The organism is Candidatus Blochmannia sansabeanus (nom. nud.), from assembly GCF_059935345.1.
On sequence record NZ_CP011795.1, the window covers coordinates 634,387 to 692,057 of the forward strand.

General features: G+C 31.3%; 42 protein-coding genes, 1 tRNA gene, 2 rRNA genes and 1 other RNA gene (2 of these 46 only partly in view). 10 read left to right on the top strand and 36 right to left on the bottom strand.

What is annotated here, in order from left to right; all coding sequences use genetic code 11:
- The 8 genes from ureG to guaB all read right to left on the bottom strand — a co-directional run.
- A protein-coding gene (gene ureG, locus Bsans602_RS02705; protein ID WP_500836988.1) for an urease accessory protein UreG crosses the window boundary here: on the bottom strand, positions 1 to 480 show its 5' portion. Its footprint begins 147 nt before the window's first position; the window shows 480 of its 627 coding nt (coding positions 1–480); it begins with the start codon at positions 478 to 480; its stop codon lies off the left edge, out of view.
- A 78-nt stretch (positions 481 to 558) separates the two neighbouring features.
- Positions 559 to 1,245: an urease accessory protein UreF gene (locus Bsans602_RS02710; RefSeq protein WP_500836989.1), complete on the bottom strand. Its 687-nt coding sequence runs from the start codon at positions 1,243 to 1,245 to the stop codon at positions 559 to 561.
- A gap of 196 nt (positions 1,246 to 1,441) precedes the next feature.
- Positions 1,442 to 3,148: an urease subunit alpha gene (gene ureC / locus Bsans602_RS02715; RefSeq protein ID WP_500836990.1), complete on the bottom strand. Its 1,707-nt coding sequence runs from the start codon at positions 3,146 to 3,148 to the stop codon at positions 1,442 to 1,444.
- Positions 3,149 to 3,151: 3 nt separating this feature from the next.
- Entirely contained in the window at positions 3,152 to 3,460 is a 309-nt protein-coding gene (locus Bsans602_RS02720; RefSeq protein ID WP_500836991.1) for an urease subunit beta, read from the bottom strand.
- Between the two features lie 25 nt (positions 3,461 to 3,485).
- Positions 3,486 to 3,788, bottom strand: coding sequence for an urease subunit gamma (locus tag Bsans602_RS02725; protein ID WP_500836992.1), 303 nt, complete (start codon positions 3,786 to 3,788; stop codon positions 3,486 to 3,488).
- A 15-nt stretch (positions 3,789 to 3,803) separates the two neighbouring features.
- On the bottom strand, positions 3,804 to 4,640 hold the full coding sequence (locus Bsans602_RS02730; protein WP_500836993.1) for an urease accessory protein UreD: 837 nt from the start codon (positions 4,638 to 4,640) through the stop codon (positions 3,804 to 3,806).
- Between the two features lie 408 nt (positions 4,641 to 5,048).
- On the bottom strand, positions 5,049 to 6,638 hold the full coding sequence (guaA, locus tag Bsans602_RS02735; protein ID WP_500836994.1) for a glutamine-hydrolyzing GMP synthase: 1,590 nt from the start codon (positions 6,636 to 6,638) through the stop codon (positions 5,049 to 5,051).
- A gap of 123 nt (positions 6,639 to 6,761) precedes the next feature.
- Positions 6,762 to 8,234 (bottom strand): IMP dehydrogenase, encoded by a 1,473-nt coding sequence (gene guaB / locus Bsans602_RS02740; RefSeq protein ID WP_500836995.1) that lies wholly within the window; start codon positions 8,232 to 8,234, stop codon positions 6,762 to 6,764.
- A 656-nt stretch (positions 8,235 to 8,890) separates the two neighbouring features.
- On the opposite strand from guaB, the gene mqo reads away from it, so the two are divergent.
- On the top strand, positions 8,891 to 10,459 hold the full coding sequence (mqo, locus tag Bsans602_RS02745) for a malate dehydrogenase (quinone) (RefSeq protein ID WP_500836996.1): 1,569 nt from the start codon (positions 8,891 to 8,893) through the stop codon (positions 10,457 to 10,459).
- Between the two features lie 92 nt (positions 10,460 to 10,551).
- Here the strand turns inward: mqo and der are convergent, their stop codons facing one another.
- The 6 genes from der to Bsans602_RS02775 form a co-directional block, all read right to left on the bottom strand.
- The gene (gene der, locus Bsans602_RS02750) at positions 10,552 to 11,982 is read right to left on the bottom strand and encodes a ribosome biogenesis GTPase Der (RefSeq protein ID WP_500836997.1); all 1,431 of its coding nucleotides are present in this window, start codon (positions 11,980 to 11,982) and stop codon (positions 10,552 to 10,554) included.
- Between the two features lie 340 nt (positions 11,983 to 12,322).
- Positions 12,323 to 13,642 (bottom strand): histidine--tRNA ligase, encoded by a 1,320-nt coding sequence (gene hisS / locus Bsans602_RS02755; RefSeq protein ID WP_500836998.1) that lies wholly within the window; start codon positions 13,640 to 13,642, stop codon positions 12,323 to 12,325.
- Between the two features lie 18 nt (positions 13,643 to 13,660).
- Positions 13,661 to 14,791 carry a flavodoxin-dependent (E)-4-hydroxy-3-methylbut-2-enyl-diphosphate synthase gene (ispG, locus tag Bsans602_RS02760; protein ID WP_500836999.1) on the bottom strand — a complete coding sequence of 377 codons (1,131 nt, stop codon included), beginning with the start codon at positions 14,789 to 14,791 and terminating at the stop codon, positions 13,661 to 13,663.
- 313 nt (positions 14,792 to 15,104) lie between these two features.
- A complete protein-coding gene (gene rlmN / locus Bsans602_RS02765) occupies positions 15,105 to 16,205 on the bottom strand; it encodes a dual-specificity RNA methyltransferase RlmN (RefSeq protein WP_500837000.1) in 1,101 nt (366 codons plus the stop codon).
- 262 nt (positions 16,206 to 16,467) lie between these two features.
- A complete protein-coding gene (gene ndk / locus Bsans602_RS02770) occupies positions 16,468 to 16,878 on the bottom strand; it encodes a nucleoside-diphosphate kinase (RefSeq protein ID WP_500837001.1) in 411 nt (136 codons plus the stop codon).
- A 501-nt stretch (positions 16,879 to 17,379) separates the two neighbouring features.
- Positions 17,380 to 18,549, bottom strand: a complete 1,170-nt coding sequence (locus tag Bsans602_RS02775) for an IscS subfamily cysteine desulfurase (protein WP_500837002.1) — start codon at positions 18,547 to 18,549, stop codon at positions 17,380 to 17,382.
- Positions 18,550 to 19,393: 844 nt separating this feature from the next.
- Here Bsans602_RS02775 and Bsans602_RS02780 point away from each other — a divergent pair.
- On the top strand, positions 19,394 to 20,206 hold the full coding sequence (locus tag Bsans602_RS02780) for an inositol monophosphatase family protein (RefSeq protein WP_500837003.1): 813 nt from the start codon (positions 19,394 to 19,396) through the stop codon (positions 20,204 to 20,206).
- Positions 20,207 to 20,275: 69 nt separating this feature from the next.
- Here the strand turns inward: Bsans602_RS02780 and glyA are convergent, their stop codons facing one another.
- The 7 genes from glyA to lepA all read right to left on the bottom strand — a co-directional run bounded on the left by glyA (position 20,276) and on the right by lepA (position 28,086).
- Positions 20,276 to 21,517 (bottom strand): serine hydroxymethyltransferase, encoded by a 1,242-nt coding sequence (gene glyA / locus Bsans602_RS02785; RefSeq protein WP_500837004.1) that lies wholly within the window; start codon positions 21,515 to 21,517, stop codon positions 20,276 to 20,278.
- A 459-nt stretch (positions 21,518 to 21,976) separates the two neighbouring features.
- Positions 21,977 to 22,462: a tRNA adenosine(34) deaminase TadA gene (gene tadA / locus Bsans602_RS02790; protein ID WP_500837005.1), complete on the bottom strand. Its 486-nt coding sequence runs from the start codon at positions 22,460 to 22,462 to the stop codon at positions 21,977 to 21,979.
- A gap of 244 nt (positions 22,463 to 22,706) precedes the next feature.
- Complete coding sequence (gene acpS, locus Bsans602_RS02795) at positions 22,707 to 23,087, bottom strand: holo-ACP synthase (RefSeq protein ID WP_500837398.1); 381 nt, start codon at positions 23,085 to 23,087, stop codon at positions 22,707 to 22,709.
- Complete coding sequence (pdxJ, locus tag Bsans602_RS02800; protein ID WP_500837006.1) at positions 23,087 to 23,821, bottom strand: pyridoxine 5'-phosphate synthase; 735 nt, start codon at positions 23,819 to 23,821, stop codon at positions 23,087 to 23,089. Before pdxJ ends, acpS begins: the two co-directional genes overlap by 1 nt.
- Before the next feature lie 617 nt (positions 23,822 to 24,438).
- Positions 24,439 to 25,122, bottom strand: coding sequence for a ribonuclease III (rnc, locus tag Bsans602_RS02805; protein WP_500837007.1), 684 nt, complete (start codon positions 25,120 to 25,122; stop codon positions 24,439 to 24,441).
- Positions 25,123 to 25,263: 141 nt separating this feature from the next.
- A complete protein-coding gene (gene lepB / locus Bsans602_RS02810) occupies positions 25,264 to 26,265 on the bottom strand; it encodes a signal peptidase I (RefSeq protein WP_500837008.1) in 1,002 nt (333 codons plus the stop codon).
- 18 nt (positions 26,266 to 26,283) lie between these two features.
- Positions 26,284 to 28,086, bottom strand: coding sequence for a translation elongation factor 4 (gene lepA / locus Bsans602_RS02815; RefSeq protein ID WP_500837009.1), 1,803 nt, complete (start codon positions 28,084 to 28,086; stop codon positions 26,284 to 26,286).
- A 374-nt stretch (positions 28,087 to 28,460) separates the two neighbouring features.
- Between lepA and ung the strand changes: the two genes are divergently transcribed.
- Entirely contained in the window at positions 28,461 to 29,153 is a 693-nt protein-coding gene (gene ung, locus Bsans602_RS02820; RefSeq protein ID WP_500837010.1) for a uracil-DNA glycosylase, read from the top strand.
- Between the two features lie 308 nt (positions 29,154 to 29,461).
- Here the strand turns inward: ung and grpE are convergent, their stop codons facing one another.
- A complete protein-coding gene (gene grpE, locus Bsans602_RS02825) occupies positions 29,462 to 30,055 on the bottom strand; it encodes a nucleotide exchange factor GrpE (protein WP_500837011.1) in 594 nt (197 codons plus the stop codon).
- A 129-nt stretch (positions 30,056 to 30,184) separates the two neighbouring features.
- Between grpE and nadK the strand changes: the two genes are divergently transcribed.
- Together nadK and bamE are read left to right on the top strand one after the other, a co-directional pair.
- Positions 30,185 to 31,078, top strand: coding sequence for an NAD(+) kinase (gene nadK, locus Bsans602_RS02830; RefSeq protein ID WP_500837012.1), 894 nt, complete (start codon positions 30,185 to 30,187; stop codon positions 31,076 to 31,078).
- A gap of 128 nt (positions 31,079 to 31,206) precedes the next feature.
- On the top strand, positions 31,207 to 31,545 hold the full coding sequence (gene bamE, locus Bsans602_RS02835; protein ID WP_500837013.1) for an outer membrane protein assembly factor BamE domain-containing protein: 339 nt from the start codon (positions 31,207 to 31,209) through the stop codon (positions 31,543 to 31,545).
- Between the two features lie 123 nt (positions 31,546 to 31,668).
- Here bamE and Bsans602_RS02840 read toward each other — a convergent pair whose 3' ends face one another.
- Positions 31,669 to 32,103 (bottom strand): type II toxin-antitoxin system RatA family toxin, encoded by a 435-nt coding sequence (locus tag Bsans602_RS02840; protein ID WP_500837014.1) that lies wholly within the window; start codon positions 32,101 to 32,103, stop codon positions 31,669 to 31,671.
- A gap of 166 nt (positions 32,104 to 32,269) precedes the next feature.
- On the opposite strand from Bsans602_RS02840, the gene smpB reads away from it, so the two are divergent.
- From smpB to pssA, 4 genes are all read left to right on the top strand, one after another.
- A complete protein-coding gene (gene smpB, locus Bsans602_RS02845; protein WP_500837015.1) occupies positions 32,270 to 32,737 on the top strand; it encodes an SsrA-binding protein SmpB in 468 nt (155 codons plus the stop codon).
- A 54-nt stretch (positions 32,738 to 32,791) separates the two neighbouring features.
- Positions 32,792 to 33,190, top strand: a transfer-messenger RNA (tmRNA) gene (gene ssrA / locus Bsans602_RS02850).
- Positions 33,191 to 33,551: 361 nt separating this feature from the next.
- Positions 33,552 to 33,881, top strand: coding sequence for a DMT family transporter (locus Bsans602_RS02855; protein WP_500837016.1), 330 nt, complete (start codon positions 33,552 to 33,554; stop codon positions 33,879 to 33,881).
- A gap of 516 nt (positions 33,882 to 34,397) precedes the next feature.
- On the top strand, positions 34,398 to 35,765 hold the full coding sequence (gene pssA, locus Bsans602_RS02860) for a CDP-diacylglycerol--serine O-phosphatidyltransferase (protein ID WP_500837017.1): 1,368 nt from the start codon (positions 34,398 to 34,400) through the stop codon (positions 35,763 to 35,765).
- Positions 35,766 to 35,848: 83 nt separating this feature from the next.
- Here pssA and Bsans602_RS02865 read toward each other — a convergent pair.
- The 3 genes from Bsans602_RS02865 to Bsans602_RS02875 all read right to left on the bottom strand — a co-directional run bounded on the left by Bsans602_RS02865 (position 35,849) and on the right by Bsans602_RS02875 (position 40,803).
- Positions 35,849 to 38,835: ribosomal RNA gene (locus Bsans602_RS02865) — 23S ribosomal RNA — on the bottom strand.
- A gap of 207 nt (positions 38,836 to 39,042) precedes the next feature.
- Positions 39,043 to 39,115 (bottom strand) — tRNA-Glu (locus tag Bsans602_RS02870).
- Between the two features lie 119 nt (positions 39,116 to 39,234).
- Positions 39,235 to 40,803: ribosomal RNA gene (locus Bsans602_RS02875) — 16S ribosomal RNA — on the bottom strand.
- Together the 16S and 23S rRNA genes with 1 tRNA gene alongside form the textbook arrangement of a ribosomal RNA operon.
- A gap of 437 nt (positions 40,804 to 41,240) precedes the next feature.
- Between Bsans602_RS02875 and purH the strand changes: the two genes are divergently transcribed.
- Positions 41,241 to 42,863 carry a bifunctional phosphoribosylaminoimidazolecarboxamide formyltransferase/IMP cyclohydrolase gene (gene purH / locus Bsans602_RS02880; protein ID WP_500837399.1) on the top strand — a complete coding sequence of 541 codons (1,623 nt, stop codon included), beginning with the start codon at positions 41,241 to 41,243 and terminating at the stop codon, positions 42,861 to 42,863.
- A gap of 381 nt (positions 42,864 to 43,244) precedes the next feature.
- Here the strand turns inward: purH and rpoC are convergent, their stop codons facing one another.
- The 10 genes from rpoC to fusA all read right to left on the bottom strand — a co-directional run.
- Complete coding sequence (rpoC, locus tag Bsans602_RS02885) at positions 43,245 to 47,468, bottom strand: DNA-directed RNA polymerase subunit beta' (RefSeq protein WP_500837400.1); 4,224 nt, start codon at positions 47,466 to 47,468, stop codon at positions 43,245 to 43,247.
- Positions 47,469 to 47,588: 120 nt separating this feature from the next.
- The gene (gene rpoB, locus Bsans602_RS02890; protein WP_500837018.1) at positions 47,589 to 51,614 is read right to left on the bottom strand and encodes a DNA-directed RNA polymerase subunit beta; all 4,026 of its coding nucleotides are present in this window, start codon (positions 51,612 to 51,614) and stop codon (positions 47,589 to 47,591) included.
- Positions 51,615 to 51,884: 270 nt separating this feature from the next.
- Positions 51,885 to 52,256, bottom strand: a complete 372-nt coding sequence (gene rplL / locus Bsans602_RS02895) for a 50S ribosomal protein L7/L12 (RefSeq protein ID WP_500837019.1) — start codon at positions 52,254 to 52,256, stop codon at positions 51,885 to 51,887.
- Positions 52,257 to 52,343: 87 nt separating this feature from the next.
- A complete protein-coding gene (rplJ, locus tag Bsans602_RS02900) occupies positions 52,344 to 52,841 on the bottom strand; it encodes a 50S ribosomal protein L10 (protein ID WP_500837020.1) in 498 nt (165 codons plus the stop codon).
- A 323-nt stretch (positions 52,842 to 53,164) separates the two neighbouring features.
- A complete protein-coding gene (gene rplA / locus Bsans602_RS02905) occupies positions 53,165 to 53,866 on the bottom strand; it encodes a 50S ribosomal protein L1 (protein ID WP_500837021.1) in 702 nt (233 codons plus the stop codon).
- A gap of 1 nt (position 53,867) precedes the next feature.
- Positions 53,868 to 54,296 carry a 50S ribosomal protein L11 gene (rplK, locus tag Bsans602_RS02910; protein WP_500837022.1) on the bottom strand — a complete coding sequence of 143 codons (429 nt, stop codon included), beginning with the start codon at positions 54,294 to 54,296 and terminating at the stop codon, positions 53,868 to 53,870.
- 143 nt (positions 54,297 to 54,439) lie between these two features.
- Positions 54,440 to 54,985, bottom strand: a complete 546-nt coding sequence (nusG, locus tag Bsans602_RS02915; protein ID WP_500837023.1) for a transcription termination/antitermination protein NusG — start codon at positions 54,983 to 54,985, stop codon at positions 54,440 to 54,442.
- Between the two features lies 1 nt (position 54,986).
- A complete protein-coding gene (gene secE / locus Bsans602_RS02920) occupies positions 54,987 to 55,364 on the bottom strand; it encodes a preprotein translocase subunit SecE (RefSeq protein ID WP_500837024.1) in 378 nt (125 codons plus the stop codon).
- A 64-nt stretch (positions 55,365 to 55,428) separates the two neighbouring features.
- Positions 55,429 to 56,613 carry an elongation factor Tu gene (tuf, locus tag Bsans602_RS02925; RefSeq protein ID WP_500837025.1) on the bottom strand — a complete coding sequence of 395 codons (1,185 nt, stop codon included), beginning with the start codon at positions 56,611 to 56,613 and terminating at the stop codon, positions 55,429 to 55,431.
- A 61-nt stretch (positions 56,614 to 56,674) separates the two neighbouring features.
- Positions 56,675 to 57,671, bottom strand: partial view of an elongation factor G gene (gene fusA, locus Bsans602_RS02930; RefSeq protein ID WP_500837026.1) — the 3' end only. Its footprint extends 1,121 nt past the window's final position; 997 of the gene's 2,118 nt are visible here — the last part of the coding sequence; its start codon lies beyond the right edge, outside the window; the stop codon is at positions 56,675 to 56,677.

Sequence of the window (57,671 nt, forward strand, 5' to 3'; positions counted from 1 at the left end):
GTACACAGCCAAATCAATTTTATTGATTATTAAAAAATCAGAACGTGTAATACCTGGCCCTCCTTTGCGGGGTATTTTATCACCTGCAGCTACATCAATAACATATAAACTTAAATCTGATAATTCAGGACTAAACGTAGCGCTTAAATTATCCCCACCACTTTCAATAAAAATAATATCTAAATTCTTAAATTTACATGTCAATTCTTCTATAGCTAATAAATTCATAGAAGCATCTTCACGAATAGCAGCATGAGGACACCCTCCAGTTTCTACACCAATAATACGGTCAGCCGATAGAGCATTGGCATTTATCAATATACGTTGATCTTCTTTAGTATAAATATCATTGGTCACTACTGCTAATTGATAATTAGCTTTCATTTTTTTACATAATACTTCAATTAATGCAGTTTTACCTGATCCTACTGGACCGCCTACACCTATACGAAATGGTGGAATATATTTTTTGCGTATCAAAACACATCCTTTCAATCAAAATTAATAATTATACAACGTTCAATACTATATTAGATATTTTATTAAAATCAAGTATTTTTAAGAACGAAACAATCGTGAGTATTGTGTTTCATGACAAGAAGATGCTATAGATTGCAATAAAAAACTACTTCCTAATTCATGATCCATTACTATATCCGCCCTATTCCAGGCATTGGGAAAATATTCCATTAAGTATCTTAACAACTTTTGAGCAACTCTTTGCCCGAAAGGTATCAATTTTAATCCTGCCATAATAGAAGACTCTAACATATTATATGCGTATCCTAACGCTAAATCTTTTAAAGGAATATTCCACATACACCCTAACCATGCTATAGATGCCAAACCACTACGCTCTAAAGCCAATAGCCAACCATCATCACGAGTAAGCGGGTACCATTGCAATATTAATTTTGCCATTGCTCGTCCACGTTGGTTTTCTTCTAATCTAAACTCACGAGTATCACGACATGATAATATTTTTAATACACATTGAGAAAATTTAACTTCATCTCTAATTTGAGTGTAATAATAACAACGTTTAAGCATAGGCCACTCTAAATGAATTAATGGTCCATCAATCCATTGTTGCTGCCATTCAGAAAAAGTTTCTACAGAATTTACCCAATTACACTCCACAGCCCATTCTAAACCTCGTGAATAAGCAAATCCTCCTAAGGGAAAATTAGAACTGATTAACTGCATTAAAGATAACAATGAATTTGCACACTGAACAGCACACATAATATTACCAAAATAATATGTTCATAAATTATTTATATATAAATATTATTTAAATTGACATATTATTGTTCACATGAAACAATAATATATCTTCCTGATAAATCTTAAAAATGTGTCCATCTCATATCTTAAATATTTAAATTTAGTCCATATACACTTCTTTATTATACGTGCCTCTATATTAAGTTAGTACTTACTAAAATAAAAAATAACGTTGTGACATAGGTAACGAAGATGCAGGTTCACAAGTTAATAATTCTCCATTTGCACGTACTTGATAAGTCTGAGGATCAACTTCAATCATTGGTTGCCAAGAATTATTGATCATATGTTTTTTTTGAATATCTCTACACTTATGAGCTTCACCAATTAAACTCACTAACTTTAAACGATTTACTAATTCTGAATGATAAGCAACTTTAGATATAAACGTCATACGTGTTGCATGTCTTGCGCTATTATGTGCCCCAAACATTAATCGGTAATGTACAGGCTGTGGAGTAGGAATAGAAGCATTAGGATCTCCCATAATAGCAGAGTTAATCATACCACCTTTAATTATTAATTCTGGTTTGACTCCAAAAAAAACAGGAGACCACAATACTAAATCTGCTAACTTTCCTATTTCAATAGAACCAACCTCATGAGAAATACCATGAGTTATGGCTGGATTAATGGTATATTTAGAAATATACCGTTTTATACGAATATTATCATTATATTTGTTGTCACCTAATAGAGAACCTCTTTGTAATTTCATTTTATGAGCTGTTTGCCAAGTACGTAAAATAACTTCTCCAACTCGCCCCATGGCTTGAGAATCAGAAGAAATCATAGACAAAGCTCCAAGATCATGTAAAACATCTTCAGCAGCAATTGTTTCTTTACGTATTCTAGATTCTGAAAATGCCATATCTTCAGGAAGATTAGGATTAAGATTATGACAAACCATCATCATATCTAAGTGTTCATCTATTGTATTAACCGTATAAGGCATAGTAGGATTAGTAGATGATGGCAATACATTATTAAATCCACACATGCGTATAATATCTGGGGAATGTCCACCACCTGCTCCCTCAGTATGATAGGCATGTATCGTTCTTCCCTTAATCGCAGATAAAGTATCTTCAACAAATCCTGATTCGTTTAAACTGTCAGTATGAATAGAAACTTGAATATCAAAATTATCAGCTACATTTAAGCAACAATCGATAGCTGCAGGTGTTGCTCCCCAATCTTCATGAACCTTTAAACCAATAGCCCCAGCAATTACCTGCTCTTCCAAAGCCTGCGGTACAGAGGCGCTACCCTTACCAGTAAAACCAACATTAATAGGTAAGGAATCTGCTACTTGCAGCATACGAGATAAAAACCAAGGACCTGGAGTACAAGTTGTGGCATTACTTCCCGTTGTCGGCCCAGTACCTCCTCCAATAAATGTAGTAATTCCAGAACATAACCCTTCTTCTACTTGTTGAGGGCAAATAAAATGAATATGAGAGTCAATACCTCCAGCAGTAACTATCTTACCTTCTGCCGCTATAACGTCTGTACCGGGTCCAATGGATATTGTTACATCTGGCTGAACATCTGGATTTCCTGATTTCCCAATGCCCGTGATGCGGCCATTATTTATACCAATATCCGCTTTTACTATTCCCCAATAATCAATAATTATTGCATTAGTTAATACTAAATCAACACAATCTTTACTACTCATTTGTCCTTGACCCATACCATCTCGTATAACTTTACCTCCCCCAAATTTTACTTCTTCTCCATATACGGTAAAATCTTTTTCTACTTTTATCCACAATTCGGTATCAGCTAATCGCACAGAATCGCCTACAGTTGGCCCGAATAAAGAAGCATACTCATGTCTGGATAATATACTACTCATAGTTCATTCCACTTTACCCATAATAGCTTTACAAAATCCAAAAATTTTACATATTCCTGCATATTTTACAAGTTCTACAGTCCTAGACTGTCCTGGTTCAAAACGCACCGCCGTTCCTGACGGAATATTTAAACGAAAACCACGAGCAAGAACTCGATTGAATTTTAAAGCAATATTAACTTCATAAAAATGAAAATGAGAACCAATCTGTACAGGCCTATCTCCATAATTAACAACAGTTACTAACACCCGTTTTCTTCCAACATTTAACTCTATATCTCCATCGGAAATATAGAGTTCACCTGGTATCATAATAAATACGCTCATTTAATTATTACTAAATTATCGGATCATGTATCGTTACTAATTTGGTTCCATCAGAAAAAGTAGCTTCCACTTGTACATCAGTAATCATTTCAGGCACGCCCATCATAACATCATCTCTGGTTAATATATGTTTACCCATGTCCATTAATTCAGCAACATTCTTTCCCTCACGCGCTCCTTCTAAAATTGCAGAGCTAATCAATGCTATTGCTTCTGGATAATTTAATTTCAAACCTCGATTAAGACGTCTTTCTGCCAATAACGCTGCTGTAAACAATAACAATTTATCTTTTTCACGAGGTAATAGCTTCATATATAAATTATTTACTCATGTTGACCAAACACGAGGTATCGTAACCTCTTTTCCAATGATAAAAGGACGTATAACATACCAAATATGACAGAGCAATTTTTTTAAGCATTGACTATCATTACCCAATAGTCGCACTACAAGAATATTATCTAATAGTGTAGCGCCACCAACCTGAAGATATTGAACTGATCTAATAAGCGTACGTACTTTATCTAACATTTTTTTATCCGATGGAATAGCAAAAAGCAAAGCACTTATTTTAAATCCACCTAATTTCATAATACAATTCGACTCATTAATTTGAAGTCTTTCCTGTAAACCAACAGAATTAGATAAACAAATATTTAAAAAAATCTCTACTTCTTCTGGATATACATAAATACCTAATGATGAATTTACAAAACATAACATTTCAAACGATATAATTTTAGATTCCTGTTCTATAATAAAAGTAGTATCTATTTTTGCTTTCGTTTTAGGGAAGAAAATACTGCTTTGAGGAACCCATTCCAAAGAAGTATTACGCTCTAATGTAAATGTATACTTCTGAGCGGAGCAAATGCCGTTACTACGATAAAATTTAGAAGAACCAGGCGTCGTCAATAATGCTCCACTACCTGATTCCAATTTAACATCTAATGTCAATTTATCTCCTCCAACTAACCCGCCAGGAGGATGCAATAAATATACATGTGGAGTATTATCATCTTTTACATAAAAACTCCTTTTTACGTAAAACGGACCAATATGTTTACATTTAGTCAGAACGCTACGCCCCTCACGTAAAGCAAAATTCAACTCCAACGCACCCAACCAGCCATCAATCAAATTTTGAGATAATTTATTATTCATTAAAAATTTAATATAAAATGCCTGTAACAATTAAAAACTTACACATAAAACCACCTTTATCATAAAACCATATCTACTTACTCTATACAACATACAAGCCCGATTGAACATATATACTATTATTTATAGTAATATAAACTATATCACATCATACTAATATACTATATAAATTTATATAAACAAAAAATTTTTCAAGATGCATATTATATACATTTGATAAAAATAAATCATAAGGGATCTATGCTTAGCTTACAATACTAAATTGTTCTATTAACAATAAGTAGATGAAAACTTATAAAATATCTTTAGTTATTGAAATACATGCATATCTTAAACTATCAAATCAACAATAATATACACTAATAAAAGTTACTAAAAATTTGTAAACTTATACTAAAATATAAATATTTATTCCCACTCAATAGTAGCCGGAGGCTTAGAAGAAATATCATATACTACGCGCGATATTCCTCCCACCTCATTAACAATACGATTAGAAACTTTGTTTAAAAAATCATAAGACAAATAAGCCCAACGTGCCGTCATAAAATCAACGGTTTCTACTGCACGCAAAGACACCACCCATTCATATTTACGCTGGTCCCCTTGTATACCAACTGAATGTATCGGTAAAAAAACTGCAAAAGCCTGACTAATCTTATAATACAAATTATCACGCTTCAGTTCCTCAATAAAAATAAAATCTACCTTACGTAAAATATCACAATATTCTTTTTTTACTTCACCCAAAATTCTAATAGCTAAACCAGGCCCTGGAAATGGATAACGATACACCATACTACGAGGCAATCCTAATTCTAATCCAATATTACGAACTTCATCTTTAAATAAATTTCTTATAGGCTCTAGTAACTGAACATTCATAATACCTGAAAAACAACCCACATTATGATGCGACTTAATGACATTTTTTAAAGAAAATAGAGAAACACCAGATTCAATAACATCCGAATATATAGTACCTTGAACTAACCACTTTACAGGCACAAGTTTACGAATTTGTTCTTCAAAAATTTCTGTAAAAATCCTACCAATTACTTTTCTTTTTTCCTCTGGATCAATAACTCCAATTAAAGAATCTAAGAATATCTGTTCTTTTGGTAGATAAATAATGTCCAAATCATAATTTTTATCACAAAAATTCTTAATCTGATCAAATTCATGATGTAATAATAACCCATTGTCAATAAAAACACAAATAAACCGACACCCAATGGCACGTCGCAATAATAAAGCTGTGACAAGAGAATCAACTCCACCTGAAAATCCAAGCACTACTCTATCATTCCCCACCTTAACACGAATATCCATAATAATACTCTCAATAATATTACCTATCTTCCATGAAGATTTACAAGAACAAATATACATAATAAAACGTTCCAAAATATTTTTACCTTGTTTAGTATGAGTGACTTCCGGATGAAATTGAACACCATATAAACGCCGATCTTCATTAGCCATAACAGCAACTTGATGATATTTATTAAGACCAACAATAGTAAAATCTTGAGGAACAGTGGTAACTATATCTCCGTGACTCATCCATACATCCAGCACCGGCCGATCTGTAACACTATCAACATAATCATATATATCATTTGTAAGATTACTTTCAGTAATGAGTGTTATTTTAGTACAACCAAACTCACGCTGAGTAGTTAAATGTTGCACTGTTCCACCCAACTGTTGTGACATAAGCTGCATACCATAACAAATTCCAAATATAGGTATACCCAATTTAAATACAAATGTAGGAAGACACGGAAAATGAAGATCAACAACACTATGAGGACCTCCCGAAAGAATAATGCCATTAGGATTAAATGCACATACTTGCGACTCACTAATATTCCAAGAAAAAAGTTCAGAATATACGCCCAACTCACGGATTCTTCTTAGTAATAATTGAGTATATTGAGATCCGAAATCTATTACTAAAATACGATGAGCACTACATCTTATATTATAGTCCATTTTATTATTTAAAGTAACTATTCGTTATCTAGCTAAATATTTAATGATTAATAATACATCTTAAATCAAAGAAATGTCATAATTATTACCCATATATTACACATATAATACATAAATAAATAATTATTTTAAACGATAGTTAGGAGATTCTTTTGTTATAATTACATCATGTACATGACTTTCCTGTATACCAGAAGGGCTTATACGAACAAATTTAGCTCGTGTTCTTAGATCATGAATGGTCATACAACCAGTTAATCCCATACAAGAACGTAAACCTCCCACTAATTGATGCACAATTGTTTCTAATTTACCTTTATAAGGAACACGTCCCTCTATACCTTCTGGAACCAACTTACAAGAAAAACCAGCATCCTCCTGTTGTTGAAAATAACGATCAGCAGAACCTTGATTCATAGCTCCTAAAGAACCCATTCCACGGTAAGTTTTAAAAGACCTACCTTGATAAAATTCTATATCTCCTGGCGATTCTGCTGTTCCTGCTAGTAGCGATCCAATCATCACACAATGCGCACCAGCAGCTATTGCCTTAGCAATATCTCCAGAAAATCTAATACCTCCATCTGCAATAATCGGAACATCTGTATTCTTTAATGCTCCTGCTACATCAGAAATAGCCGTAATTTGAGGAATACCCACACCAGTAACAATACGAGTTGTACAAATAGAACCAGGTCCAACACCAACTTTTACAGCACTAACACCAGACTTTACTAGTGCTAAAGCACCATCTTTAGTAACAACATTCCCACCTACAATAGGCAAATCAGGATATAATTTTCTAATGGATGCAATACATTTTAAAACCCTATCTGAATGTCCATGAGAAGAATCAACTAATAATACATCTAAACCAGCATCAACCAGTCTTACAACACGTTCTATACAATCACTTCCTGCTCCAACAGCGGCACCAACTCGCAGTCGTCCATAATCATCTTTACATGCATACGGCTTACGTTCTGCTTTTTCAAAATCTTTGGCAGTGATCATACCTTTCAGATGAAATAAAGAATCAATTAATAAAATTTTCTCTACTCTTTTATCATGCATTTTACTTAATACTATTTTTCTATTTTCTTTCTCTAATACTGTGACTAAACGCTCTTTAGGAGTCATAACGGAAGCGACACAATTGGACAAATCACTTACAAATCTAACATCACGACTTGTAATTATTCCTACTAATTCATTCGTACCTAGCACAACAGGGTAGCCAGCAAATCCATTAAGAGAAGTTAATTCTTTAACTCTCAACAAAGTTGTATCAGGAGTAACACACTGTGGATGAGCTACTATCCCGCTTTCGTAACGCTTAACACGACGTACCTCATTAATCTGCTGTTCCAAAGACATATTTTTATGAATAAAACCTATACCACCTTCTTGTGCTAGAGCAATAGCTAATCTCGATTCTGTTACTGTATCCATAGCTGAAGACACAATAGGGATATTTAAAGAAACAGAATTAGTTATCAAACTACCTAGAATTGTTTCTGTAGGAAGCACTTTCGAATAAGATGGCACAATGAGCACATCATCAAAAGTTAAAGCTTTTTTATCAAAAGAAAACATCACGTTACAATACAGATTTTCAAATAGATGTACTATATAACTTCTAACAACTGGAGTTAAGTTAATTCATAGTTAACTCATAACAACAAACAGTAGAACAAATGCATTCGAAAAAGAACAATCGGAGAAGAGGAGAGGAAAGGAAGAACAAAATACAACCTATGAAACGTATCATATGATACGTTTCATAGGTTGTATTTTGTTCTCTCTGGTATTTCTTTCTCTCTTTTCTTTCTCTCGTACTCGACGGGATCGATTCTATCATGAATTATGTGATTTATCAAGGTTTAGTGTATAAATTGTTTAAAAATTAATAATTACAAGTTTTATTAAAATTATACGTATGTTATTGTTTAAGTGTTGTTGCAATGAATACTTTTATATAAAATATTTGTGTATAGGTTTTCAATTGATAGTAAATTCTAATTTTATAGTATATAGATTATATTTAGTAATTTTGATTTTAGTTAGATGTTGATTTGTATTGTATTTAAAGTTTTGATATATATTTAAATATTAAGATATGATATATTAAAAAGTGTTATCTTTTTAAATGTATATGTTGTTGTTGATTTTTTATTTGTATTACAAATATGTAGATAAATCTATTGATTATGGTGTTGTTACAGTGAGATAGTATTATTGAGTGATACAAAATGAGTAATATTATAGTTGTGAATAATAAACAACATCATTTGGTTAAAATTGAATCTTCTGTAGATGTAGTGTTGGTTGGTGCTGGCATTATGAGTACTACTTTTGCTATGTTTTTAACGATTCTTGAGCCAACTTGGAGAATTCATATATATGAACGTCTTGATGAGCCAGCACGAGAAAGTTCTAATGTGTGGAATAATGCCGGAACTGGTCATGCAGCATTTTGTGAACTTAATTATACTCAATATAATCGTAAAGATTGTTCTATTGATATTTCAAAAGCTATTGCTGTTAATGAAGCGTTTGAAATGTCACGTCAGTTTTGGGCGTATTTAATACAAACAAAGGTTCTTAATAATCCAAGTTCTTTTATTAATAATGTGCCACATATGAGTTTTGTGTGGGGAGAAGAGAACGTTTCTTTTTTGAAAAAACGTTTTCAAGCATTACAAAATAGTATTTTATTTAGTGGTATGATGTACTCTGAAGATTTTCAGCAAATTCATAAGTGGGCTCCTCTTGTTATTAATGGACGTAGTGTATCTCAAAAAATAGCAGCTACTCGTATGGAGATAGGTACGGATATTAATTTTGGAGCACTTACTCAACAATTACTAAGTAAGTTGAAAAAAAGTTTAAATTTTAAATTATATTTACAGCATGATGTTGATCGTATAAGACATAATTTTGATACAACTTGGGATGTGCATATAATTGATCGACGGTATAATCAGAAGAAGTGCATTCGAGCAAGTTATGTATTTATAGGAGCTGGAGGTAAATCAATTAGTCTTTTGCAAAATTCTGGTGTTCCTGAGGTTAGGGGGTATGCTGGATTTCCAGTAGGTGGTCAGTTCTTAGTTACAAAAAATAAGAAAATAGTTGCACAACATTTAGCGAAGGTATATGGAAAAGCACCTGTCAATACTCCTCCAATGTCGGTCCCTCATATAGATACCAGGATATTAAATGGTAATAAGGTTTTATTATTTGGTCCGTTTGCTACTTTTAGTAGTAAATTTTTAAAATATGGATCATGGTTAGATTTATTTTATTCTTTAAATAAACATAATTTGATTCCAATATTTCAGGCTGGGATAGATAATTTCGATTTATTGAGATATTTAATTGGTCAATTAATGATGTCGGATACGCAACGTATTGATGCACTTAAAGAGTATTATCCGACAGTTAATCCATCAGATTGGACTTTGGTTAGAGCAGGACAGCGTGTTCAAATTATTAAAAGGAATCATGAAAAAAGAGGTATATTACAATTTGGAACAGAAGTGGTTAGTTCGAATGATGGAACTTTATCAGCACTTCTTGGTGCATCACCGGGAGCTTCTACTGTAGTTTCGATAATATTAGAACTTTTAAGTACAATGTTTAATAGTGAAATTAATAGTGATTCTTGGAAAAATAAAATTATAGATATGATACCATCATATACTAATAAATTGGATGGGAATATTGTTTTGTTAAATAAAATTAGACGTTATACTTGTGATGTTTTGGAATTGAATTATATGGAAGCAACAAATACTACAAATATGAGGGTTCAATAAATAGTTAGGTTAGTTAGGACAGTTTGTGTGGTCAATAAGCAAGGATGGCGTATTTATTATGTTATAATGTATATATTTAAAAATATTATTTTTTATTTGTTAATAAATGGGTTGATGGTATCTTTAAATTGTATAGTTAACAAAACACCTGTGATATTCAATATATTATAGAAATGTTTTTTTAAATATCGCTTATAACTGTTAGGTAATTTGCTAACATGGTTTCCATGAATTATTAAGGTTAATGGATTATGTTTGCCAATGTGAATATATTTTGGTTTGATCCTTCTCCCATGTAGAAGTGGAGGAGGAGACTTAGAGACAGCTTCATGTAGAATATTGATTAAACGCGTTGTACTAATAGTTTTAGTACAATATGCATGTAAATGTGTTTCTTTGATTGATTGAAATAACGTTTTAATACCATCCCCGTGTAATGCTGAAATGAAGTGTATTTTAGTAAAATTAATAAAATTTATTTTTTTGCATAGGTTTTTTTTGATTTTTTGATGTAGGTCTGGGGATATTTTATCCCATTTATTAAAAATAATTATTAATGCTTTACCATTATTTACGATAAATCGTAATAAGTATAAATCTTGATCAGATATCCCCAGACCTACATCACCCATAAATAACAGGATATGCGCAGTTTTGATGATTTGGAGTGTTTTGGAAATAGAAATTTGTTCTGCTGTATCTTCTATTTTTTTTCTTTTTCGTACTCCTGCTGTGTCAATTAATATATATTTTTGTCGATTGTATATAATGGGTATATGAATACAATTTCTAGTAGTTCCTGGTATATTAGAGGTTATCATACGATCTTTTCCTAAAATGTAATTAATAAAAGTAGATTTTCCGGAGTTAGGTCGTCCTACAACCGCTAATGTAATAGTAGTGGAATCATTTTTTTCATTATATGATGATGATAAGTTTATGTAGTTATTATGTGTAATAGTATTTAAATTAGTTTTAGGTATATTATTTTTATAAGAAAATGTATTTTTTGAAATTAGTAGAGATATATTTTCTAATAAATTATTAATTCCGTTTCCATGAATTGCAGAAATAAAGATAATATTTTTTATACCGAAAGAATAATAATTCCATCCAATATTATGAGTATGATATGTAACGTCATCAATTTTATTAATAACAATAAATATAGGTTTTTTTAATTTTTTCAAAAAATTGACAATATCATAATTTACAGATGTTTCTACAGATTGTCTATCCACAAGGAATAATATGATATCAGCTTCTTGTATTGACAAAATTGTTTGGCGAGTTATGTAATCTTGAATAGTATCTTCTTTTTTTACGTTACGATGTAACCTGTCGATACCTCCAGTGTCTATGAGAATAGATTTGAATTGTTTGCATTGAAAATAACCATATTGTCGATCTCTAGTTAACCCTGGATAGTTAGAAATTAAAGCATCATGCGTATGTGTCAATTTATTAAATAAAGTAGATTTTCCTACATTTTTTTGGCCAATTAATGTAATAACAGGGAACATTTTTAAATCCATAGAAATATATGTATCTATGAGTAATAATATCAGTATTAATCAATATAATGAAATTATCTTTTTTTAAAGTAGTCACGCATAATATTTACAATACAAAATTAGCAGAACGGTCTGTAATAGTTTAATTCTTTATCATGGTTTGTGGTGTTAATAATTTGAATTTACAATTTTTTAAAGTATTTATATAATAGGGTGATTTGATATTTTATGTTCTATCACGAGCTATAGGGTTTGATTTTATATTGAAATATATTCATGTTTTAATGGATTAAATGAATTAAAATACAGTCATATTAAAAATTATTAGTATATGAGTATTGAATATTATTTATTTTTGATGAGTTTGACTGATATGTAATATGTCTCTTAATTTTTCAATAATTTCATCGTGTCGTAATATTGTTTGAGTGCCTAATTGTAGATTTTTTAGTATAACTGTTTTTGTAATATAATTTTTCTCATTTATTATTAAAATAGTTCGTGTCTTGTATTTTTTAGCGGCATGAAGTTGTTTTTTTATATTACTTTTTCCATGATGTACTATTAATCGTATAGATGGCAATGTTGAATGAATATGTTCAGATAGTAGTATTGAATATTTTCTAGCATTATCTCCTAAGCTAATTAAATATATATCAATATCAGTGTATGTATTATTTTTATCCAAAAAAGAATTATCGTCGACTTCTTGCATCAACAAAATTACACGCTCTAATCCTATGGAAAATCCTACGGCAGGAACTGAATCTCCTCCTAATTCTTGTACTAATTCATCATAACGGCCGCCAGCACAGATAGTTTTTTTAACTCCTAAGCTATTGGTAACCCATTCAAAAACTGTTTTATTATAATAATCTAAGCCACGTACCAAATATGGATTAATTGTATATGGTATTTCTAATAGATCTAATAACTGACACAATTCAGAGAAATGAGTATGTGAATCATTATCTAAATAATCACTTAATATGGGAGCATTTAGTAATAATTCTTTAGTTTTACTATTTTTTGTATCTAATATTCGCATGGGATTAGAGTATAAACGACGTCGCGCATTATGATCTAAGTTGTTTAAGTGTTTTTCTAAAAAGATTATTAATTCTTTTCGATAATTTGATCTAGAGGATAACGACCCGATTGAGTTCAATTCTAATGATAAATGATGGCTAATTCCTAATTTCTTCCAGCAACGAGCAGTAATTAAAATTAATTCAACATCTACGTCAGGCCCTATTTGACCAAAGGCTTCGGCGCTAAATTGATGAAATTGTCTATAACGTCCTTTTTGAGGACGTTCATAGCGAAACATTGGCCCAAGGTACCATAGACGTTGTTCTTGCTTATAAAACAGTCCATGTTCGATGCCTGCTCGTACGCATCCGGATGTCCCTTCTGGGCGTAATGTTAAATTGTTGTTATTGCGATCATTAAAGCTATACATTTCTTTTTCTATTACATCCGTCATGTTTCCAATTGAACGTTTGAATAAATTTGTGTCTTCAACAATAGGAAACCTGATCTCCTTATATCCATAACTATTTAGTATAGTTGTAAGTATATTTTCTACGTGTTGCCATATGGCTATGTCTTTGGGTAAGTAATCATGCATGCCACGAATAGATTGGATTTTTGCATTACATTTAATCATGTATTAATCTTTAATTGTTTATTGATTGTGTTTAATATGGTAACTAACTGGATTATTTGTATTTATTGATTTAGATTTAGCTCTGATACGTCGTTCTAATTCTTCAACTATTGATATATTATCACACTTTTTTTGTTGTCGTATACCATCCTCATATATACCACTTTTATTACGTGCTCCGGCAACGCCAATTGTTGATTTCATTGCTTCTCCTGGTCCATTGACTACACATCCGATAATAGATACATCCATGGGCGTTGTAATATCGCTTACTTTTTGTTCTAGAGCATTAACTACATTGGTAACATTAAATTCTTGTCGAGCACATCCTGGACAAGCTATAAAATTAATACCATGAGTACGAATCTTTAAAACTCTTAAAATATCAAATGCTACTTTAACTTCTTCTATAGGATCTGCAGCCAATGATATACGTATTGTATCTCCGATTCCTTCGTGCAATAAAAAACCTAAAGCTATTGCAGATTTTACTGTACCATTACGTAAAGCTCCTGATTCAGTAAGACCTACGTGTAATGGTTGATCTATTTTAGATGCTAATATACGGTATGCTTCTACCGTTATTAGTACGTCGGAAGATTTGACACTGACTTTAAATTGATGGAAATTTAATTTGTCTAAAATATCTACGTGTCTCATTGCTGATTCTAACAAAATATGTTCTGTTGGATTTCCATCATATTTTTTTTGTAAATCGCGTTCAAGAGAACCAGAGTTTATACCAATACGAATAGGTATATTCTTATCTTGGGCGCAATGTACTACAGACCGAATACGATTATTATTACCGATGTTACCAGGATTAATACGTAAACAATCTGCTCCATATTCAGCTGCTTTTAATGCAAGGCGATAATCAAAATGAATATCTGCTATTAATGGAACATCAACTGTTTGTTGTTTAATTATTTTGAAGGCTTCAGCTGCATCCATGGTAGGTATTGATACTCGAACAATATCTACTCCTGCTTTTTTTAAAGCGTTGATTTGTTTAACCGTTTCTAATATGTGTGTAGTACGAGTATTTACCATAGACTGTACTGCAATAGGCGCTCCGTCTCCAATAGGAATATCACCAATATAAATACGTGTAGATTTTCGGCGAATAATGTTAGCGATATTATTCATAGTTTCTCCAATTTTCATATTATAAATTAATAAACAATGATTATATGTATCCATACTGTTTATTGATGTGTTTATTAATTATTACTTATATATTAAATAATTCTGTTTATTTTAAGTATGTTTATTGTACTAAATTAAAAAACTGTATTATTAACAGATAATTATATTACTAATTGTGGTAATGTATCAAATAAACTATTATTACTATTAAATTTTATAATATTTATTTTATTTATACTTAGAATAAATTTTATATAAATTAGAGATATTTTAAACTAATACTATCTCGTTAAAATTGATTTAAAAGATGGTATTAGTTTAAAGATGAATCATATATATAATTTATACGGTTAATTACTTCTCCTGTTAGTTGTCCACAAGCAGCATTAATATCTGCACCTCTTATTTTTCTTATAATGGTTACTATGTCATATTTTAATAAGACTTTAAGAAACGCATGAATACGAGCGTAGGAACTGCACGTATATTGCGCGTTTGGAATTGGATTCCATGGAATTAAATTAATTTTACATGGGATACCTTTAAGTTTTTTTGCTAGTTGATGGGCATGTAAAATTTCATCATTAATATGATTTAATAATATATATTCTATTGTTATTCGACCGTGGTTAGATTTGGTTTGTTTTAAATATTTGTGTGCTGCTTCTAGTACACTATTAATATTATATTTTTTATTAATCGGCATAATTTTATTTCTAATGAGATCATTTGGGGCATGCAGAGATATAGCTAGTGGTATATCAATCATATCTTTTAGTTTTATTATACCTGGTACAATTCCAGCAGTTGAGATAGTGATATGTCGTTTTGAAAATCTAAAACCAAAACTATCTAACATAATTTTTATCGCTGACACAACATTAGTAATGTTTAGTAATGGTTCTCCCATTCCCATAAATACTATGTTGGTAATAGGAGGACTATTTGTTATTTGAATATGTTTATTTAGCGCAATGAGTTTTGATATTCTCCAAATTTGACCAATAATCTCTGATACATATAAATTTCTGTTAAATCCTTGCTTCGCTGTTCCACAAAAATTACATCCTAAAGGACATCCAATTTGCGATGAAATACATAATGTGGTTCTCATATGTTCAGGAATATAGACTGTTTCTATTTGTTGTTGATCCACTTGCATAGCCCATTTAATTGTTCCATCTGAAGACAGTTGTTTTTTTGTAATTATTGGCGCGCGAATCTCTGCTATTTGATTTAATTTTATTTGTAAAGATTTACTTAAATTTGTCATTTGATTGAAATCATCGCAATAATCATGGTACATCCATTTCATTATTTGATGAGAACGGAAAGGTTTTTCACCTAATTTAGAGAAAAAAATTATTAATTCTTCTTTATTCATATTAAGTAAATTAACTTTTTTTATGCACATTAAATATATCTCTAACGACGAATTTTTATAAAAATTTATATTGATTGTTAATTTAATGTTTAATTAGGATGGGATCAACATAAGGTTAATTAAATTATAATTTGTTAGTTTTATATTTTTATAAAAGTTTGTTTGTATTCCTTTATATGTACGATCATTATTATCAGTTAATTTTAGTTCTTAAAACTATTTTTTGTATATTATTTATAATGGTTTAATTTTGATTATGAGTAAGAAGCATAGTATCTATAAGTGTGTGTTTTCATGTATTAAAGAAATAATTAATTTCACGTATAGCTGTTTTTTTAGAATCTGATCCATGAATAGCATTTTTAGTACAATCATAACCATAGTCAGATCTAATAGTTCCTGCTAACGCATGTTTTGGGTTGGTGGCTCCTATAATTTCTCTACTTCGTTGTATTGAATTATTACCTGATAGTATTTGTACAAATATTGGGCCAGAAATCATAAAATTTATTAAACTTTCAAAAAAAGATTTTTTTTGATGTTCGTCATAAAATTCAGAAGCTTGTATATATGTTAGTTTTATAACTTTAGCTTTTATAACAGAAAGACCAGAAGTTTCAAATCTACTAATTATAGATCCAATGATATTTTTAGCAACGGCATCAGGTTTTATAATCGATAGTGTATTTTCTTTAAAAATCATAAAGCTTCCTATCAGTTTTTATTTTGGCATTATATAATATAAGTATACAAAACAACAATTTCAGTATCAATGTATATTGATAAAAATCTATATAGTTAATGATAGTAGCATTAAGGATTAAATTTTAAGCTAGACGCGTATTAGTTTAATATATTAAATAATATATAACATTTTATAAGATTTTTATTAATTTAATTATACTATAAAGATGTCTTATATTAGTAATATTTATTATTTATAACTAACATGCATTAAAATATCTGTAATTGACATCAAATAATAACATATAGTAATAATTAAATCACATCTGTAATTTTAAATATCTAATAATAAAATATATAGAAACGCAAACTTTAAAGTACAGAAGATGTTGTTTAAAAAACTATTTGTTAGTTATATATATAAATATATGCTAATAGCATTATTAATTTTTACAGATATATTGTTTATTCTAATGATTGTGTATTTGGGGTAAATTCACTGTTTTGTAGTGTTATAAAATTATAATAAGTTTATCATTGCGTTTAATTTTACAACAGTAGCGACAATGTGATGAATAGCATATTCAATTTCTTCTTCAGTTGTAAATCGTCCTAACGAAAATCTAATTGAATTATATGCTAGTTCGTTGTTTCTTCCTAAAGCTTGTAACACGTGTGATGGGCTTAAAGTACCAGAAGCGCAAGCAGATCCAGAGGATAATGCAAAATCTTTTAATGCTATCATTAGTGTTTCGCCATCGATATGACTAAAACTAACATTTAATAATGTACCTATACTATGATTTAAGTCACCATTAATTAACACCCCTTCAATTTGTTGTAATCCTTGCCATAAACGGTTTCTCATTTTTTTTAAATAAACCATTTCTGTTGTCATAGTTTCTTTAGCTAAACGATACGCTTCAGCCATTCCGACAATTTGATGAACTGGTAATGTTCCAGAACGTATACCATACTCATGTCCTCCTCCATGAATTTGAGGGGCAATATCAATTTTTGGACTCCTATCTCGTCGTACATATAAACCGCCGATACCTTTTGGGCCGTATAGTTTATGTCCGTTGAAAGACATTAAATCTACCGGTAATATAGATAAATCAATATGTAATTTACCAACGCTTTGCGTTGCATCTACATGAAATATTATGTCATTTAGGCGACATAGTTTGCCAATTTTCGTGATGTCTTGAATGATACCGATCTCATTATTTACATGCATAATAGATAATAGGATTGTATCATCACGTAGAGCATTACTGATTTGATTGAAATTAATTAATCCGTTTGATTGTGGAATTATGCGGGTAATTTTAAATCCTTTATTTTCAAGATATTGACAGGTATCTAAGACTGATTTATGTTCTGTCATACTTGTAATGATGTGTTTGCCTTTTTTGTGGTAAATCTGAGCTATGCCTTTAATAGCTAAATTTACTGACTCAGTAGCTCCTGAAGTAAAAATTATTTCATTTGATTCAGCTCCTATTAATTGAGCAATTTGTTTACGAGCTATATCTACGGCTTCTTCTGCTTTCCATCCATAATAATGAGAACGAGAAGACGGGTTACCAAATATACCGTCTAGGGTGAAATATTGTGTCATTTTTTCTACTACCCTAGGATCTACTGGAGTAGTGGCAGCATAATCGAAATATATTGGTAACTTCATATAATAATGCTCCAAAAATAAAAATTTGTTATGATGTACAAAATAAAATTATAGCAATTATTGTTATTTATATAATAGATGTATTAAATATTATATAATATACATATTCATTTTTAGTTGAGTATATATTCCATGTTAAAAGATTATTTTATATGAAATTATTATTCATTACTATATAAAGCAATATAACCTGTGTTTTATTTTTGTTTTGTAAGCGACTTACTTTAGATATTTAAATATGTATTCGGCTATTTAATGGAAATAGATATATGTATTGTTTTGTGTTAATACTATTAGTAATTTTAATCAATTGATTTAAGAGTTGTTATTTTTAACAAAATATCACTAAATATTGCGTTAAATATTTAATAAAATATTTATATAACAGTGAGTGATTAAAATATTTGTTGTTTAAAATAATAATAAAAATAATTATTTGAAAATAATATTATTAGCGAAAATAGCAAGTCTTATGTTTTAGTGATGAAAATATACATGATTATATATAAATGTTATATATTGTAGTATTGTTCTATGATCAGTGTATTTCCATAAAAGATTTAATTTCAGTTAAGTTTAATTATTATATTTTTTATATATATATAAATTGAAAAATAATACAAAATAAATAATTTAATATATATATCTATATATTTAAAATGAAATAAATATTATTATTTATAAATTTTAAATTTTTAATCATTAAAAATTTAAATGTGTTGTGTAACAATACAAATATCACATTATTTGTATTGTTTGAAAACATAGTTCAATGAATACGTAATGTAGTATAATGTATATTATGTTTATTTTAATTTATAATGAATCACTGGATGAATAATTTATGCATCCGATGCTGAATATCGCTATTCAAGCTATAAGAAAAGCGGGAAATTTTGTTGTTAAACAATATGAATTTTTTGATAAGAATAATGTACACTCAAATCATATAAATGATTTAGTCTATAAAATAAATGAACAATTATATAATATCATCGCGACAATTATTCGAAAATTTTATCCATTACATACTATTGTAACTACATGGCGTGGTCATAATATCAATAATAATATATGTTGTAAAGAGGGTATTCGTTGGATCATTGGGTCTATAGATAGTGATGTTAATTTTATTAAGCAGTTTCCTTTTTTTGCTTTGTCTATTGCTGTTTTTTTTAAGGAGCATATTGAAATAGGAGTGATATATGATCCCATCCATAATGAATTGTTTAGTGCTTGTCGTGGAAAAGGAGCTCAGCTTAATGGTTATAGAATTCGTGTAGGTACTGCTAAGAATTTAAACAAGACTATTATTGCTATATCTTGTGTTTATGAAAAGCAATATATGCTTATTAATTTTTTAAATAAATTTAATAATAAATATATATATTTTCGGTATACCGGAGCGCCTATATTAGATTTAGCTTATGTTGCAGTTGGGCGTGTAGATGGATGTATTATTATTTTTTTAAAAAATAATAATAATAATAATAGCAAATTGACTAGTGGTGCTTTAATTATTCGTGAATCGGGAGGGTTAATTATTGATTTTAATGGAACCAATAATTATTTATTAGTTGGAAATATAATCGCTGGTAACGCAAAGATAATTCGGACTATTTTACCAATAGTTCAATCATCTGTTTTAGATGATTGAACTAAATATTTTTATAAAATATAAAACAGTATTAGTTATAGTGATTTTATTTAATAAATTTTCGCAATGTTAACTATATATAGGATATTTAGAGCAAATGAGTAAAACTTGATTTTTTGTAGACAGAATAATTTCTTCATCATCGATATGATCTAGTATATCACAGATCCAGTGAGACAATTTTTTAACATCTTTTTCATTTAAACCCCGTCTAGTAATTGCCGGGGTACCGATACGTATGCCAGATGTAATGAAAGGATTTCTATAATCATTAGGTATACTATTTTTATTAACAATAATGTTGGCACGTTCTAAAGCTGTGCTAGCATCTTTTCCAGTAATATTTTTGTTTCTTAGATCTAACAAAAAAAGATGATTGTGAGTTGTACCAGAAATTACTTCAAATTTGCGTAGTAAAAATTCTTTAACCATTATTTTAGCGTGGTTGACAACTTTTTGTTGATACAACTTAAAAGATGGATCCATTGCTTCTTTTAAGGCAATTGCTTTAGCTGCGATAACATGCATTAATGGCCCTCCTTGAGTGCCAGGAAATACTGAAGCATTTAGTTTTTTATAAAATTCTGGATTACCTCCACTAGCTAAAATTAAACCACCTCTTGGACCTGCTAATGTTTTATGAGTAGTAGCAGTTACTACATGTGCATGAGGTAGTGGATTTGGATATATACCTGCTGCAACTAATCCCGCAATGTGAGCCATATCAATAAATAGATATGCGCGAACAGAATCGGCGATTTGACGCATTTTGGACCAATTTATGATACCGGAATATGCAGAAAAACCTCCTATAATCATTTTTGGTCTATGTATTGTAGCTAAATTATATAATTCTTCATAATTAATACACCCAGTTTCATCAACACCATAAAATATAGCTTTATATAATTTTCCTGAAAAGTTTACTGGTGAACCATGTGTTAAATGTCCTCCATGGTTTAAGTGCATACCTAAAATAGTATCTCCAGGATGTAATAAAGCATTGTAAACGGAAAAATTAGCTTGGGATCCAGAATGTGGTTGTATATTTGCATAGTCTGCAGAAAACAATTTTTTTGCACGATCAATGCCTAGTTTTTCAATCATATCAATATATTCGCATCCTCCATAGTAACGTTTACCTGGATATCCTTCTGCATATTTATTGGTAAGTTGGGAACCTTGTATTTGCATGACTTGAGGGCTGACATAATTTTCAGATGCAATTAATTCAATATGTTCTTCTTGTCGAGAAATTTCTTGTTTTATTATTTTCCATAATTCAATATCATAATTTGTATATATCGACATAATAATCGCCTATGTTTTGTATTAAAATAGTAACTTTATACTATAAAGTAATGTTTTAAAAATTTTTTAATTAAATAGATGATTACAAATCGTTAATTGTTTTTTGAAATTAAATTGTTCTTAAATTTATTTTTATAAAGTATTATGAAATATTAAATAATTATTTTTTATTTAATAAATAGGACATTTCTGTGAATACAGGTATTCAGTATTTTGTGTATTTATTTTATTAAATATTTGTTGTCTATGATATGAAAACCATTTTTATTTTATTCAAATTATATAAGTATAATGTGCTGATATTTATTTGAGCTTCTAGATATATAATCATATTATGATATATATAATCGTATTGATATAGTTCACTGTTGTGAAGATATGTATGATTAATCAATAACAAAAAATTATATCTATCTATTTATTTATCTATAGATATAAGATTGATTTTTAATTTTTGTGCTATTTTGATGACGGAATTGCAGTATGTCGTCGACCTTTAAAAAATTTATTTAATTGCGAAGCACATTCTCTTTCTAATATTCCAGTGGTTAAAGATATACGATGATTAACCATTGGATGGTGGAGTATATTTTTTAACCAAGGTGTTTGTCTAGATTTTTTGTTTTTTGCGCCACAAACTAATCGATGAATACGAGCGTGAATTATAGCGCCAATACACATCATGCATGGTTCTAAAGTAACATAGAGAGTCGTACCTAATAAGCGATAGTTACCTAAAATTTTTCCGCCTATGCGCAATGCTATAATTTCTGCATGAGCGCTGGGATCATGATATATAATAGAAGAATTCCAGCCACAACTTATAAGTTGACCATTTTGAATTAAAACAGCTCCTACTGATATTTCTCCAATAATTTCAGCATAAGTAGCTAATGTAATAGCATGACGCATCCATATAGTATCTAAATTTTCTATTTCATACATAGATTTTTATATCCATCCAAGCGATGATAATGTTGTGATGCGCAATTGTAAAGTAATTTGTTGTATATATTTAAATATTAATATTTTATTAAAATAAAATAAAAAATAATTTTTAATTATAAAAGTCATTAATGTCAATATTATCTATATTTGATTAAAAGTTTTACCTAAAATTATTAAGTGTATTAATATAAACTATGTGATAATAATAATTATGTGTATAGTTATTGTATTTTTGTTTAATTTATCGTTCAAATACTACGAGCGCACATGCATATAAATTAGTATCAGATAAGGTAATATGCATTTTTTTTAATGATAATTTATTAGCTAATAGTGCAGCATATGAAAATAAATGCAACACTGGTTTTCCTAATTTATCGTTAAATATTTCAATTTGATTAAATGTTACTCCTTGATTGATTCCAGTGCCAAATGCCTTAGTTACTGCTTCTTTTGCCGCAAAACGTTTTGCTAAGAAATGTACAGGATGTTTTTTATTTTGATATAATTTCCATTCTGACTTGCTAAGTATGCGTTTAGCTAATTTATCCCCGCTATGTGTTATTATTTTTTTTATTTTGATAATATCGACGATATCTATACCAATTCCGTGAATCACTATTAACCTCTTTTTGATTTTTGTAATAATGTTTTCATATCTTTAATGGCTTGAGATAATCCACAGAACATTGATCGGCTAATAATAGAATGTCCTATATTTAATTCTTGTATCCCTGGTAACGTGGCGATAGGTAGTACATTGTGATAATCAAGACCATGCCCAGCATTTACTTTTAAACCGCTATCTACAGCGTATTGTACGCTTTTTTTAATGCGTTTATACTCTATATTTTGGGTTGTTTGATCTATAGCATGAGAATACATGCCAGTATGTATTTCTATATAGGGTACTCCTATATTATATGCAGCATTAATTTGTTGTTCATCAGGATCGATAAATAGTGAAACTCTAATTCCAGAGTCAATAAGCTTAAATACTATATCCTGTAATTTATTTGATTTGTTAATTACATCTAAACCACCTTCAGTTGTTAGTTCTTGACGTCTTTCAGGAACTAAGCAACAATAATGTGGTTTTAATATGCATGCAATATTAATCATTTCATCTGTTGCTGCTATCTCTAAGTTCATAGTCGTTTGTATAGTTTTACGTAACATTTCGACATCGCGGTCTGTAATATGGCGACGATCTTCTCTTAAATGTACAGTAATACCATCTGCTCCTGATTGTTCTGCAATAAATGCAGCATGTATAGGATCGGGGTATGTGGTATTTCTTGCATTGCGTAATGTTGCAATATGATCAATATTTACTCCTAATAATAAATTAGACATATGTACATACTCTCAAGTTTAGTATTTGCATTCTTACTCAGTACGTACAAACGGTTGCGTATATTGAGTAAGAATGCAATGTATTTATAAATTGATTTATTTGAGTATAAATATAATATATAACAATCGTTATTTTCAAGATTTATAAATTTTATATTGAGTAATTAATTATTAAATTATTTGTAGAATTTATTATTATTATTATGATTTGTAATCATGTTTATCGTTTTTAAAAATTTTTTAGATATGGGATATCTGCATACTACTATAAATATTATAGTGTCGCCTAATTTAGAAAGATATTATTATCCTCGTAAAGGGATAAAGTGATGTGGTATGCTTAAAGATAATAATAATTAGGTAGTTTTTTCTGCACGCGTATGACTAAACGTCATTGATCATCATGTGTGTTGTTGTATATAATAAAATTTTTAAATCCTAGTAAGTTTATAAATCAAAGTGGTATTGGATAATTATGTGCGTAGTGAAATGATTCATACAGTATTTTTAAAATTTGCAATATATTTATTTTTTGGGAATTTATATATTTATTTGTTGATTACATTTATTAGTATTAGCTCATTATACGTATCCAAATATATTATAGTAGTTTTGATTTATTTATTTTCATTATTGTATTCTAATATTTCTAAAGCTTTTTCTGCTGCGTCTTGTTCAGCTCGACGTCGGCTAGACCCAGATCCGATGACCGGTTGTGTTAATTCTTCAATTTGACAATTTATGGTAAAAATTTGATTGTGTGCCTCTCCAACTATTTGATGAACCCAATATATGGGTAATGGTAAACGACGATGTTGTAAATATTCTTGAAGACGAGTTTTTGGATCTTTTTGTTTATCACAGGGATTCATTTGATCTAAACGTACTTGGTACCAGTTAATAATCAATACTTCAATAGTTTGTATATTACTATCTAAAAATATACCACCTATTATTGCTTCTACTGTATTAGCTAAAATAGATGCACGGTGGTATCCGCCGTTTTTTAGTTCACCTTGGCCTAATTGTAAATAATTTCCTAGGTTAAATTCTCGCGCTAATGTTGCTAGGGTATTTTCGCGTACTAAATTCGCACGCATTCTACTCATATCTCCTTCGCTAATATGAGGAAATTTATGATATAATACGTTAGTAATTACATAATTTAATATAGCATCTCCTAAAAACTCTAATCTTTCGTTATGTTGATTACTAGAGCTTCTATGAGTTAGTGCTTGTAATAATAAATTATATTGGGTAAAAATATAACCAAGTTTTTTTTGAAGTACATTAACTGACATATTGTTTACAGGTTATATATTACATGCTATGTATATAATATAATAAAAACTTTTATTGTTAATTTTTATTTATTTTCTTATCTTTCTAATAAGAGCAATATTTAACCTATCTAGTATTATTAGAAATAGATGATAGTAACCTTATTGTATTTTTCCTATTCTATTTACTTGTATGCTAATTGGCCATATTCCTTCTTCTTGTTTTTTTATATTCATATTCATCCAAATTATTGTTGCTTTTCCTATTATATTACGCTCAGGTACAAATCCCCAATAACGACTATCTGCGCTGTTATCTCTATTATCCCCCATCACAAAATACTCATCTGTAGGTACTAACCATTCAGATATTAGATGTTTTGTATGTTGATTATACGTTTTTATTAAGTTTTGATCACCAGGTGGTATCATTGTTAAAATATTATGTTCTATTCCGTTGAATGATTCTGTGGTCTGAATTAACCTAATACCATGTAAATGTTTTTTTTGTGGTTTTATTTTGATAAAAGAAGAACTGACCTTTCCATTTGCGTCATTGTTAAATATTTGAACAAAATTACTGGGAATAATGTTATTGTAAACAATTGGTAATGGTTGCATATATTTAATATCATCAATATAATTGGGATATATTATTAATTGCTTAGTAATAATATTATAAACGACTTTGTCTCCTGGTTCTCCGATTACTCGTTTAATATAGTTTAGCGTAGTATTTTTGGGATACTTAAATACTATTACGTCCCCACGTTTTGGATGTCCAGCGCCAATTAATGTTTTTTGAGTAATAGGATTTTTAATACCATATATGAATTTTTTTACTAAAATGAAATCTCCTATTAATAACGTTGGCATCATAGATCCAGATGGTATCCGGAATGGTTCAAAAATAAATGATCGTATTATAAACACTAATAATAATATTGGAAAAAGTGAGGATATAAATTCGGAGATTTGTGAACAGTATGAAATTATTAACGAATAAGTATTTTTTGATTGTTGATAAATATTATTTGATTTCTGAAGGAATATTTTTTTGTTCTGATGATGATTATGTATTATTGTATATAGTTGCTTAATTCCCCAGAAAATACCTGATATTCCCGTAATAATTACCAAGATTAAAGAAAATGTACTAATCATATAAATAAAATCCTTCAGTTATTTTTTATTGTTATTGACATCAAAAATTTCTAGAAACACAGTATGAGGTACATTAACGCTACCTAATTTTTTCATGCGTTTTTTTCCTTCTTTTTGATTACACAATAATTTTTTCTTTCGAGTTATATCACCTCCATGACATTTTTTTAGAACATTTTTTCGTAATTGTTTAATAGTGTTACGAGATATTATTTGTTTACCAATAGTTGCTTGAATAACAATTTCAAATTGTTGTCTTGGTATTAATTTTTGTAATTTTTTAACTAAAATATGTCCGCGATATATAGATGTTTTTTGGTGAGTGATTACTGATAATGCGTCGATACGTTTTTTGTTAATTAATATTTCTATACATACTATATTTGATATTTGGAAATGGCTGAATTTATATTCAAATGAGGCATATCCACGGGACACAGATTTTATTTGATCAAAAAAATCTAATATTATTTCAGACATAGGTAATTCGTAAATTATCATGATCTGATTATCATGATATTTCATGGAAATTTGAGTTCCTCTTTTTTTAGTGCATAGGGAAATAATTTCTCCAACATATTTTTTTGGAAATAATATATTACATAAAACAATAGGTTCACGTATTTCTTTAATTTTTGTTAAAGCCAGCAGTTTTGATGGGCTATCTATGTATATTATTTGATCATCAATAGTTAATATTTCATAAATTACCATTGGAGCTGTAATAATTAGATTAAGCGAATATTCACGTTTTAATCTTTCTTGTACAATTTCCATATGTAATAATCCAAGGAATCCACAGCGAAAACCCAAACCTAAAAATTCTGATCTTTCTGGTTCATAAAATAAAGACGCATCGTTTAAGCTAAGTTTAAATAAAGCATCATGAAAAATTTTTTGATTTTTAGAGTCTACGGGGAATAGTCCTGCATAAACGTACGGTTGTAGTTTTTTGAAGCTATGGCATGCATTGTTTGCGGGGCGAGTTGATAGCGTTAAAGTATCTCCTACAGGAGTGCGTATAATTTTTTTGTTAGCGCAAACTACCCAACCTACTTCCCCGCAATGTAATATTTCACGTCTTACTTGTTTTGGAGTAAAAATACCCATTTGATCAACAGTGTATTTTTGTCCCGTATTCATGGATTGTAATATATCGCCTTTGTTTAATTTTCCGTTTTTAATGCATATTAATGACACAATACCTAAATATTGATTAAACCAGGAATCAATAATTAGTGCTTGTAGAGGAGCATGTGAGTCACCTGGAGGATGTGGAATATCACAAATCAAACGTTCTAGTAATTTTGGGATGCCATAGCCAGTTTTAGCTGAACATTTTATTGCATTATCTGCATCAACACCGATAATATCTTTAATTTCTTGAGATACTCGAGTAGGATCTGCTGTTGACAAATCGATTTTATTTAATGCTATAATGACCTTTAAATTCATTTCTGTAGCAATTTGATAATTAGCTACAGTTTGAGCTTCAACTCCTTGTGTAACATCTACTACTAATAGAGCGCCCTCACACGCTGCTAGTGATCGAGATACTTCATAAGAAAAATCAACGTGTCCGGGAGTATCGATAAGATTTAATTGATAAGATTGGCCATGTTTAGATGTATAATTTAGCGTTACGTTTTGTGATTTTATTGTAATGCCACGTTCTCGCTCTAATTCCATAGAATCTAATACCTGAGGTGTCATTTCACGCGCGTTTAATCCTCCACAAGTTTGAATAAATCGATCGGCTAATGTTGATTTTCCATGATCAATGTGTGCAATAATGGAAAAATTACGTATATATTCTATCATGATTAATATTAGTTTTGTATAAAACTATAAGTTTAATTGGGTATTTAATTATAATTAATTAGTGTACAATAAGATGTTTTGAATAGATACGAAGTAATTATAGAACAGATCAATGATTTTTGAAAAATATATTAACTAAATAATTTATAATCTGACATATAATATTAATTGTATTATATGTTTAGATATCAATAATTTGATTCTTTTAAAGTTATGTATCATACTACGGTGTTAATGTTATTTATTAAAATCTTTATAATATTGGTAATGTATTGATTATATATAAAAATTTATATTTATTTAATATTATTAGTTTTATTAATGAATAATATTGAAGTTTTAAATAAAAATTATTCAGATAGTGTTATAATGTAATGAATGGATTGAATTGGCGATATTTTTTATCAGAAGAAAAAAAATTATCATATTTTAAAAATATATTACTTGCTTTGGAAGAACAAAAAAAACAGGGAATTGTTTATTATCCAAAAGAAAAAGATATTTTTAATGCGTTTCGTTTTACTAGTTTTGAATCTGTTAGAGTTGTTATTATAGGGCAAGATCCTTATCATGGACCGGGTCAAGCCCATGGACTTGCTTTTTCTGTATTACCTGGTGTTTTGATACCTCCTTCTTTAAGGAATATTTATCAAGAACTAGCGTCTGATATACCAAATTTTGTTGTACCTAGTCATGGTTGTTTACAAAGCTGGGCGAATGAAGGGGTATTATTACTAAATAGTATTTTGACTGTTGAAGAAGGAAAAAGTTATTCCCACGCTAATATTGGATGGGAATTATTTACAGATAAAGTAATACGTATACTTAATATTTATAAAGAAAAAATTATATTTATGTTATGGGGGCGATATGCTCAAAAAAAAGGAAATATCATTAGTCAAAAAAAACATCATATTTTAACCGCATCGCATCCTTCACCTATGTCAGCTCAACATGGATTTTTAGGATGCCGACATTTTTCTAAAACTAATATTTTTTTAATGCAACAAGATAAACAGGCTATTGACTGGCAACCTAAAATAATTGATTGCATTAAGAAGATTTAATACAAATTAAAACTCTTTTCAAGAGTATGTAGATGTTATAATCGTACGGTGTTATACTATATAGCATCAATTTTAATTTTTATTTCATGTTTTAAATATTTTCTTGTTTTAATTAAAAAATAATTTTTGAGTGATAGCCCACTACATACCTGCAAAAGATTATGTGATATGAATAATCTATAACCGATATTTTATTGCTAATTAAATATAATAATCACTATAATTATAGTAGTTTTTATTTAATAATAACTATGCAGAAGATATGTAATTGTTTCTAGTGTATTAGGTGTTTCTTTACATGCATAATATTAACATTTAGCTTTTGAGACTGTAACCATAGCAGGTCGGATTAGTCTACCATTAAGAATGTATCCCTTTTGAATAATTGTTAATACTTGATTTGGTTTTTGATCTTCGGATTCTATCATAGATATTGCTTGATGCATTTCAGGATTAAATGGGACATGGATTTCGTGTATAGATTTTAATCCAAATTTGCATACAGTATCTAAAAATGATTTTAATGTTAGTTCAATTCCCTCTATTATGGCAGATAATGAAGTGTTGGAATGATCCGAAGAAATATTCAATGTACGTTCTAAATTATCAATGACTGGTAATAATTCAAATATGAATCGTTCCAATCCAAATTTATGAATTTTTTCTATTTCTTGCGCATTACGTCGACGAATATTTTCTATTTCAGCTGTTAAACGTAGTTTTATATCACGTTCGTGTTCTTTAAGTTGAGCTAATTTAATTTTCAGTTTAATAATTTGATCATTTTTTGGATCAATAATATTATCTGCTGTAGAATTAGATTTTAATAGTTCTTCTTTTTCTACTTTTTTATTCTGTGACATATGTTCGTTAATATTGTTTTTTATATTGTTGTCTATCATGAGTTTTGTCCTCTGTTTATTAATTATATATTTTATAATTCAGTTATTATAAGGATGAATAACAGGTATTCAAGACATCATTTGTGATGAATAAAAATTACAACAAAAACAGAAAGGATTCATAATAACATGACTTCTTCTATTTTTAGTACCATTGGTATTATAGGATATTCTCGTTATCCACAAGCTATACATACATATGATATTTTATATCGTTGGCTGTATAATAAAGGGATTACGGTAATTATTGAACATCACGCGGCTAGTTTATTAAATATACAAAAATCAGTTGTAGGTGATTTGCATGATATAGGAAATTATGCAGATTTGGCTATAGTTATAGGTGGAGATGGCAATATGCTAAGGGCCGCTAATATTTTAGCGCAGTATGATATTAAAGTTATTGGTATTAATCGTGGAACTCTTGGATTTCTTACTGATTTAGATCCTAGTTCAGCATTAATGGAATTATCCGATCTTTTATCTGGTCATTTTATTAATGAAAAGCGTTTTTTATTAGATGTAACGGTACAACGTTGTAGTAATATTACTAGATTAGGCAGTGCTATTAATGAAGTTATTTTACATACAAATACAATTAGACGTATGATTGAGTTTGAATTATATATCGATAATAATTTTGTTTTTTCCCAGAGATCTGATGGGTTAATTGTTTCTACTCCAACTGGATCGACTGCATATTCTTTATCTGCTGGAGGGCCCATTCTTAGTCCTGTGGTAGATGCTATTGTATTAGTGCCAATATGTCCTCATACTTTATCGTCTCGTCCGGTTGTGATTAATAGTAAAAGTATTATTTGTTTAAAATTTTCGAAAGTTACGTCTGAATTAAAAATTGGTTGTGATAATCAAATTCCTATTTTTATATGTAAAGAAGAAGAGATTTTTATTCAACGTAGTAACTATTATCTTGATTTAATTCATCCTAGTAACTATAACTATTTTAAAACATTGAATATTAAGCTTGGTTGGTCAAAAAATATTTCTGAAACAGAAAAGTAGTGATAATTGATAATTTTATTGTTAACTTCTATTATGAATGGTGTCAATGTAATTAAATAATAACTAGGTGGAATATTTATTTTTATGTTGAATAATTTTAACTACAGAATAAATTGAATAAGAGAATTATGTGTTTAAAGGTGTTTAATATTATACTCAATACCATTATTGGTATTGCAATGATGGTATTGAGTATAAGATGCTCAATGCTACAGTATACGCCTAAATATTTTGATGTAAAGCAAGGTAGTTATTTGTCTCAATGTGATATAGACAAAATTTGTCTTGGTATGACAAAATTAGATATATCTTCTAGTATGGGAGCCCCAACGTTGCAAGGTTTCTTAGAACCAAATATATGGTATTATATTTTTTATCATCGTATCGGCGATAAAATAATAAACCATCAAATTTTGACATTAAAGTTTGATATAAATGGTGTGTTAATAAATATTAGTAAGAAGTAGTAGTTTAAAATTAATAATTTTATTATTAATTTTTAGTGAAGTTTTACGATTTTTCTTATCAAAATAAGTATTGAAATTAGTAAATATAAATATGAATATTTTTATTGTACGTTATGAAATACATCATATACCGTACATTTTATTAGCTCTAGAAACAAATGATTTAATTATACTTTTATACTTTTTTTTAAAAATATGATTGAAAAATTTTTCAATAAATATAGATTTAAATTCATAATAAGAAATATATTCAATGCTACTAATAGTAGAAGTAATAGGAACAAATCTCCAGTAACCGTAAAATGATTTAAATGGTCCTTTTACTAAAAGGATGATGATACTCTTATTTTTTATAAAAAAATTATGCGTTATCAGCGACTTAATCATTCCATTCGTAACTAAATTTAGTTCAGCAATTAATTCGTTATCTTTTTGCTCTAAAATTTTACTTACGTTACACCCGGGAATAAATTGAGTATAAGAATTAATATCGTTTACTAAATGAAACATTTGTTCCACGCTATAAGGAACTGAAGTAAAATATTTAACATGATACATATTTATTTTATTTGTTTATTTTTAATCATTTTTATTTTTGTAAATATATTAATTTATGTAAATATAAAACGATTATACATTATATATGTAATATATAATATTAGTAATATTTTTGTTTTTAAATAATAAAAAGATTAAAAGTAATGTCTTTTATGAAGATTATGGTATGAAGCAATTAATTTTAAAAAAAATTACACAAAATAGGCATGCATATTATGAATATTTTATTGAAAAAAAAATTGAAGCTGGAATTGTATTGTTAGGGTGGGAAGTAAAATCTGCGCGTTCTAATATGGTAACTATTGATAATAGCTATGTATCTTTTGATAATAAAGAAGCATATATCCATAACTCTATATTCCAAACAAATGTAACTCAATTTTATAATGACATTTATAATTCAGCTCGTATACGTAAGTTATTATTAAAAAAAAATGAATTATTATTTTTGATGGAAATGGTTAAACAAAGAGGTTATACTGTAATCGCTTTAGATTTATATTGGAGGAGTGCTTGGATTAAGATAAATATTGGGATTGCCAAAGGTAAGAAAAAATATGATAAAAGAGATGTAATAAATGCGCATAAATGGAAGAAAGAAAAAATACATATTTTAAAGTATATAAATAAATAATGTTTTGTGTATATATTCTTTTGTGTTACAATCATCCCTGTTTAAAGGATGATAGGGGCTGATTTAGGAATCGACGGAATATCTTATATTTAAAGTGCATGCCGAGGTGAGGTAGGCCTCGTAAAACAGCCTCAAAAAAATAACTGCAAATAGTAGATGTAGTGAATCTGTTGCTTTAGCAGCTTAAATCAGATTAATACCCTGAAGGTTCCCTCTCACATTTAGTATTTACTCTTGAATATTAAAAAGGAAGTTAAATGAGAGGTCATATAAATAAGAGTGCGCGTGAATGCTTGCTTTTGGCGTGACGTTAAGTATTATAAAAGCTAGTGGGTTTAGTGATTGGTCTTAATATATCTAAATCGATTAAATACAATTTGAGACCTAAGCATGTAGGTGACTGAGAATAATTAGAATTTCTGGACGCGGGTTCGAATCCCGCCAGCTCCACCAAAAATTTAAGATTCAGAAAAGGTGAATTAAAAAATACGATTAAATATAATTAAGTGGTCGCGGATAATTGATTGTGTATGGGTAGAGTATGATAAATAGTTAGTCGGATTTTGTTTTATGCTAAGATTGGTTAGAGTAGAAGTGGTGTAAATAAAGTGATGTTATTATTATAATAAAAATTTTTAGAGTCGTTTTATCTGTATTTATTTATCAGATATACAGAATCGCTTTCTTACTGTATCATTCAAAAATTTTATCTAATAAGATAATGCTTGTTTTCTTGTTTGAAGTTTTATGTGTTAATAACAAGAATATCTATTGATTAAGATTAAATTAATAAGAATTTTTTATAAAAAATTATATGGATTATTTATATTTATTTTTTGCTATTCTTTCAGAGGTTGTTGCTACTGCTTCTTTAAAAGCGTCTGAGGGATTTAGTAAACTGTATCCTTCTATTGTGGTAGTGATTGGTTATGTACTTTCCTTTATATTGTTATCTTTAGTATTACAAACAATACCGATGGGTATTGCGTATTCTTGTTGGGCTGGTCTTGGAATTATATTTATTACTGTAGTAGGATATTTGTTTTATGATCAGAAGTTAGATAGTTTGGCTATTATTGGCATTACTTTTATTGTTATTGGTGTCGTATTGATTAATGTATTTTCTAGAACGATAAAACATTAATTATATATAATAAGTGTTTATATAAAGGTAACTGTTTATTGTTAAAAATTATATTTATTTATTTATTATTATTTTTAATATAAATAATTTTAATGTTTATTGAGAATAATATTTTGTTAGTTTTAGAGTATGTTTTGTTTATTTTAAGAATCGAGTAACTTTATTGATATTTATTGTAATTTTATAAAATTTATAGTTATTTTATTTATAGGAATATTATTGTTATTTTAAAATTTGATTTTTATAAGATTATTATATTTATTTTTATGGGTCGTATATATATACATATGATATAATATTAGTAGTTAGGTACAATGTAATTTTTATTATAATTTTAATGATTGTTTAAAATTTTTTACTTTAAAAGAGATAAAATTTTGTAGGAATTTATTATACGTATATGTAATATTGATTTATTTGTGTTCCATAATTATATGGGTTTATATTGTTAATTATTTTTTGAGTATTGATTGTACAGAGTAATATGAAAATATTTTTTGTTCGTTATTATAAAAGATGAAATTTAATATTTTAAGTAAGTTTGATGATCATAAAAAATTTCTTATAGAGTTACCTAAAATTGTTCAGAGAATGGATTATTTTAAGATTTTATACAGTCCTAAAGAATTTAGTAATGAATTATTATACGCTATTTCTAGAGCATGTAATCATATTTGTTTAGTAACACTTTATCTAGAGGATGATCAAGGTGGTAAAAAGATAGTTGATGCTTTATTTCGAGTTAAGCAAATACGTCCAAAAATAAAAATTAGAATTTTGGTGGATTGGCATCGCGCTAAGAGAAGTCGTATTGGTTCAGCTAAAAAATATACCAATATTGATTGGTATATGGATCTTGTAAGTAAGTGTCCTAATACTGAGATTTCGATATATGGAATACCAATTAATGTAAGTGAGGTATTAGGGGTATTGCATTTGAAAGGATTTATTATTGATGATCAAATATTATATAGCGGAGCTAGTTTAAGTGACGAGTATTTACATGTTAATACTAAGTATCGATATGATCGATATCATATAATACGGAATCGTCAATTATCGAATATAATGTTAGATTATATTGATAAAGAATTATTATCTTCAAGGGTAATTAATAAATTGGGGTATGAAGGTTCTTTTAGTAAATTAAATAAGTATAGGAAAAATGATATTCGTTTGTTGCGTCGTAATTTAAGAAGAGTGTGTTATTCTTATCAAGGTAATGCAACGTTTAATGAATTAGCAATAGCTCCGTTAGTTGGTTTAGGTAAAAATAGTGAGCTTAATCAGGCGATTTATCATTTAATTTGTTCATCAAAGGATAAAATTATATTATGTACACCATATTTTAATATGCCGAGTGTATTATTAAATACTTTGGTTTATTTATTACATAAAGGAAGGAGTATAGAGATTATTGTAGGAGATAAGATTGCTAATGATTTTTATATTCCTTCTAATAAACCATTTACGTTGATTAGTGTTTTACCGTATTTGTATGAATTAAATTTGCGTTGTTTTTTAAAAAAGTTGCAATGTTATGTTGATAACAAACAGTTGATAGTGCGAATGTGGAGAGAAGGTAACAATGGATATCATGTTAAAGGAATTTGGGTAGATGATGAATGGCAGTTACTTACTGGAAACAACTTAAATCCCAGATCTTTGAGATTTGATTTAGAAAATGCCTTGCTTGTACATGATCCGTGTAAGGTACTGTTAAATCAAAATAATAAGGAATTGAATACTATTCGTACGCATACTAGATCAATTATGCATTATACGTCGTTGCAACACATATCAAACTATCCCGTGAAAGTAGGACAGTTTCTGCACAAAATTCACAAATTTAGGTTCGATCGGTTGATCAACCGCATTTTGTAGAAATAAAATTTTTACGTTGTTTTATTCTTTCCTTTTTATAAAAGGTACAGTTTTTCTTGTTATAAGAAGTCTCAGGTATTGCGAAGTTAAGTTCTCACGGGTCATTAGTATCGGTTAGCTTAACACTTCACAGTGCTTATACACCCGACCTATCAACGTCATCGTCTTTAACGTCCCTTTAGGAGGACTTTTATCCTCTGGGAAGACTCATCTTGAGGCAAGTTTCCCGCTTATATGCTTTCAGCGGTTATCTTTTCCGCACGTAGCTACCGGGCAATGCCATTGGCATGACAACCCGAACACCAGCGGTGCGTCCACTCCGGTCCTCTCGTACTAGGAGCAGCCCCTCTCAATCTTCCAACGCCCACGGCAGATAGGGACCGAACTGTCTCACGACGTTCTAAACCCAGCTCGCGTACCACTTTAAATGGCGAACAGCCATACCCTTGGGACCTACTTCAGCCCCAGGATGTGATGAGCCGACATCGAGGTGCCAAACACCGCCGTCGATATGAACTCTTGGGCGGTATTAGCCTGTTATCCCCGGAGTACCTTTTATCCGTTGAGCGATGGCCTTTCCATTCAGAACCACCGGATCACTAAGACCTGCTTTCGCATCTGCTCGAATCGTCACTCTCGCAGTTAAGCTAGCTTATGCCTTTGCACTAACCTCACGATGTCCAACCGTGATTAGCTAACCTTTGTGCTCCTCCGTTACTCTTTGGGAGGAGACCGCCCCAGTCAAACTACCTACCAGACACTGTCCTTGGTCCGGATAACGGACCTAAGTTAGAATATCAAATGTTAAAGGGTGGTATTTCAAGGACGGCTCCATAAAGGCTTGCGCTTTTACTTCATAGCCTCCCACCTATCCTACACATCAATATTTGACATTCAGTATCAAGTTATAGTAAAGGTTCACGGGGTCTTTCCGTCTTGCCGCGGGTACGCCGCATCTTCACGGCGAATTCAATTTCACTGAGTCTCGGGTGGAGACAGTCTGGCCATCATTACGCCATTCGTGCAGGTCGGAACTTACCCGACAAGGAATTTCGCTACCTTAGGACCGTTATAGTTACGGCCGCCGTTTACCGAGGCTTCGATCAAGAGCTTTTCTCCATAACAAAAAAGATAACCCCTTCAATTAACCTTCCGGCACCGGGCAGGCGTCACACCGTATACGTCCACTTTCGTGTTTGCACAGTGCTGTGTTTTTAATAAACAGTTGCAGCCAGCTGGTATCTTCGACTGGGTTCAGCTTGAGAAGCAATATGTTATATTGTTCTTTCACTTACATTCCAGCGTGCCTTCTCCCGAAGTTACGGCACTATTTTGCCTAGTTCCTTCACCCGAGTTCTCTCAAGCGCCTGAGTATTCTCTACCTAACCACCTGTGTCGGTTTGTGGTACGATTAGATTTAACCTGAAGCTTAGAGGATTTTCCTGGAAGCATAGCATTAATTCCTTCGCCATCAAGATGGCTCGTCATAGCGCCTCAGCGTTAGAAAGAATGGATTTTCCTGAATCTTTCCGCTTACACGTTTAAACCGAGACTACCGATCCTCGGAGAATCTAGCTTTCTTCGTCACCCCATCGCAGTTAAATCTAGTACAGGAATATTAACCTGTTTCCCATCAGCTACGCCTGTTGGCCTCGCCTTAGGGGTCGACTTACCCTGCCCCGATTAACGTTGGACAGGAACCCTTAGTTTTTCGGCGAGCGGGTTTTTCACCCGCTTTATCGTTACTTATGTCAGCATTCGCACTTCTGATACCTCCAGCATGTTTTACAACACACCTTCTCAGGCTTACAGAACGCTCCCCTACCCAATAAATTTTATATTTAACATGATTAAATGAACAAAAATATTAAATTATAAAATATGTATTGCCGCAGCTTCGGTGCATGATTTAGCCCCGTTACATCTTCCGCGCAAGCCGACTCGACCAGTGAGCTATTACGCTTTCTTTAAATGATGGCTGCTTCTAAGCCAACATCCTGGCTGTCTAAGCCTTCTCACATCGTTTCCCACTTAATCATGACTTAGGGACCTTAGCTGGCGATCTGGGTTGTTTCCCTCTTCACGACGAATGTTAGCACCCGCCGTGTGTCTCCCGTAATAGCATTCTTTGGTATTCGTAGTTTGCATCGAGTTGGTAGCCTGGGAAGACCCCTAGTCGAAACAGTGCTCTACCCCCAAAGATGAGTTTACGAGGCGCTACCTAAATAGCTTTCGGGGAGAACCAGCTATCTCCCGGTTTGATTGGCCTTTCACCCCTAACCACAAATCATCCGCTAATTTTTCAACATTAGTCGGTTCGGTCCTCCAATCAGTGTTACCTAATTTTCAACCTGTTCATGGTTAGATCACCGGGTTTCGGGTCTATATCCTGCAACTTAACGCCCAGTTAAGACTCGGTTTCCCTATGGCTCCCTTATTTAGTTAACCTTGCTACAGAATATAAGTCGCTGACCCATTATACAAAAGGTACGCAGTCACACAAATAAATAACAATCTGCGCTCCTACTGCTTGTACGTACACGGTTTCAGGTTCTATTTCACTCCCCTAGCCGGGGTTCTTTTCGCCTTTCCCTCACGGTACTGGTTCACTATCGGTCAGTCAAGAGTATTTAGCCTTGGAGGATGGTCCCCCCATCTTCAGACAAAATGTCACGTGTTTCGTCCTACTCGTTGAGTTACGATAACTAATATATTTTCAGATACGAGGCTATCACTCTATATTGCTAATTTTTCCAAATTATTCTCTTAATATATAAGTGGTATCATATAACTCTGGGCTGTTCCCTGTTCGCTCGCCACTACTAAGGGAATCTCAAATTGATTTCTGTTCCTCAGAGTACTAAGATGTTTCAGTTCCTCTGGTTTGCTTCATTTAGCTATGAATTTACTAAATGATAATGCACAATTTATCTTGCATTGGGTTTCCCCATTCGGAAATCACCGGTTAAAAACGCTTCACATCAGCTTACCGATGCTTTTCGCAGATCAGCACGTCCTTCATCGCCTTTGACTGCCAAGGCATTCACCGTGTACGCTTAAATTACTTAACTTCGCAATCCTCAGACTTCTAATTTAATTAAATAAATTATATTTATTTATACTACATGAACACGCTTATCTTAATGTGTTTGTTGTATATTTAATAACCTTCAATATAATAGTATTCATTCTTAACTTTTTAAAAGTGTAAGGTTTAATTTCATCCTAATTGTTAAAGAGCTATAAAATACCAAAATTTTATTTATAAAAGTTAAACTGTCCCCTAGGGGCTTTGAACCCCTGTTGCCGCCGTGAAAGGGCAGTGTCCTAGACCTCTAGACGAAGGGGACCCGCGATTTCTAGTTGCAACAAAATAAAGACTTGGCATTTTCGTACCATATTTTTAGTTAAATCTCTAAAAACATTAAATAATCTATGTGGGCACTTCGCTTATATTACTCTTGATAAGTAAGGAGGTGATCCAACCGCAGGTTCCCCTACGGTTACCTTGTTACGACTTCACCCCAGTCATGAATCACAAAGTGGTAAGCGCCCTCCCGAAGGTTAAACTACTTACTTCTTTTGCAACCCACTTCCATGGTGTGACGGGCGGTGTGTACAAGGCCCGGGAACGTATTCACCGTGACATTCTGATCCACGATTACTAGCGATTCCGACTTCATGGAGTCGAGTTGCAGACTCCAATCCGGACTAAGACGTACTTTATGAGGTTTGCTTGCTCTTACGAGATTGCTTCTCTTTGTATACGCCATTGTAGCACGTTTGTAGCCCTACTCATAAGGGCCATGATGACTTGACGTCATCCTCACCTTCCTCCGGTTTATCACCGGCAGTCTCCTTTGAGTTCCCGGCTTTACTCGTTGGCAACAAAGGATAAGGGTTGCGCTCGTTGCGGGACTTAACCCAACATTTCACAACACGAGCTGACGACAGCCATGCAGCACCTGTCTCAAAGTTCCCTAAGGCACTCTCATATTTCTATGTGATTCTTTGGATGTCAAGAGTAGGTAAGGTTCTTCGTGTTGCATCGAATTAAACCACATGCTCCACCGCTTGTGCGGGCCCCCGTCAATTCATTTGAGTTTTAACCTTGCGGTCGTACTCCCCAGGCGGTCGATTTAACGCGTTAGCTTCGAAAGCCACAAATCAAAGTCTGCAACCTTCAAATCGACATCGTTTACGGCATGGACTACCAGGGTATCTAATCCTGTTTGCTCCCCATGCTTTCGTACTTGAGTGTCAGTTTTCGTCTAGGGGGCCGCCTTCGCCACTGGTATTCCTCCAGATCTCTACGCATTTCACCGCTACACCTGGAATTCTACCCCCCTCTACGGAACTCTAGCTTATCAGTTTCAAATGCAGTTCCTAAGTTAAGCTCAGGGATTTCACATCTGACTTAATAAACCACCTACGCACGCTTTACGCCCAGTAATTCCGATTAACGCTTGCACCCTCCGTATTACCGCGGCTGCTGGCACGGAGTTAGCCGGTGCTTCTTATATAGGTAACGTCAATTAAAATTGGTATTATCAAAATTAAATTCTTCCCCATTGAAAGTGCTTTACAACCCGAAGGCCTTCTTCACACACACGGTATAGCTGCATCAGGGTTTCCCCCATTGTGCAATATTCCCCACTGCTGCCTCCCGTAGGAGTCTGGACCGTGTCTCAGTTCCAGTGTGGCTGATCGTCCTCTCAGACCAGCTAAGGATCGTGGCCTAGGTGGGCTATTACCCCGCCTACTAGCTAATCCTATCTGGGTTCATCCGATAGCATAAGGCTTTTTTTATTGCGTACAATAAAAAAAGTCCCCTACTTTGGTCTGTATGACTTTATGCGGTATTAGCTATCGTTTCCAATAGTTATCCCCCTCCATCGGGCAGATCCCCAGACATTACTCACCCGTTCGCCGCTTGCCAATCAGAGCAGCAAAACTGCCGCTCCTGCTGCCGCTCGACTTGCATGTGTTAAGCTTACCGTCAGCGTTCAATCTGAGCCATGATCAAACTCTTCAATTTAAATTAGTTTCCATTTACAACAAATAAACAGATTAATTTCTTATATAACCACTAATTAATCAGCTTTCTTTTTATATTTTATAAATGGCACCGTATTATCTTTCATATTTGCGTAAGTGCCCACATAAATTACCTAAAATTTAATTTTTAAAGAACTATATTTCGATTAGAAATACTTGAGATTATTTCTCAAACGAAATAAGTACATTATTAACATTGATTTTAGTTAATGTCAATAGTATTTAAGATTATTTTTATGATTCAATAATTATTACTTGAAGTGTTAAATTAATTTTTTATGATTATGTCAAAATTATCCAAATAATTTAATATTTTAGGAAATAATATATAATAATATTATAATTATGTTATTACGTGTAATGTTGTAAGATTGTAATTAATATTGTAGTTTAACTTGTTGTTATGAGGATACTATGATGCAATCATCATTGTTCATTCGTCGTGTGTTAATTAGTGTGTTTGATAAATCTAATATTTTAGAATTTGCTCAATCATTAATTGAACGGGGCATTCAATTATTATCAACTGGAGGTACAGCTCAAGTATTAGCAGATGCTGGGTTACCAGTATTTAAAGTTTCTGATTATATTAAGTTACCTGAAATAATGAATGGACGTATCAAAACGTTACATTACAAGATATATGCTGGAATTCTTGGTAGACGAGGATTAGATGATGCTGTTATGCATCAATATAATATTCAACCAATTGATATGGTGGTAATTAATTTTTATTCATTTAACTCTTTGTTGATGCAAAATAAAATATCTTCTGAAGAAGAAATATTGGAACATATTGATATTAGCGGCCCAAGTATGGTAAGGGCAGCAGCAAAAAATTATAGAGATGTAGCCACTGTGGTCAGTAGCAATAGTTATGGAAAAATTTTAGATGAAATTAATTATTATAATGGATTACTTAGTTTAAAAACCCGTTTTCACTTGGCTGCAAAAGCATTTAAATATGTTGCTGAATATGATAATGAAATTTCTAATTATTTTAATTATCAATTGCAAAATAATCGTTGTGTTCCCATGGCTAATGAAGATGATTATAATGAACCCTGTCATTATTTTCCCAAAAATTTAACTTTTATGAATCTTAAATTTACAAAAAAACAAGATATGCGTTATGGAGAAAATCCGCATCAACGAGCAGCATTTTATACAGATACATGTTCGAAACAAATAGGATCTATTGCCACTGCTCATCAATTACAAGGAAAGTCATTGTCTTATAATAATGTTTTGGATATGGATACGGCTTTGGAATGTGTAAAAATGTTTGATGACCCAACTTGTGTAATTGTTAAACACACTAATCCATGTGGTGTTGCTACTTCTAATACAATTAGCTCAGCATATGTTAAAGCTTATCAATCAGATCCTATTTCTGCATTTGGAGGGATTATTGCTTTTAATAGAGATTTAGATAAACACACGGCTCAAACTATCGTGAAGCGACAATTTGTAGAAGCAATTGTAGCGCCAGGTATTGATCGAGATTGTCTTAGCATTTTATCTAGTAAAAAACATATACGAGTATTGGAATGCGGGGCATGGACTATGAAGAAATCAGATATAGATTTTAAACGTATTAATGGAGGATTATTGATACAGGATTATGATGTTATGACAGATTTACAATCTCTGGTCACAGTTACTATTCGTCAGCCAACAAACAAAGAAATGAAAGATGCATTGTTCTGTTGGAAGATAGTTAAATTTGTTAAATCTAATGCAATTGTTTGTGGTAAAAATTATCAAACAATCGGAATTGGTAGTGGCCAAATGAATCGCGTGCATGCAGTAAAAATAGCCGTGTCTTTCAAAGAACCAGGTATATTGAATACTCAAGGATCAGTGATGGCTTCTGATGCTTTTTTTCCTTTTCCTGATGTAATACGTATTGCATCTGAAGTAGGTATTAGTTGTATCATACAACCAGGAGGATCTATTCGAGATCAGGAAGTTATTAAAACTGCTGATAGATATGGTATCTCGATGATTTTCACACGTATTCGTCATTTTAGGCATTGACTCTTAAAACATAATTTTGAAAAAATTTATTTTATTTATATAAATATAAATACTAATTGTAAAGTTTGTGGTTATATGTAGACGACATCTGTAAATTTAGTAGTAAATATTATTACTATTTATTTCTTTCTTGTAGATATGTATAAGATGAATATAGGGTTTTATATGCTCAATGTCGATATAAAGTTAGAGGATTTATTTTAAAAACATAAAACAATTGCATTATTATTTATATTTAAGTTTAGGATGTATCGAATTATGTTTTATATGTTTAATGTACATTACCAATTATTTACTGTAATTTATTATTCTTCAAATCTACACCACTATTATGTAGATAGTTATTATCCTATCTACATAATTATTAAAAAGAGATAAAATTTATGTCGCATTTAACAATTCAGTTAAGTTTGCTGATGCTTCATCTGCTGTAATTTGAGAAGAAATATGTGTTGTTGTTATTTTGGATTTTTCTATTTCATTCTTATTACTGAGATGACGACGGTGATATAAACGTTCTTGATGGTAAGAGTAGCCAGTGCCGGCTGGAATTAATCTGCCAACAATAACATTTTCTTTAAGGCCGCGCAGTTCATCTCTTTTCCCAGCTACGGATGATTCAGTTAATACGCGTGTTGTTTCTTGAAAAGATGCTGCAGAAATAAATGATTCTGTAGCCAATGATGCTTTAGTTATTCCTAATAAGTTGCGCATAAAACTTATTTTTATTTTCCCTTCATTTTCTAGTTTTCGGTTAGCAATTTTAATACGTGAATATTCTACTTGTTCACCTACTAAAAAATCAGAATTTCCTGATCGAATGATAGTAGCTTTACGTAACATTTGTCGCACAATGACCTCTATATGTTTATCGTTAATTTTCACTCCTTGTAAACGATAAACATCTTGTACTTCATTGACAATATAACGAGTTACTGCATGTACTCCACGTAATCTTAAAATGTCGTGTGGAGATTCTGGACCATCAGAAATAATATCTCCGCGATCTACGTATTCACCTTCAAAAACATTAAGATGCCGCCATTTTGGAATCATTTCTTCATAAATATCCCCATCATCATTTATGGGAGAGATCACTAAACGTCGTTTCCCTTTTGTTTCTTTTCCAAAAGAGATTGTTCCGCTAATTTCTGCTAAAATTGCTGATTCTTTTGGCCGACGTGCTTCGAATAGGTCTGCAACACGTGGTAAACCACCAGTAATATCTTTAGTACCACCGCTTTCATGTGGTAATCTTGCTAATGTATCTCCACAAATAATTCTTGATCCATTAACTAACTGGATCACACTTCTACCAGGCAAAAAATATTGTACTGGAACATCTGTGCCGGGAATAAAAATATCGTAACCATTAATATCTACTATTTTTAATGTGGGTCTTAAATCTTTAGCCCCACTTACACGTTCAGAAGTATCCAATACTACAATAGAGGTTAATCCTGTTAATTCATCAGTTTGTTTAACAATGCTTTGTCCATCTACCATATCAACAAATTGAATAAATCCGCTTACTTCTGCAATCACTGGCATAGTATGTGGATCCCAATAAGCTACTATTTCTCCATGTGTTACTGATTCTCCATTTTTTTTTGTGATTATGGCCCCATAAGGTACTTTATAGCTTTCTTTAGTACGAGAAAATTGATCGATAATTTTAAGTTCGGTGTTACGAGATGTGATTACTAATTTCCCTTCTCCGTTTATTACAGATTTAATGTTTTTTAAGTGAACAGTACCTTTATTTTTGATTTGAACGCTTGACTCTGAAGCAGATCTAGAAGCAGCTCCACCGATATGAAAGGTACGCATTGTTAATTGAGTGCCTGGTTCGCCTATAGATTGAGCTGCAATAACACCAATTGCTTCTCCTTTATTTACAAGTTGTCCTCTAGCTAAATCTCGGCCATAACATTTTGCGCATACACCAAAATCAGTATCACAGGTAACAACAGATCGCACTTTAATAGTATCAATTGAATGTTCATCTAGAACATCACACCAATATTCGTCTAACAAAGTATTGCGTTTAATTAATACTTTAGTAGCATCTTTATTAGATTCTAAAATATTTTCTGCCAAAACCCGACCTAATACACGCTCTCGTAGAGGTTCTTTTACATCTCCGCCTTCAATGACAGGGCTAATTATGATGCCGGAAAATGTGTTACAATCATCTTGTGTAATTACTAAATCCTGAGCTACATCAACTAGACGTCGTGTTAAATAACCAGAATTAGCTGTTTTTAAAGCGGTATCAGCTAATCCTTTACGGGCTCCATGCGTAGAAATAAAATACTGCAATACATTTAATCCTTCTCGGAAATTTGCAGTAATAGGCGTTTCAATAATTGATCCATCTGGTTTTGCCATTAAACCGCGCATACCGGCAAGTTGGCGTATTTGTGCTGCTGATCCACGTGCTCCAGAATCTGCCATCATAAAAATATTATTGAACGATGCTTGTATTTCTACTTGCCCATTCCGATTGGTTACAGTTTCAGTGGCTAAATTATCCATCATTGCTTGCGCTACTCGTTCGTTAGCTGCAGCCCATATATCAATAACTTTATTGTAGCGTTCACCTGCTGTAACCAATCCAGTCTGAAATTGTTCTTGTATTTCGGCCACTTCAGATTCTGCTTCATCAATTATATTAGCTTTTTTTTCAGGAATAATCATATCATCAATACCGACAGAAGCACCAGAACGAGCAGCGTATGCGAATCCAGTATACATAATTTGATCAGCTAATATAACAGTAGCTTTTAATCCTAGTAAACGATAGCAGCTATTTAACATTGTAGATATAGCTTTTTTCCCTAATACTTGATTGACTAATGTAAATGGTAGTCCTTTGGGTATAATCATCCAAAAAATGGCACGTCCTATTGTACTATTAACAATATTGGTTTTTTCTAACCATTTTCCATTTTTTTCATATTCATATTCAGTAATACGTATCTTGATACGAGCATGTAGTTCAGCTAAACCTAGACGATAAAGGTATTCTGCTTCTTTTGGTCCAGTTAATATCATTCCTTCTCCTTTAGAATTTATACGTTCGCGTGTCATATAGTATAAACCTAATACTACGTCTTGAGATGGAACAATAATGGGTTCTCCATTAGCAGGAGATAATATATTGTTGGTAGACATCATTAAAGCTCTCGCTTCTAATTGAGCTTCTAATGTCAACGGTACATGTACTGCCATTTGATCTCCATCAAAATCAGCATTATATGCAGCGCAGACTAGTGGGTGTAATTGAATGGCTTTTCCTTCTACTAATACTGGTTCAAAAGCTTGAATACCTAATCTATGTAATGTAGGAGCACGATTTAACATTACTGGATGCTCGCGAATTACATTATCAAGAATGTCCCACACTACTGCTTCTTCTCTATCTACCATTTTCTTTGCAGCTTTGATAGTACTAGCAAATCCTTTTAATTCTAATTTTCCATAAATAAATGGTTTAAATAATTCTAAGGCCATTTTTTTTGGCAGTCCACATTGATGTAGTTTTAAATAGGGACCAACAGTAATTACTGAACGACCAGAATAATCAACACGTTTTCCTAAAAGATTTTGGCGAAATCTACCTTGTTTGCCTTTAATCATATCAGCTAAAGATTTTAAAGGACGTTTATTGGAACCGGTAATCGCACGACCTCTACGTCCGTTATCTAGTAATGCATCTACTGCTTCTTGAAGCATTCTTTTTTCATTACGTACTATAATTTCTGGAGCGGACAAATCTAATAATCGTTTTAATCTATTGTTTCTGTTAATAACACGACGGTATAAATCATTTAAATCGGAAGTAGCAAAACGTCCTCCATCTAATGGGACTAGTGGTCTTAAATCTGGAGGAAGTACTGGTAGTACATTTAGAATCATCCATTCAGGTTTATTTTCAGAATATATAAATGCTTCAATTAATTTTATACGTTTTGTTATTTTTTTACGTTTAGTTTCGGAATGACTATCTTCTAACGTTTCTCTAAGAAATTCGCATTCGTTTTTTAAATTTTTATTTTTCAATAAAATTTGAATGGCTTCAGCTCCCATTTTTGCTTCGAATTCATCTCCAAATTCTTCTAATGCGTCTAAATATTCTTCTTCAGTTAAGATTTGGCGACATTCGAGATTAGTCATACCATTTTCGATTACTACATAGGATTCAAAGTATAGAACACGTTCGATATCACGTAATGGCATATCCAATAATAATCCAATACGTGACGGTAATGATTTTAAGAACCAAATATGAGCAGTAGGAGAAGCTAATTCAATATGTCCCATACGTTCTCGTCGTACTTTGCTTTGTGTCACTTCTACTCCGCATTTTTCACAGACTACTCCACGATGTTTTAGACGTTTATATTTACCACATAGACATTCGTAATCTTTAATAGGACCAAAAATGCGTGCACAAAATAAACCATCTCGCTCGGGTTTAAAAGTGCGGTAATTAATAGTTTCTGGTTTTTTTACTTCGCCAAAAGACCAAGATCTAATCATGTCTGGAGAAGCAAGTGCAATTTTAATTGCATTAAATTCTTCTACCTGGGTAGGTTGCATCTTAAAAAATTTAAGTAAATCTTTCACAGAGAGCCTTTATTAGAGTTATATTTGTTGAATGTATAAATATTATATAAATATATAATAGTAAATTTGTTACACAGATTTTAAATTTAAATATTAATCTTCTAGTTCGATGTTAATTGCTAAAGAACGAATTTCTTTTAATAAAACGTTGAAAGATTCAGGCATACCGGGGTCCATTATATGATTTCCATCAACAATATTTTTATACATTCTAGTGCGTCCATTTACATCATCTGATTTTACCGTTAACATTTCTTGCAAAGTATATGATGCACCATAAGCTTCTAATGCCCATACTTCCATTTCACCAAAACGTTGTCCTCCAAATTGAGCTTTTCCTCCTAATGGTTGTTGTGTTACTAAACTATAAGAACCGGTAGAACGTGCATGCATCTTATCATCTACTAAGTGATTTAATTTCAACATGTACATATAACCTACAGTAACTTTTCTTTCAAACACTTCTCCTGTACATCCATCAAATAATGTAATTTGACCAGAAGTTGGTAATCCAGATAATTGTAAAAGATCTTTAATTTCTTTTTCTGTAGCCCCGTCAAATACTGGAGTAGCAATAGGTATTCCTTCTTTCAAATTCTTAGCTAATTGCAATATTTCTGCATCTGAAAATTTATTAAGATCAATGTGTTGTCGTGATCTTTCTCCTAAGTCATATGCTTTTTGAATAAATTTTCTTAATTGATTTATTTCTTTGTATGTTTGTAACATGAAGTTTATTTTGTCCCCAATACCTTTCGCGGCCATACCAAGATGAGTTTCTAAAATTTGACCAATATTCATTCGAGATGGTACTCCAAGAGGATTAAGCACGATATCTATTGGTATTCCATTTTGATCATATGGCATATCTTCGATAGGGTTAATTTTTGAAATTACACCTTTATTTCCGTGTCGTCCAGCCATTTTATCTCCAGGCTGTATTTGACGTTTCACGGCTAGATATACTTTAACTATTTTTAATATACCAGGAGCTAATTCATCTCCTTGAGTAATTTTACGATGTTGAATTTCTGTTTTTTTTTCAAAAATACGTTTTAAATTAAAATATTGTTTAGTTAATTGAGATAATTGATGTTGTTTTTTTGTATCTGATAGTATCAGATTTAACCAAGAATCACGGTTAATGTTAATTAATTGTTCTTTTTCGATGCCACTCGCAATTAATATATCATAAACTCGATCAAATAAAGCTGATTCAAAAATTTGGAATTCTTCATTTAAATCTTTTTTTACTTGTTTTAATTTAGCAGATTCAATTGCTAATGAACGGTTGTCCTTGTTAATACCATCTCTAGTAAATATTTGTACATCAATTACAGTACCGCATACTCCATTAGGAACTCGTAAGGATGAATCTTTAACATCGGAGGCTTTTTCGCCAAAAATAGCACGAAGTAATTTTTCTTCTGGTGTTAATTGAGTTTCTCCTTTAGGTGTAACTTTTCCAACGAGGATATCTCCCCCTATAACTTCTGCTCCAATGTAGATAATTCCAGATTCATCTAGTTTAGATAACGCTGTTTCTCCTACATTTGGAATATCAGCTGTTATTTCTTCAGGTCCTAATTTAGTATCGCGAGATACACAAGTCAATTCTTGAATATGTATACTTGTAAATCTATCTTCTTGTACTACACGTTCTGAAACTAACATTGAGTCTTCAAAATTGTATCCATTCCAAGGCATAAAGGCAATTCGCATATTTTGTCCTAACGCTAATTCTCCTAAATCAGTGGACGGACCGTCCGCTATTACATCTCCACGTTCTACTGATTCTTCTAAAGATACACAAGGTCGTTGATTAATACAGGTATTTTGATTTGATCGAATATATTTTGTTAGATGATAGATATCAATTCCTGACTCTTCATCATGTGTTTCATTCTTATTAACATGTATTACAATACGCGATGCATCTACATATTTAACGATCCCACCGCGCTTAGCTATCGCGGTGACACCGGAATCTATAGCGACTGCACGTTCCATTCCAGTGCCAACTAACGGTTTTTCACTACATAAAACGGGAACGGCTTGACGTTGCATATTTGCACCCATTAGAGCACGATTAGCATCATCGTGCTCTAAAAAAGGAATTAATGAGGCAGCAACTGATACTATTTGTTGCGTGGAGACGTCCATGTAATCAACTTGATCTTTTTTAAAAAGACCAGATTCACCTTTATTTCGACAGGTTACTAAATCGTCAATAAATTCTCCTATTGGATTTAGGTTGGTATTTGCTTGAGCAATAACAAAATTACTTTCTTCGATTGCAGACAAATAATAAATATCATTACTGACGATACCATTTTGAACCTTACGATATGGAGTTTCTAAAAATCCGTATTCGTTAGCTCGGGCATATACAGATAATGAGTTAATTAAGCCTATATTTGGTCCTTCTGGAGTTTCTATGGGACAGACTCGACCATAATGTGTGGGATGAACATCACGTACTTCAAATCCTGCGCGTTCTCTAGTTAAGCCTCCCGGCCCTAAGGCAGATATACGACGTTTATGAGTAATTTCTGACAATGGATTATTTTGATCCATAAATTGAGATAATTGGCTAGAAGTAAAAAATTCTCTTACCGCAGCTGAAATTGGTTTAGCATTAATTAAATCCTGGGGGGTTAACGTATCTAAATCACCCAAAGATAATCGTTCTTTTACTGCACGTTCTACCCTAACTAATCCAATTCTAAATTGATTTTCCGCCATTTCACCTACAGATCGAATACGTCGATTGCCTAAATGATCAATATCATCTACATCTCCTTTACCATTTCTAATCTCGATTAATTTTCTAATTACATCAACAATATCGTCTTTTTTTAATATTCCTAAATCTTCTATTTGTGTTCGTTGCAATGAACGATTAAATTTCATTCTGCCTACAGCAGACAAGTCATAACGTTCTTCTGAGAAAAATAGATTTTCAAATAAATATTCAGCAGCTTCTTTAGTTGGTGGTTCTCCCGGGCGCATTACACGATAAATTTCTATTAGTGCATCAAATCTATTAGTGGTTGTATCAATACGCAAGGTTTCAGAAATATAATTACCATAATCTAGATCATTGCTAAATAATGTTTCTATGGATTTATATCCTGACTGAATTAAGTTATGTAATATATCGGTAGATATTTCTGTATTAGCTGCAACAATAAGCACATTAGTGTTTTTGTCAATGTAGTCTTTTATAACAACTTTGCCAATTATATAATCTATAGGTATTTCAATTTTTGAAATATTGTCTTTTTTTAATTGATTAATATGTTTAGCTGCAATACGCCGTCCTTTTTTTACATATGTAATACCATTAACAATAATGTCAAAGGATGCTGTTTCGCCGCGTAATCTTTCAGGGATTAGATGCATATATAATGTATTATTTTGAATTTCATATATTACTTTATTAAAGAACATATTCAATATTTGATCAGTAGTATAATTTAAAGCACGCAGTATCACTGTTACTGGTAACTTTCGTCGTCTATCAATACGTACAAATAAATTATCTTTTAGATCAAATTCAAAATCTAACCAAGATCCTCTATATGGGATAATACGTGCGTTATATAATACTTTTCCTGATGAATGTGTTTTACCTTTATCACTATCGAAAAATACGCCGGGGCTTCTATGTAATTGAGATACAATGACTCGCTCAATGCCATTAATAATAAAAGTACCGTTATTGGTCATAAGTGGAATTTCACCCATATATACTTCTTGTTCCTTAGTATTCTTTATTACGTTATTTAATCCATCACGTTCGTAAATAATTAAGCACAGACGTACGCGTAACGGTGCAGAAAAAGTGATACCACGTGTTTGGCATTCTTTTACATCAAATGTTGGTTCTCCTAATCGATATTTAATGTATCTTAGCTCAGCATTACCGTTATAGCTTTTAATGGGGAAAACAGATCTAAAAGCTGTTTCTAATCCACATTGTCTTTCTGGATCATGCCTAATAAATTTTTGAAAAGAATCAAGCTGAATAGAAAGAAGATATGGAATATCTAAAACTTGAGGACGTTTTCCAAAGTCTTTACGAATACGTTTCTTTTCAGTATAGGAATACACCATAAAGTTCCTCGATTAATTAATATGGATGATTGTTTTTCAAGAAATAAGTTAGCTGCTATATTATAACCTAACATATAGTAGTAAATTTACTGTATATATTATTTTGAACGTAGATGTACATATATAAAATACTTGTGCGTTTTTGCAGTTGAAATACATAAAATATTGAAATATCATCATTTTATGTTGTTTAAAATTAAACATCATTTTGATGTTAATAACATACAGTTTATAGTCAACAACCAATAGAAAAGTATTATTGGTTTATTTCTATTTAATTTCAACGGTTGCGCCTGCTGTTTCTAAAGTTTTTTTTAAGGTTTCAGCATCATCTTTATTTATTGATTCTTTTAAAATTACGGGTGCAGATTCTACTAATTCTTTTGCTTCTTTTAGCCCTAGTCCAGTAATACTTCGTACAGTTTTAATTACAGGAATTTTGTTGTTGCCAATGGCGGTTAAAAAAACATTAAATTCGGTTTGTTCTTTTATAGGTGGCTCTGATGCATCGGGTTGTTCAACAGTGACTAATGAAGCAGTAGACACTCCAAATTTTTCTTCCATCATAGAAGTTAATTTAACTATTTCCACAACAGACATATTGGAAATAGCATCTAAAATTTGTTCTTTTGTGAGAGACATAAAAATTTCCAAAAATATAAAATATTAAAGAGGATTACATAATCAAATTACTATTTATTAAAAAATAGTATAAATATTTTTAATAAATTATAATCTCGTTTTTTGATTAGATAATACGTATAAAACTCGTATTAAATTGCCTATACTACTTGTTTTCATAATTGTCATTAATCTGGAAATAGCTTCTTCATGATTGGGTAAATCAGATAATAGATTAATTTTTGATGCGGGAATAAATTTACCCTCAAAAGCAGCGCCTTTTATTTTAAAATGTTTATGATTTTTATTAAATTTTACGAAAATACGTGCAGCATCACGAGGTTGATGCATAGAAAATGCGATAATGTTTTGTCCTATTAAAATATCTTGCAAACATGATAAGGACGTATGTTCTACTACTTTCCGCATTAACGTATTGCGAACTACATGTATGTAGACTTTAAGATTACGCGCTTCTTTTCGCAATTTGGTTACTTCATTTACAGTAACACCATCTAGAGAAGCTACTACTGCTGATAAAGATTTTTTAGCTGTTTCGTGTATCTTACAAACAATTTCTTCTTTTTTTTGTAGGTTTAATACCATAAAACAACGCCTTGATTTGATTTAATATGTATTTATTATGTATTGGAACATTAAGTTAAAGCATATACATCAATATATTAAAGATTACGGTATTAAAATGCTAAATGAAATATTTTTGCAAGAAAATTATCTTCTTTATAAGATGAGCAAGCAATCGTATTATTTTAATTGCATCAATTGGTAACGATAATTACCTTATAAATACTATACCGCATATTTAATATATTTAATACTACAATTACAAATACTCTAACTTGACAGAGTTTAGACTAATTTCTAAATCATGTAAAGAATCTATTAATAAAAACGCATTAATATCATAGTTAATGTGTAATAAATAGAGTATTTTGATCAATAGATACAGACCTACCCATAGTGGTAGAAAGAGTTATCTTTTTTATGTATGTTCCTTTAAATATTACTGGCTTGACTTGTCTTAAAGATACTATTAATGCTTCTAAATTCTCCTTAAGTTTTATGGTATCAAAATTAATTCTACCAATGGTGGAATGAATAATGCCATGTTTGTCATTTTTATAACGTATCTGTCCTAATTTAATATTTTTAACTGATTCTTCCACATTATTAGATATAGTACCCATTTTAAGATTTGGCATTAAACCTTTTGGTCCTAAAATGGGACCCAATTTACTTACTACATGCATTACGTCAGGAGATGCAATAACTACATCTAATCGGTACTTTCCTGTTTTTATTTCATCAGATAAATCATCTAATCCAACTAAATCAGCTCCAGCATTTTTGGCTAATAAAATATTATCTCCTTGTGTAAAAACAGCAATGCGAACATCACGGCCAATACCATGTGGTAAAATTACATTACTACGTATGTTTTGATCAGATTTACGTGCATCAATTCCTAAATTAATAGCGACATCAACACTTTCAATAAATTTAACTTTTGTATTTTTTTTTAATAATTGTAATCCATCTGTCACAGAATACTGCACAGATGTATCTACATAACTCTGTATTATACGCATTCTTTTGCTTAATTTGCTCATATTAATCTTCCACTTTTAATCCCATAGAATGAGCTGTACCTATGATAGAACGTGATATTGATTCAATATTAGAACCTGTCATATCAACAGCTTTAATTTTTGCGATTTCATAAATTTGAGTACGCGATACCTTACCAATATTTATTATATTTGGCTTTTCAGATCCAGATTGAATACTTGCAGCTTTTTTTAATAATACTGAAGCAGGAGGGGTTTTAGTAATAAATGAAAAAGAACGATCAGTATAAACGGTAATGATGACTGGAATCGGTAGTCCTGTTTCAAGTTTTTCAGTTTTTGTATTAAATTCTCTACAAAATTCCATAATATTAACTCCTTGTTGGCCTAAAGCAGGTCCAATAGGAGGACTAGGATTAGCAGCTCCTGCAGAAATTTGTAGTTTAATACAGGCTTGTACTTTTTTAACCATATTAATCGTCCCTAGCAATAAAATTAACAACACTTTCTTTTTATTTATTTTACATTCGTTTATTATTTAAACATAAACAAAAAGAGTAATTATTTTTATCGTTATACTTACATGTATAACTCTTTTAATACATGATTTTTAAATTAAGATTTTTCAACTTGAGAAAAATCCAATTCTACCGGAGTGGCTCGTCCAAAGATAGAAACTGATACTTTTAAACGATTTTTTTCATAATCTACTTCTTCTACTACCGCATTAAAATCAGAAAAAGGGCCATTGCTGACTCGGATAAGTTCTCCAGGTTCAAACAATGTTTTGGGGCGGGGCTTATCTCCTATTTGTTGTAGTCGATGGATAATATCATTAACTTCTTTATCTCCAATAGGAGCAGGTTTATCGCATGTTCCTCCAACGAAACCCATAACACGCGGAACACTTTTTACTAAATGCCAACTAGAATCGTTCATTATCATTTGTACTAATACATAACCAGGAAAAAATTTTCGTTCGCTTTTCCTACGTTGTCCAGCGCGCATTTCTACTACCTCTTCTGTTGGGATCATGATTTCACCAAACATTGTATCCATTTTGTGTAGTTTAATATACTCACGCAAAGAATGAGCTACGCGATTTTCAAATCCAGAAAATGCTTGAATGACATACCAATTTTTTTTTAAAGTATCGGTCATATTATAACCTCAGACTAAATGATATCAGATAAACTAAAATAGTATCTAATCCCCATAACAATAATGATATAACTATAGTTACTCCTATTACAATTAAAGTAGTATTGAATCCATCCCGGTAAGTAGGCCATACTACTTTTCGTAATTCAGTATGTGAATCATTTCCAAATATAATTATTAGTTTTCCTATTTTAGTAGTTGAGGTGATGTATGTAGCAATAGTAATAATAATAAAAATTACTACACCTCTTATGAAAGCATTATAATCACGATATAGATAGTTGCCAATGATAGACGTTAATACTAATCCTATAACGCTGATCCATTTAGTTGCTTCCAATATATATATTTTTTTTTTATTTTTATTTTCTATATGCATACCAAAACATTACTGTATTTGTGTAATATAACTGTATTACCACTGTATTTATCAAATTGCGTAATTAAGATATAATTTTAGATACAATACCAGCTCCTATGGTACGGCCTCCTTCTCTAATAGCGAACCGAAGGCCGTCGTTCATAGCTATTGGAGCAATTAAAGTAACAATCATTTTAATGTTATCTCCAGGCATGACCATATCTACTCCTTCTGGTAATTCAATAGCACCAGTGACATCTGTAGTACGAAAGTAAAATTGGGGGCGATAACCCTTAAAAAATGGTGTATGTCTTCCTCCTTCATCTTTGTTAAGAATATATACTTCCGATTCAAAATGAGAATGAGGTTTGATATGTCCAGGCTTAGATAATACTTGACCACGTTCGACTTCGTCTCGTTTAGTACCACGTAACAAAATACCAACATTTTCTCCAGCACGTCCTTCGTCTAATAACTTTCTAAACATTTCTACTCCAGTACATGTGGTTTTTATTGTATTTTTTATGCCGACAATCTCCATTTCTTCTCCTACTTTTATAATACCACGTTCAATACGGCCTGTTACGACTGTGCCTCGACCGGAAATAGAAAATACATCTTCAATAGGTAATAAAAATGGTTGATCTACAGCCCGTTCGGGTTCTGGAATATAATTGTCTAATACATCTGATAATTCCAAAATCTTGTTAGACCATATTTCTTCGCCTTCTAATGCTTTTAAAGCAGATCCACGAATAATTGGTGTATTTTCCCCTGGGAAATCATATTGAGATAGTAATTCTCGCATTTCCATTTCAACTAATTCTAATAATTCCTCATCATTAACCATATCGCATTTATTCATAAATACAATTATGTGAGGGACCCCTACTTGTCTGGCTAATAAAATATGCTCGCGGGTTTGGGGCATAGGCCCATCAGTGGCAGCTACTACTAATATTGCTCCATCCATTTGTGCAGCTCCAGTAATCATATTTTTTACGTAATCAGCATGTCCGGGGCAGTCAACATGTGCGTAATGGCGATGTGCAGTATCATATTCGACATGAGAAGTATTTATAGTAATTCCTCGCGCTTTTTCTTCTGGAGCATTGTCAATTTGATCAAAAGCACGCGCGCAGCCGCCATACTGTTTGGACAAAACAGTAGTTATAGCGGCAGTTAGAGTAGTTTTCCCGTGGTCTACATGACCAATGGTTCCTACATTAATATGTGGTTTTACGCGTTTAAATTTTTCTTTGGACACCTCTAGACTCCTTAAATCTTTTTATAGTTTTTTTAAAAATGATTAAATATAAATACTATTATTACTTAGTTTGACGAGAATTTATAATAATTTGAGCTATATTATTGGGTACTTCATTATATTTTAAAAATTCCATGGAATAACAAGCGCGTCCTTGAGTTTGTGAACGTAGACTAGTAGCATAACCAAACATGTCTGATAAAGGAACTTGAGCGCAAATTATTTTTCCACCAATGGTAGAGTTTTCTAAACCACTAATTATACCTCGACGACGATTTAAATCTGCAATAACATCTCCCATATAATCTTCGGGTGTTTCAATTTCTACATGCATAATAGGCTCTAATAATACGGGATTGGCTTTCATAAACCCTTCTTTAAACGCTATAGATCCTGCTATTTTAAATGCTATTTCTGAAGAATCAACTTCGTGATAAGAACCATCAAAAATAGTTACACAAATATTCACAATTGGATATCCTGCAAGAATTCCATTACTTATTTGTTCTTGTACGCCTTTATCTACAGCAGGTATATATTCCTTGGGGATAGCACCTCCTACAATTTTGTTTAAAAATTTATAATTTTCTTCTTCTTCTTTTGGATACATAGGTTCGATACGTAACCACACATGACCAAATTGACCTCTACCTCCTGATTGACGAATAAATTTACCTTCTTGTGTTACACTAGTACGAATGGTTTCACGATATGCAACTTGAGGTTTTCCTACATTAGCTTCAACATTAAATTCTCTCCTCATACGTTCTACGAGAATTTCTAAATGCAATTCACCCATTCCGGCAATAATAGTCTGACCAGAGTCTTTATCGATCCATACACGAAATGATGGGTCTTCTTGAGCTAGACGAGTTAAAGCTAAACTCATTTTATCTTGATCTGCTTTAGTTTTAGCTTCGACCATTACAGAAATAACTGGTTCTGGAAATTCCATACGTTCAAGGATAATTGGTGAAAATGGGTCACATAAGGTATCTCCAGTATCAACATCTTTTAGACCAATAGCTGCAGCAATATCTCCTGCATGAACAGCTTTA

Coding starts and splice junctions, on each gene's coding strand:
- rplA (WP_500837021.1), bottom strand. CDS start 53,866: ATGAGCAAATTAAGCAAAAGAATGCGTATAATACAGAGTTATGTAGAT.
- guaA (WP_500836994.1), bottom strand. CDS start 6,638: ATGGACTATAATATAAGATGTAGTGCTCATCGTATTTTAGTAATAGAT.
- Bsans602_RS02725 (WP_500836992.1), bottom strand. CDS start 3,788: ATGAAGCTATTACCTCGTGAAAAAGATAAATTGTTATTGTTTACAGCA.
- der (WP_500836997.1), bottom strand. CDS start 11,982: ATGTTCCCTGTTATTACATTAATTGGCCAAAAAAATGTAGGAAAATCT.
- ureC (WP_500836990.1), bottom strand. CDS start 3,148: ATGAGTAGTATATTATCCAGACATGAGTATGCTTCTTTATTCGGGCCA.
- tadA (WP_500837005.1), bottom strand. CDS start 22,462: ATGTATGAAATAGAAAATTTAGATACTATATGGATGCGTCATGCTATT.
- Bsans602_RS02710 (WP_500836989.1), bottom strand. CDS start 1,245: ATGTGTGCTGTTCAGTGTGCAAATTCATTGTTATCTTTAATGCAGTTA.
- mqo (WP_500836996.1), top strand. CDS start 8,891: ATGAGTAATATTATAGTTGTGAATAATAAACAACATCATTTGGTTAAA.
- glyA (WP_500837004.1), bottom strand. CDS start 21,517: ATGTCGATATATACAAATTATGATATTGAATTATGGAAAATAATAAAA.
- smpB (WP_500837015.1), top strand. CDS start 32,270: ATGAAGCAATTAATTTTAAAAAAAATTACACAAAATAGGCATGCATAT.
- Bsans602_RS02855 (WP_500837016.1), top strand. CDS start 33,552: ATGGATTATTTATATTTATTTTTTGCTATTCTTTCAGAGGTTGTTGCT.
- lepA (WP_500837009.1), bottom strand. CDS start 28,086: ATGATAGAATATATACGTAATTTTTCCATTATTGCACACATTGATCAT.
- rplK (WP_500837022.1), bottom strand. CDS start 54,296: ATGGTTAAAAAAGTACAAGCCTGTATTAAACTACAAATTTCTGCAGGA.
- hisS (WP_500836998.1), bottom strand. CDS start 13,642: ATGATTAAATGTAATGCAAAAATCCAATCTATTCGTGGCATGCATGAT.
- secE (WP_500837024.1), bottom strand. CDS start 55,364: ATGCATATAGAAAATAAAAATAAAAAAAAAATATATATATTGGAAGCA.
- pssA (WP_500837017.1), top strand. CDS start 34,398: ATGAAATTTAATATTTTAAGTAAGTTTGATGATCATAAAAAATTTCTT.
- ndk (WP_500837001.1), bottom strand. CDS start 16,878: ATGATTTTTAAAGAAAATACACTATCGATTATAAAACCTGATGCCGTT.
- rlmN (WP_500837000.1), bottom strand. CDS start 16,205: ATGTGCATAAAAAAAGTTAATTTACTTAATATGAATAAAGAAGAATTA.
- Bsans602_RS02840 (WP_500837014.1), bottom strand. CDS start 32,103: ATGTATCATGTTAAATATTTTACTTCAGTTCCTTATAGCGTGGAACAA.
- rplJ (WP_500837020.1), bottom strand. CDS start 52,841: ATGGTATTAAACCTACAAAAAAAAGAAGAAATTGTTTGTAAGATACAC.
- nadK (WP_500837012.1), top strand. CDS start 30,185: ATGACTTCTTCTATTTTTAGTACCATTGGTATTATAGGATATTCTCGT.
- Bsans602_RS02730 (WP_500836993.1), bottom strand. CDS start 4,640: ATGAATAATAAATTATCTCAAAATTTGATTGATGGCTGGTTGGGTGCG.
- guaB (WP_500836995.1), bottom strand. CDS start 8,234: ATGTTTTCTTTTGATAAAAAAGCTTTAACTTTTGATGATGTGCTCATT.
- rpoB (WP_500837018.1), bottom strand. CDS start 51,614: ATGGTGTATTCCTATACTGAAAAGAAACGTATTCGTAAAGACTTTGGA.
- purH (WP_500837399.1), top strand. CDS start 41,241: ATGCAATCATCATTGTTCATTCGTCGTGTGTTAATTAGTGTGTTTGAT.
- rplL (WP_500837019.1), bottom strand. CDS start 52,256: ATGTCTCTCACAAAAGAACAAATTTTAGATGCTATTTCCAATATGTCT.
- bamE (WP_500837013.1), top strand. CDS start 31,207: ATGTGTTTAAAGGTGTTTAATATTATACTCAATACCATTATTGGTATT.
- rnc (WP_500837007.1), bottom strand. CDS start 25,122: ATGTCAGTTAATGTACTTCAAAAAAAACTTGGTTATATTTTTACCCAA.
- Bsans602_RS02780 (WP_500837003.1), top strand. CDS start 19,394: ATGCATCCGATGCTGAATATCGCTATTCAAGCTATAAGAAAAGCGGGA.
- ispG (WP_500836999.1), bottom strand. CDS start 14,791: ATGAATAATATCGCTAACATTATTCGCCGAAAATCTACACGTATTTAT.
- nusG (WP_500837023.1), bottom strand. CDS start 54,985: ATGACCGATACTTTAAAAAAAAATTGGTATGTCATTCAAGCATTTTCT.
- ung (WP_500837010.1), top strand. CDS start 28,461: ATGAATGGATTGAATTGGCGATATTTTTTATCAGAAGAAAAAAAATTA.
- Bsans602_RS02720 (WP_500836991.1), bottom strand. CDS start 3,460: ATGATACCAGGTGAACTCTATATTTCCGATGGAGATATAGAGTTAAAT.
- grpE (WP_500837011.1), bottom strand. CDS start 30,055: ATGATAGACAACAATATAAAAAACAATATTAACGAACATATGTCACAG.
- pdxJ (WP_500837006.1), bottom strand. CDS start 23,821: ATGTCTAATTTATTATTAGGAGTAAATATTGATCATATTGCAACATTA.
- lepB (WP_500837008.1), bottom strand. CDS start 26,265: ATGATTAGTACATTTTCTTTAATCTTGGTAATTATTACGGGAATATCA.
- rpoC (WP_500837400.1), bottom strand. CDS start 47,468: ATGCAACCTACCCAGGTAGAAGAATTTAATGCAATTAAAATTGCACTT.
- Bsans602_RS02775 (WP_500837002.1), bottom strand. CDS start 18,549: ATGAAGTTACCAATATATTTCGATTATGCTGCCACTACTCCAGTAGAT.